Source organism: Streptococcus hillyeri (assembly GCF_003686955.1).
Classification (GTDB): Bacteria; Bacillota; Bacilli; order Lactobacillales; family Streptococcaceae; genus Streptococcus; species Streptococcus hillyeri.
In genome coordinates this window covers 1-57,671 of record NZ_RCVM01000007.1, presented here as the reverse complement: position 1 = coordinate 57,671, position 57,671 = coordinate 1, and the positions used below count along the sequence as shown (strand labels likewise).

General features: G+C 39.8%; 47 protein-coding genes, 1 tRNA gene and 1 pseudogene (1 of these 49 running past the window's edge). 3 read left to right on the top strand and 46 right to left on the bottom strand.

Annotated elements, in window-relative coordinates; translation table 11 throughout:
* The 3 genes from EAF07_RS04870 to EAF07_RS04855 all read right to left on the bottom strand — a co-directional run.
* Positions 1 to 596, bottom strand: the beginning of a protein-coding gene (locus tag EAF07_RS04870) for a SpaA isopeptide-forming pilin-related protein (RefSeq protein ID WP_183121653.1). It extends 3,046 nt beyond the left edge of the window; 596 of the gene's 3,642 nt are visible here — the first part of the coding sequence; its start codon is at positions 594 to 596; its stop codon lies off the left edge, out of view.
* A gap of 828 nt (positions 597 to 1,424) precedes the next feature.
* Positions 1,425 to 2,261 carry an undecaprenyl-diphosphate phosphatase gene (locus EAF07_RS04860; RefSeq protein WP_121835218.1) on the bottom strand — a complete coding sequence of 279 codons (837 nt, stop codon included), beginning with the start codon at positions 2,259 to 2,261 and terminating at the stop codon, positions 1,425 to 1,427.
* A gap of 47 nt (positions 2,262 to 2,308) precedes the next feature.
* Positions 2,309 to 4,216 (bottom strand): DUF2207 domain-containing protein, encoded by a 1,908-nt coding sequence (locus EAF07_RS04855; RefSeq protein WP_142925590.1) that lies wholly within the window; start codon positions 4,214 to 4,216, stop codon positions 2,309 to 2,311.
* A 264-nt stretch (positions 4,217 to 4,480) separates the two neighbouring features.
* Between EAF07_RS04855 and EAF07_RS04850 the strand changes: the two genes are divergently transcribed.
* Both EAF07_RS04850 and EAF07_RS04845 read left to right on the top strand, forming a co-directional pair.
* Positions 4,481 to 6,061: an ABC transporter substrate-binding protein/permease gene (locus EAF07_RS04850; RefSeq protein ID WP_121835214.1), complete on the top strand. Its 1,581-nt coding sequence runs from the start codon at positions 4,481 to 4,483 to the stop codon at positions 6,059 to 6,061.
* Positions 6,054 to 6,794: an amino acid ABC transporter ATP-binding protein gene (locus EAF07_RS04845; protein ID WP_121835212.1), complete on the top strand. Its 741-nt coding sequence runs from the start codon at positions 6,054 to 6,056 to the stop codon at positions 6,792 to 6,794. The genes EAF07_RS04850 and EAF07_RS04845 overlap by 8 nt, the downstream gene beginning before the upstream one ends.
* 225 nt (positions 6,795 to 7,019) lie before the next feature.
* On the opposite strand, the gene EAF07_RS04835 is transcribed toward EAF07_RS04845, so the two are convergent.
* From EAF07_RS04835 to EAF07_RS04730, 22 genes are all read right to left on the bottom strand, one after another.
* On the bottom strand, positions 7,020 to 7,208 hold the full coding sequence (locus EAF07_RS04835; RefSeq protein WP_245962693.1) for a hypothetical protein: 189 nt from the start codon (positions 7,206 to 7,208) through the stop codon (positions 7,020 to 7,022).
* Between the two features lie 2 nt (positions 7,209 to 7,210).
* Positions 7,211 to 7,534: a hypothetical protein gene (locus tag EAF07_RS04830; RefSeq protein WP_121835208.1), complete on the bottom strand. Its 324-nt coding sequence runs from the start codon at positions 7,532 to 7,534 to the stop codon at positions 7,211 to 7,213.
* Positions 7,535 to 7,545: 11 nt separating this feature from the next.
* Positions 7,546 to 8,436: an SPFH domain-containing protein gene (locus tag EAF07_RS04825; protein ID WP_121835206.1), complete on the bottom strand. Its 891-nt coding sequence runs from the start codon at positions 8,434 to 8,436 to the stop codon at positions 7,546 to 7,548.
* A gap of 321 nt (positions 8,437 to 8,757) precedes the next feature.
* Positions 8,758 to 10,008 (bottom strand): threonine ammonia-lyase IlvA, encoded by a 1,251-nt coding sequence (gene ilvA, locus EAF07_RS04820; RefSeq protein WP_121835204.1) that lies wholly within the window; start codon positions 10,006 to 10,008, stop codon positions 8,758 to 8,760.
* A 39-nt stretch (positions 10,009 to 10,047) separates the two neighbouring features.
* A complete protein-coding gene (locus tag EAF07_RS04815) occupies positions 10,048 to 11,313 on the bottom strand; it encodes a S41 family peptidase (protein WP_121835202.1) in 1,266 nt (421 codons plus the stop codon).
* A 441-nt stretch (positions 11,314 to 11,754) separates the two neighbouring features.
* Complete coding sequence (gene ilvC / locus EAF07_RS04810; RefSeq protein WP_121835200.1) at positions 11,755 to 12,777, bottom strand: ketol-acid reductoisomerase; 1,023 nt, start codon at positions 12,775 to 12,777, stop codon at positions 11,755 to 11,757.
* 33 nt (positions 12,778 to 12,810) lie between these two features.
* Positions 12,811 to 13,293: an acetolactate synthase small subunit gene (gene ilvN / locus EAF07_RS04805; RefSeq protein WP_121835199.1), complete on the bottom strand. Its 483-nt coding sequence runs from the start codon at positions 13,291 to 13,293 to the stop codon at positions 12,811 to 12,813.
* Positions 13,286 to 14,992, bottom strand: a complete 1,707-nt coding sequence (locus EAF07_RS04800) for an acetolactate synthase large subunit (RefSeq protein ID WP_121835266.1) — start codon at positions 14,990 to 14,992, stop codon at positions 13,286 to 13,288. The genes ilvN and EAF07_RS04800 overlap by 8 nt, the downstream gene beginning before the upstream one ends.
* Positions 14,993 to 15,652: 660 nt before the next feature.
* The gene (locus EAF07_RS04795) at positions 15,653 to 17,314 is read right to left on the bottom strand and encodes a DAK2 domain-containing protein (RefSeq protein WP_121835198.1); all 1,662 of its coding nucleotides are present in this window, start codon (positions 17,312 to 17,314) and stop codon (positions 15,653 to 15,655) included.
* A 2-nt stretch (positions 17,315 to 17,316) separates the two neighbouring features.
* Complete coding sequence (locus tag EAF07_RS04790; protein WP_121835196.1) at positions 17,317 to 17,679, bottom strand: Asp23/Gls24 family envelope stress response protein; 363 nt, start codon at positions 17,677 to 17,679, stop codon at positions 17,317 to 17,319.
* A gap of 183 nt (positions 17,680 to 17,862) precedes the next feature.
* On the bottom strand, positions 17,863 to 18,051 hold the full coding sequence (gene rpmB, locus EAF07_RS04785) for a 50S ribosomal protein L28 (protein ID WP_018164578.1): 189 nt from the start codon (positions 18,049 to 18,051) through the stop codon (positions 17,863 to 17,865).
* A 144-nt stretch (positions 18,052 to 18,195) separates the two neighbouring features.
* Positions 18,196 to 19,536: an APC family permease gene (locus EAF07_RS04780; RefSeq protein ID WP_121835194.1), complete on the bottom strand. Its 1,341-nt coding sequence runs from the start codon at positions 19,534 to 19,536 to the stop codon at positions 18,196 to 18,198.
* Positions 19,537 to 20,023: 487 nt separating this feature from the next.
* Entirely contained in the window at positions 20,024 to 25,537 is a 5,514-nt protein-coding gene (locus EAF07_RS04775; protein ID WP_121835192.1) for a SpaA isopeptide-forming pilin-related protein, read from the bottom strand.
* A gap of 659 nt (positions 25,538 to 26,196) precedes the next feature.
* Positions 26,197 to 27,078: a class II fructose-bisphosphate aldolase gene (locus EAF07_RS04770; RefSeq protein WP_121835190.1), complete on the bottom strand. Its 882-nt coding sequence runs from the start codon at positions 27,076 to 27,078 to the stop codon at positions 26,197 to 26,199.
* A gap of 151 nt (positions 27,079 to 27,229) precedes the next feature.
* Positions 27,230 to 28,069, bottom strand: coding sequence for an aldo/keto reductase (locus EAF07_RS04765; protein ID WP_121835188.1), 840 nt, complete (start codon positions 28,067 to 28,069; stop codon positions 27,230 to 27,232).
* A gap of 12 nt (positions 28,070 to 28,081) precedes the next feature.
* Positions 28,082 to 29,827: a 1-deoxy-D-xylulose-5-phosphate synthase gene (locus EAF07_RS04760; protein WP_121835186.1), complete on the bottom strand. Its 1,746-nt coding sequence runs from the start codon at positions 29,825 to 29,827 to the stop codon at positions 28,082 to 28,084.
* Positions 29,811 to 30,242, bottom strand: coding sequence for a MerR family transcriptional regulator (locus EAF07_RS04755; protein ID WP_121835184.1), 432 nt, complete (start codon positions 30,240 to 30,242; stop codon positions 29,811 to 29,813). Before EAF07_RS04755 ends, EAF07_RS04760 begins: the two co-directional genes overlap by 17 nt.
* Before the next feature lie 95 nt (positions 30,243 to 30,337).
* A complete protein-coding gene (locus tag EAF07_RS04750; RefSeq protein WP_121835182.1) occupies positions 30,338 to 31,321 on the bottom strand; it encodes an aldo/keto reductase in 984 nt (327 codons plus the stop codon).
* A gap of 93 nt (positions 31,322 to 31,414) precedes the next feature.
* Positions 31,415 to 32,566 carry an N-acetylglucosamine-6-phosphate deacetylase gene (gene nagA / locus EAF07_RS04745; RefSeq protein WP_121835180.1) on the bottom strand — a complete coding sequence of 384 codons (1,152 nt, stop codon included), beginning with the start codon at positions 32,564 to 32,566 and terminating at the stop codon, positions 31,415 to 31,417.
* Positions 32,567 to 32,661: 95 nt separating this feature from the next.
* Positions 32,662 to 34,296 (bottom strand): Na/Pi cotransporter family protein, encoded by a 1,635-nt coding sequence (locus EAF07_RS04740; protein ID WP_121835178.1) that lies wholly within the window; start codon positions 34,294 to 34,296, stop codon positions 32,662 to 32,664.
* Positions 34,297 to 34,442: 146 nt separating this feature from the next.
* Complete coding sequence (locus tag EAF07_RS04735; protein WP_121835176.1) at positions 34,443 to 35,657, bottom strand: pyridoxal phosphate-dependent aminotransferase; 1,215 nt, start codon at positions 35,655 to 35,657, stop codon at positions 34,443 to 34,445.
* A 130-nt stretch (positions 35,658 to 35,787) separates the two neighbouring features.
* Positions 35,788 to 37,182, bottom strand: coding sequence for a Cof-type HAD-IIB family hydrolase (locus tag EAF07_RS04730; protein WP_121835174.1), 1,395 nt, complete (start codon positions 37,180 to 37,182; stop codon positions 35,788 to 35,790).
* A gap of 143 nt (positions 37,183 to 37,325) precedes the next feature.
* Here EAF07_RS04730 and EAF07_RS04725 point away from each other — a divergent pair, with 143 nt between their 5' ends.
* Positions 37,326 to 38,291 (top strand): asparaginase, encoded by a 966-nt coding sequence (locus EAF07_RS04725; RefSeq protein WP_121835172.1) that lies wholly within the window; start codon positions 37,326 to 37,328, stop codon positions 38,289 to 38,291.
* A 67-nt stretch (positions 38,292 to 38,358) separates the two neighbouring features.
* Here the strand turns inward: EAF07_RS04725 and EAF07_RS04720 are convergent, their stop codons facing one another.
* The 21 genes and pseudogenes from EAF07_RS04720 to EAF07_RS04620 form a co-directional block, all read right to left on the bottom strand.
* Positions 38,359 to 39,273, bottom strand: coding sequence for an aldo/keto reductase (locus tag EAF07_RS04720; RefSeq protein WP_121835169.1), 915 nt, complete (start codon positions 39,271 to 39,273; stop codon positions 38,359 to 38,361).
* A 122-nt stretch (positions 39,274 to 39,395) separates the two neighbouring features.
* Positions 39,396 to 39,602 (bottom strand): helix-turn-helix domain-containing protein, encoded by a 207-nt coding sequence (locus tag EAF07_RS04715; protein ID WP_121835167.1) that lies wholly within the window; start codon positions 39,600 to 39,602, stop codon positions 39,396 to 39,398.
* Between the two features lie 14 nt (positions 39,603 to 39,616).
* Positions 39,617 to 40,249 carry a DUF2975 domain-containing protein gene (locus EAF07_RS04710; protein ID WP_121835165.1) on the bottom strand — a complete coding sequence of 211 codons (633 nt, stop codon included), beginning with the start codon at positions 40,247 to 40,249 and terminating at the stop codon, positions 39,617 to 39,619.
* A gap of 64 nt (positions 40,250 to 40,313) precedes the next feature.
* Positions 40,314 to 40,904 (bottom strand): hypothetical protein, encoded by a 591-nt coding sequence (locus EAF07_RS04705; RefSeq protein WP_121835163.1) that lies wholly within the window; start codon positions 40,902 to 40,904, stop codon positions 40,314 to 40,316.
* Positions 40,905 to 40,908: 4 nt separating this feature from the next.
* Positions 40,909 to 41,481 carry a DUF4097 family beta strand repeat-containing protein gene (locus tag EAF07_RS04700; protein ID WP_121835161.1) on the bottom strand — a complete coding sequence of 191 codons (573 nt, stop codon included), beginning with the start codon at positions 41,479 to 41,481 and terminating at the stop codon, positions 40,909 to 40,911.
* 16 nt (positions 41,482 to 41,497) lie between these two features.
* On the bottom strand, positions 41,498 to 42,064 hold the full coding sequence (locus tag EAF07_RS04695) for a hypothetical protein (protein WP_121835159.1): 567 nt from the start codon (positions 42,062 to 42,064) through the stop codon (positions 41,498 to 41,500).
* Between the two features lie 9 nt (positions 42,065 to 42,073).
* Positions 42,074 to 42,781: a hypothetical protein gene (locus EAF07_RS04690; protein WP_121835157.1), complete on the bottom strand. Its 708-nt coding sequence runs from the start codon at positions 42,779 to 42,781 to the stop codon at positions 42,074 to 42,076.
* 13 nt (positions 42,782 to 42,794) lie between these two features.
* Entirely contained in the window at positions 42,795 to 43,664 is an 870-nt protein-coding gene (locus tag EAF07_RS04685; protein WP_121835155.1) for an ABC transporter ATP-binding protein, read from the bottom strand.
* Positions 43,665 to 43,686: 22 nt separating this feature from the next.
* Positions 43,687 to 44,136 carry a hypothetical protein gene (locus tag EAF07_RS04680; protein ID WP_121835153.1) on the bottom strand — a complete coding sequence of 150 codons (450 nt, stop codon included), beginning with the start codon at positions 44,134 to 44,136 and terminating at the stop codon, positions 43,687 to 43,689.
* Between the two features lie 265 nt (positions 44,137 to 44,401).
* Positions 44,402 to 45,730 carry an aminopeptidase C gene (gene pepC / locus EAF07_RS04675; RefSeq protein ID WP_121835151.1) on the bottom strand — a complete coding sequence of 443 codons (1,329 nt, stop codon included), beginning with the start codon at positions 45,728 to 45,730 and terminating at the stop codon, positions 44,402 to 44,404.
* Between the two features lie 156 nt (positions 45,731 to 45,886).
* The gene (locus EAF07_RS04670; protein WP_121835149.1) at positions 45,887 to 47,257 is read right to left on the bottom strand and encodes a glycoside hydrolase family 32 protein; all 1,371 of its coding nucleotides are present in this window, start codon (positions 47,255 to 47,257) and stop codon (positions 45,887 to 45,889) included.
* 3 nt (positions 47,258 to 47,260) lie between these two features.
* Positions 47,261 to 48,868, bottom strand: a complete 1,608-nt coding sequence (locus EAF07_RS04665) for an ABC transporter substrate-binding protein (protein ID WP_121835264.1) — start codon at positions 48,866 to 48,868, stop codon at positions 47,261 to 47,263.
* Between the two features lie 68 nt (positions 48,869 to 48,936).
* Positions 48,937 to 49,824 (bottom strand): carbohydrate ABC transporter permease, encoded by an 888-nt coding sequence (locus EAF07_RS04660; protein ID WP_121835147.1) that lies wholly within the window; start codon positions 49,822 to 49,824, stop codon positions 48,937 to 48,939.
* Between the two features lie 9 nt (positions 49,825 to 49,833).
* A complete protein-coding gene (locus EAF07_RS04655; RefSeq protein WP_121835145.1) occupies positions 49,834 to 50,754 on the bottom strand; it encodes an ABC transporter permease in 921 nt (306 codons plus the stop codon).
* Positions 50,755 to 50,923: 169 nt separating this feature from the next.
* A complete protein-coding gene (locus tag EAF07_RS04650) occupies positions 50,924 to 51,913 on the bottom strand; it encodes a LacI family DNA-binding transcriptional regulator (protein ID WP_121835262.1) in 990 nt (329 codons plus the stop codon).
* Positions 51,914 to 52,068: 155 nt separating this feature from the next.
* Entirely contained in the window at positions 52,069 to 53,394 is a 1,326-nt protein-coding gene (locus tag EAF07_RS04645) for an FtsX-like permease family protein (protein ID WP_121835143.1), read from the bottom strand.
* Positions 53,395 to 53,403: 9 nt separating this feature from the next.
* On the bottom strand, positions 53,404 to 54,138 hold the full coding sequence (locus tag EAF07_RS04640) for an ABC transporter ATP-binding protein (protein ID WP_121835141.1): 735 nt from the start codon (positions 54,136 to 54,138) through the stop codon (positions 53,404 to 53,406).
* A gap of 129 nt (positions 54,139 to 54,267) precedes the next feature.
* Positions 54,268 to 56,283, bottom strand: coding sequence for an ATP-dependent DNA helicase RecG (gene recG, locus EAF07_RS04635; protein ID WP_121835139.1), 2,016 nt, complete (start codon positions 56,281 to 56,283; stop codon positions 54,268 to 54,270).
* Between the two features lie 55 nt (positions 56,284 to 56,338).
* On the bottom strand, positions 56,339 to 57,190 hold the full coding sequence (locus EAF07_RS04630) for an amino acid ABC transporter substrate-binding protein (protein ID WP_121835137.1): 852 nt from the start codon (positions 57,188 to 57,190) through the stop codon (positions 56,339 to 56,341).
* A gap of 133 nt (positions 57,191 to 57,323) precedes the next feature.
* Positions 57,324 to 57,409, bottom strand: a tRNA-Leu gene (locus tag EAF07_RS04625).
* Between the two features lie 108 nt (positions 57,410 to 57,517).
* Positions 57,518 to 57,671, bottom strand: a pseudogene (locus tag EAF07_RS04620) (IS30 family transposase); the annotation flags it as partial.

Sequence of the window (57,671 nt, the reverse complement as noted above, 5' to 3'; positions counted from 1 at the left end):
ATACCATAGCTATTTTCCTCTAAATCATTGACCTTATAAATCTTCTTTGATAGAGTTCCTTCGTCAATTATACGTTCAGATGGTTCTGGATTCCACGCCTTATGTTGTTCTCCTATTTGAGAACCGTCTACTGGAATAAAGTTATATTTCGTTTTATCATCCTCATATACGCCTTCTTGTGGGTAGTTAGGAGATAATACTTCTTCTCTTTCTGTCACCCCGTCTCCACTGACTATTGTCTCCCCGTTCTCTTTAACGTTCACAAGCCACTGTTTTTTTGATGGATGATAACCTACTGGCGATTGTGTTTCTGTTAGGATATATGTCCCTGGAACTAGGTCTGTGAAGGTGATATCACCAGTTTGAGAATCCGTTTTTTGTGAAACAATTGCCCCATCCTTTTGGTTTGTTAAGGTAAATATGGCTTCTTGTAAAATCGTACCACTATCACTTGTCTCCCTAACAACAATCTTTCCGGTCGATGGATTCGCTGGCGATACCTCTGCTGAGGTAAGAGTTGTAGAAAAGACTGTCAGCTGAGATAAACAACACAAACAGGCAACTGCCTTATGAAATATCTTTCTTAGTTTTCTCATGTATGTCTCCTGTAAAACATGCTCCATAGAAGTTAATTGCTTCTATGCTTTTCTTATCTTTCTTACTTTGTACCCAAAGAAACGGATTACTTACCTGTCGAGAAACTTTCTCTTACTAAGTTAATCCGCCTACAAAAAAACGTAACAAAAAATATAAAAGAATACGTTCTAATGATGTTTTCGACTCAGTCAATGACACACTCAAAGCATTCTAAATATCTACTGTTACTATCATTAGTTAGTATAAAACATATGGATTACTATAACAACATAAGTAATTCTCATGTAAAGACTATCAATTTATACATTTTTGACAAAAACAAGCCACCCCTAAATATCTGCTACATCCTAAATTTATCAATGAATCACATGGTTTTATAATCGTTTTAAATTATTAGAATCTGTTCACTTTACCTTAATTATTTAACACAATTTACATGACTAAAAAATATTCAGTAGAAATTCTACTCAAAAATAACAAACATTATCCGCAAATGCTTGCATATCAATGACTGAAAAACTTGGATTAATTCTTTCGCTTTTTTTATCCCTTATAAAAACACATTTGTCAAAACTGTTTAATTTACAACCAGTTATATAAGTATTGAAGAACAAACATCCATGGCTCTCCTCACTACCTCTACTTTCTAAACGAAGTTGACCTTTCATTTTTTTATTTTCTCACAAAAACTCTTTTGTTTGTGATTTTTTTGATAAACATGTTATTAACACCATTTCACCATCGTTTTAAAAAAACAGACAAACATTCCCTTTCTCCTAACCAAGAGTACACAAAAAAGGTTGCCCTAAGACAACCTCCATCATTCTTTAAAAAATATAGCTCAAGCCTGTATAGGCCAAAAGAATAAGTCCCAGTACAATACGGTATTTCCCAAAAATTTTAAAGGTATGGCTCTTCACATAGTCTGTCAAGAAACGGATGGCATAATAGCTGACCACAAATGCTGTAAGGCTTGCCAGAAGTAAGAGAACAATTTGTGAAAACACTAGAGTGTTGCCATCTATAAAGAATTTGACAGCTTTTAAGCCACTGTAACCAAACATGGTTGGAATGGCAAGGAAAAAGGTGAAATCAGCAGCGACGCTTCTGCTTGTTCCCAAAAGAATCCCACCTAAAATTGTAGCACCAGATCGACTCGTCCCAGGCACAATGCTGAGCACCTGAAACATGCCAATATAAAGTGCTGTTTTATAGGACATTTTTGACAAGCTATCAACCTTAGGCGTCATCTGTTGACAATCTTCTAGTAAAATAAAGGCAACACCATAGACAATTAGCATCAAAGCTACCGTTGGCATATTTTGAAAATGACTTTCAAACCAATCGTCCAAAGGCAGAGCGATTAAAATAGACGGTACACAAGCAATCGCAACCTTGACCCAAAGTTGCCAAGTCTTCTGAACCTCTTTAGCACTCTTTCCAGGCTGGAAAGGATTGAGGCGTTTAAAATAAATCACAATAACCGCCAAAATAGCTCCCAGCTGAATGACAATATTAAACATGTCCATGAAGTCTTTATTTTGATTACTAAAATTAATAAATTCTTGGACTAAGATCAAGTGTCCCGTGCTAGAAATCGGAAGCCACTCCGTAATTCCTTCGACTATCCCAAAAAAGATAGCCTTCAACATTTCAAAAAACATAAATACTCCTTACTCACTTTACCTTATTATAACAGATTTTCTCAATTTTAGAAGGAACCGCCTCCGCCTCCTCCGCCACCTCCAGAGAAGCCACCGCCTCCACTACTTCCTCCAGACGATACGGAAAAGGTTGAAGCAGTCGTCACATGATCCGAAGTTGAAACAAAATGATTAGTAGATAGCATCATCTGATGGCGGATGAGACGGATGTCCATATCTCCAAATTGTTCAGGCAAAGCGATATGATTGACTTTCAGGTAATCTTCAACTTTGCTGGCATAACCATACAGCGTGGCATAAACTAATAGGCGATTCCAAAGCACTAGCCCTTCAAGTTCCACAGCGTTAAAAGTATTAATTTCCTTAATCATCCGCTCAAAGCTCTGCCATTTTTCCAAACGCTCCCTACCTTCCTCAGTAATGACGCCTAAGGTCGTATAGGGCTTTGTTAAGCGTCCCAATAAAACGATTAGTCCAAAACTAAAGACAGTTATCGCTAAATAAAGCAAAGCTAGCATATGGACTTTCATCACAAAATAAATGGTCACCCCAAAAGTAATTAGGCTAAAAAAGCATCCCAAACTGCTCGCCTCATGAAGTTTTTTGCTTTCTTGAGAAGTCATCGGTCTGTAAATTTTAGGAAGATCTAGTGCCGTCATTTCCTTGGTCACAGCTTTATCAATAGCAGAAGACATTGTTTTGATGCGACGATTCATCTCTTGGGAACTTTTACGAACCTCTGTTTCAAGTTGACTTCCTGAATATTGCTTTTTCAGACGCTTCATAATATTTGGATCATATTGAAAATCATCAAATAATTTGTCTAACGTTACAGACAGGCGATTTCCAAAAGCCATGTCTAAAAAGGCAACATCAGACGAAGTACAGTGATCAAGGTTTACGATGTTCAAAGTCGGTACAGAGGTTGCCTTATCGACACTCACAATCCCTCTATCCAGTAAATCTAAAATCATGGCTTGAACGACATGTTCAAAATGAATCTCACCCTCTTTAGGATTCTCTACGATATCTTTAAAGCTCACTTGGTAAACATCGGAAGTCAAAACCAAGGGAGATAAGTCTTCTGGTACCTCATAAAGCCTTGTTTTCCCTAATTTCGGACTATAACAATCAAGAGCTTTTTTGACTTTGCCAAACCGCCACAACGATAGCCCGGTTAGACATACCATCGCAATTGGAACAGCTCTGCCAAAGATAACTAACAGGAGGTGCGATTTCTTTTCAATTGCTGCTTCCGTTTTTTCAATACGGGGCAGGGCTTTTTCCGAAAGATGAGGAACCGATAGTTTCAAAACACTACTATCCCAATACCCATGCAACTCAAGAATGCCATCGACATCTCTTGCAGTCATGGTATAGGCGCCCTCACCATCTGTTTCTATCCTAGGAGTTTCCTTAAAGTACCCTCTATGCCCCCAAAGGTTACTAGTCTTAGTTGGCTTGTCCGTCGCAACGGTAAAGGTTACACAATCAATGGTCTCATCCCAATCACTAATAGGTTTCCAGTTTAACTCTGCCACATCTTGGTAAGGATAAGTCATATTGACCAGCTCCCAAACAACGGAAATCGTCACGCGATCTCCACCAATACCAGCATTATAGATTTTCAAACGATAGCCGTCCCCTAAATCCTCCAGATAGGAGGGGGGATCAAACACCCGCAAACCATTATTATCAACCGTAATTTTAGGCTCCCCAGTGATACCAAAACCATCTGGCATTTCTCCCGCGCTCCCCAAGGTCACATACTGACCATTGAAAGGTGATTCATACTCATAGGTCACCTCCTGCTTAAAGGTTGCACGATTATCCTCATGAATCCGAAGGTCTCCCTCATAGGAGACGATACGGTATTCAATCTCGCCATCTGCTTTGACCTTTTGTGAAAATAGCAGAGCTATAAAAACCATTAGTATCCCTAGTAACTTTTTCATCGCAGATACCCCCACTGTATTTCTTCCATTTTAACACATCTTTTGAAAGTTTAGACATTTCTATTGAAATACGTCGCTTTTTCCTGTAAAATATGTCAGTATAGTTTTTATTTTAATAGATACATTTTTACCAAACTTTTAAAAGAAAGGATTCATCGGTTAATTCCATTTAATTGATGACGAGACAGGCTTCAAAGCAGATAGGTTTTTTATTTTTTGTTTTTATAATTTTTTGAAAATTCAAACTGTCTCGATATTATTGATATGAAAAAAATCTTTTTAACCCTTTTAGCCTTCTTCGGAATGCTTTTCGTAGGGCAACGAACAGCCCACACAGTTCAGGAGGACAACTATCTCCGTGTCGGAATGGAGGCTGCCTATGCTCCCTTCAACTGGACCCAAAATGATGATTCAAACGGTGCTGCTAAGATTGAAGGCTCTGGACAATTTGCCAACGGTTACGACGTTCAAGTCGCTCAGAAAGTCGCAAAATCTCTCGGCAAAGAATTACTCATCGTTAAAACCGAGTGGGACGGTCTGGTTCCAGCCCTTACCTCTGGAAAAATCGACATGATTATTGCGGGTATGAGCCCAACAGAGGAACGCAAAAAAGAAATTGCCTTTTCTGACAGTTACTACACCAGTGAACCCGTTCTCGTTGTCCGCTCTGATAGTAAATATGCCAATGCAAAATCAATTGAAGATTTTAAAGGCGCAAAAATTACAGCCCAACAAGGCGTTTGGCATGTTAATCTCCTCAGCCAAATGACAGGCATTGAACCTCAAACACCAATGGGTGACTTCTCACAAATGCGTCAAGCCCTTGAAGCTAGTGTTATTGATGCCTATATTTCTGAACGCCCAGAAGGAACAACCGCTGAAAATGCTAACAGCAGTTTTAAAATGGTAACACTGGAAAAAGGATTTGAAGTTGCTGAATCAGATGCTGCTATTGCAGTCGGCATGCGCAAAGATGATGCCCGCATCGCTCAGGTTAACCAAGCCTTATCTGAGATTTCTGAAAATGACCGTATCACCCTCATGGATGATATGATTACCAAACAACCTGTTGAAGAACCAAGTGAAGAAACCGCTGAACCAAACTTCTTCCAACAAGTTACAAGCATCCTAAAAAACAACTGGAAAGAATTCCTCATCGGTACAGGAACAACCCTTCTCATCTCTATTACCGGTACTTGCTTCGGTTTACTTATCGGTCTCTTAATCGGTATTTTCCGTACCGCTCCAACATCAAGCAATAAAGGCATTGCCATCCTTCAAAAACTCTTTGGTTGGTTCCTCAATGTCTACATTGAAATCTTCCGTGGTACGCCTATGATTGTACAATCAATGGTTATCTACTACGGAACAGCCCAAGCCTTCGGTGTCGATATTCCTCGTCTCTGGGCAGCCATTGTTATCGTATCAATCAATACTGGTGCCTACATGAGTGAAATTGTTCGTGGTGGTATCTTCGCTGTTGATAAAGGACAATTTGAAGCCGCAACAGCGCTTGGATTTACTCACGGACAAACTATGCGTAAGATCGTTCTTCCTCAAGTTGTTCGTAACATCTTGCCAGCGACTGGTAATGAGTTCGTCATCAACATCAAGGATACCTCTGTCCTTAACGTTATCTCAGTGGTTGAGCTTTACTTCTCTGGTAAAACTGTTGCCACACAGACTTACCAATATTTCCAAACCTTTACCATCATTGCAGTGATTTACTTTATCCTAACCTTCACGATTACGCGTATCTTGCGTTACATTGAAAAACGTATGGATACCGACACTTACACTACTGGCGCTAACCAAATGCAAGTCAAGGAGGTCTCACATGTCTAATACGATTTTAGAAATCAAGCACCTTAAAAAATCTTACGGACAAAACGAAGTCCTCAAAGATATTTCATTAACTGTTGAAAAAGGAGAGGTCATCTCTATCATTGGGTCATCAGGTTCTGGTAAATCAACCTTCCTACGTTCCATCAACCTACTCGAAGAACCAAGTGGCGGAGAAATCCTCTACCACGGTCAAAATGTTCTTGAAAAAGGGTATGACTTAACCACCTACCGTGAAAAACTAGGTATGGTTTTCCAATCCTTTAACCTCTTTGAAAACTTAAACGTTCTAGAAAATGCCGTTGTTGCTCAAACAACCGTTCTCAAACGTGACCGTTCTGAAGCTGAAAAGATTGCCAAAGAAAACCTTGAAAAAGTAGGACTTGGCGAGCAATACTGGTCAGCTAAACCAAAACAATTATCAGGTGGACAAAAACAACGTGTTGCCATCGCACGCGCACTATCAGTTGACCCAGAAGCCATCCTCTTCGATGAACCAACTTCTGCCCTTGACCCTGAAATGGTTGGCGAAGTTCTTAAAACCATGCAAGACCTTGCCAAATCAGGACTTACCATGATTATCGTAACCCACGAAATGGAGTTTGCCAAAGATGTCTCTGACCGAGTCATCTTCATGGACAAGGGACTCATTGCAGAACAAGGAACACCGCAACAAATCTTCGAAAACCCACAAGAAGACCGTACCAAAGAATTCCTAAAACGTTTCTTGAAATAAAGCAAAGACCAGCAAGCACACGCCTGCTGGTTGTCTTTTTATTGCAATTTATTTTTACTTCTCCGCTCTTCCCACCAATCATCAAGTTGCTTGTGAAAAATAACAGACATTACACCTATAACAAGAAAAACTAATTCAAGCCAGTGCTCTCCTTTTATAACATAAATGACCACCAAATAAGCAATCATACATAACAAAGTTATCAGTGCAGAAAATCTCATCTATTTACCTCAATTTTTCTGGTTTCTCCACAAAACTTCTGACTACCGTACCACACTTAGCACAGATATCATGGTAGAGAAATTGACTGGATAATGCCCACCCACTCTTACGAATGGCCCCTTGACCATCTTGCTGTCCACGAACCATTTCAGTTCCACCACAGTAGGTACAAACTAAATTTTTCATATTCATAACTAACTCCTTTTTTCCATAGCAATCGTCACACAGCCATATGCCCCACCTATAAAACCTGCGACAAGCACCTTCCAATACCAAGCAAAGTCTGGTATAAAGACGTTCATTAGTAACATTAAGGTAAAGATAACAAGACTCTCAATAATGCGACTTTGTCTCAACTTCCCATACCTTGTTTCCTGAAATTTCTTAGCAAGGGCAAAGCAAGCTCCTAAACCAAATCCAAAAAGAAATTTCATTGATAGGGTCAGATCTGTAAAAAGCAAAAGGACATTAGCCATCAGAATAAAGATTACAAATAGCGTAAATGATTTACTCTTCATCAACGTTTCATTTACTTCGCTTTCAAAGCAGATAGGACTTGGGTGCGAATGTCATCAATACCATTTGGTGTATTTGGCAAGAAAATGGTTTGATTTCCTTTAGCCGCAAAGGTATTGAGGGTATCAAGGTATTGGTTGGTCAAAAGGATTGACATGATTTGCTCTTCTGTCATACCGACATTAGCTTCTTTCAATTCAGCGATTGAATCTGCCAAACCATCAACAATAGCCTTACGTTGTTGGGCAATACCGACACCATGGAGGCGATCTTTTTCAGCTTCAGCTTCTGCGGCTGTAACGATTTTAATTTTATCAGCGTTAGCCAATTCTTGGGCTGCCACACGTTTACGTTGCGCAGCATTGATTTCATTCATAGACTGCTTCACTTCAGCATCTGGCTCAACCTTGGTAATCAAGGTTTTCACGATGATGTAACCATAAGTTGACATTTCTTCTGCCACTTGGTGTTGTACTTCAAGGGCGATTTCATCTTTTTTCTCAAACAATTCATCCAAGGTTAATTTTGGCACAGATGAACGCAAAGCATCTTCGATGTAAGACTTGATTTGAGATTCAGGTTTCATCAATTTGTAGTAAGCATCGGTAACATTTTGCTCGTTAACACGGTACTGTGTTGCCACATTCAAGGTTACAAACACGTTATCTTTTGTCTTGGTTTCAACGACAATCTCGCTTTGGAGCAAACGGAGTTGCACACGCGCCGCAATACGATCAATACCAAATGGTAGGCGAATATGAATACCACTTACCGCTGTTTTCTGATATTTACCAAAGCGCTCAATAATGGCAACAGACTGCTGACGCACCACATAGAGAGTGCTAATAAACACAAGTATAGCTACAAATAGTAAAGCTATCAATACAATAACAACAGGGTTCATAAGAGACCTCCTTAAAATTATTTCCCCATAGGGCTCCAAAAATGGCCACCCACGCACACAACAAGACTAACCAAATTGTCTTCATATTTCCACACCTCTTTGTATGGTTGATTTAATATAATTTTATGAACAAATTTGATAAAAGTCAAGTAGAAAGTTAAGTTTTGACGTCAAAAACTTTTAAATATGACAAAAGAGTCTGCCCCCACAGCGACAAACTCCTCTAGTTCAATATTTATAAAATAATTATACCCCATTTCCTTAGGGAGTCAAGAAAAATGATAACGTATTTTTCCGGTTTTTTGACCATATTTGACCAAATCAGACAAGCATATTGTAAAGACTTTCGTTCCCATGCAAGTTAATATAGGTTGGGTCAAATCCAGATAAACGTTCAAGAAAAGCTTGATAATCTTCTTTCTCTGCAAGGGTAATCCCAATCAAAACAGGACCTTTACCTTTATTAGCTCGCTTGATGTATTCAAATCGGGTAATATCATCATTTGGCCCCAAGATATTATTTACAAATTCACGTAGCGCACCTGGACGTTGTGGGAAATTCACCACAAAATAGTGTTTCAATCCGGCATAAATAAGCGCGCGTTCTTCCATCTCTTGCATACGGTTAATGTCATTATTACCACCCGAAATGATACACACAAGGGTTTTACCAGCGATTTCCTCTTTCATGACTTCTAAAGCTGCAATGGTTGCTGCACCAGCTGGTTCAGCAATAATACCCTGTTTTGAGTACATGTCAATCAGTGTCTCCGAAATCAATCCTTCATCCACACCAACGAGGTGGTCAACGTATTTCCTAGCCACTTCATAGGTATTGTTACCAACTTTTGCAACGGCAATACCGTCTGCGAATTTATCAATTTCTGGTAAAGCTACCGGTCGTCCCTTATCAAAGGCTGCTCTCATAGAGCGCGCACCAGAAGCCTCGACACCAACAACCTCAATTTCTGGCGAAACATCTTTCAAATAAGTCGCTACTCCTGAAATCAAGCCCCCGCCTCCAACTGGGACAAGAATTTGATCAAAATGAACCCCTTCTTCTTGAGCTTGCTCATAAATTTCATAAGCAACTGTTCCTTGCCCTGCTTGAACATTGGCATCGTCAAAGGGATCAATAAAGGTCATCCCTTCTGACTTGGTATAGTCTTGCGCTGCTTTTGCTGACGCATCAAAGGTATCCCCGACCAGTTTAATGGTCACATACTGACCTCCAAAGAAACGCACCTGCCCAATTTTCTGTTGAGGTGTTGTCACTGGCATAAAAATCGTTGCAGGAATCTTCATTTCATTACAAGTATAGGCAACACCTTGGGCATGATTTCCCGCTGAAGCACAGACAACTCCTCGAGCCTTTTCCTCATCTGATAATTGATGAATCGCATAGTAGGCACCACGAATTTTAAAAGAGCGAACTTTTTGCATATTCTCACGTTTGAGATAAATCGTTGCTCCATATTTTTCAGACAAATAACGGTCAAATTCTAACGGTGTACGTTCGACAACACCATTCAAAACGGCATAAGCTGCCGTCACATCCTTAGCTGTAAGCATCTCTCATTCCCCTTTTTCAAATTTTATCAAGATAAGTTTTTAATGCTCTTTCAGAAATAGCAGAGCTTTTTCCAAATCAACATCCCTAGAAAGATGTTCCTCTGTCCAAGGTATCAAAATATCTGGCTCAATACCTTTATCTGTTTGTCCCTGTCCCTTATCAATCGTCAGCAACCTAGATGTCGGAAAAATGAAGCGATAATCATCCAAAGGTAGGACACAACAATTAGAATAATCATTGATTCCCATTGTCGGTCTCCCCATGACAGTAACCTTAGGCATCCGTTTCATCATAGCCACAAAACTATCACCTGATGATCCACAATACACATCTGCCAAAACAACTACCCTCTTAGGAAATTCTTGACCGATATACGAATCGTAAAAATCAACGTCGTTATCTTCATCAGAGTCATAAGGCACATATCCCTTACCACGATTGGCTCTTAAAAGAGAGGCAAACTCCTCAATTAATCGTCTCGTTTCCTCAGTAATATCTGGTGAATTCAAATCCTTCTCAAACTGCTCTAAACGTAAATCAACATTTCGTTCAGTATAAAAGAACTCTTGCCGAACATCATCCTCTGGCAAATCACTCACCTTTTTCCCTAAACCTAGAGTGTAGTTAAAAAGAGGCCAATAAAGGCTATCTGAGCCACCATGATTAGTTCTAACATCAATAATAAGGTTGGGACTGTTCTCAATAGCTTGTTTACTTTCCTGATAAAGTGTGCTAATAGCTCCTTCATCTGAAAAATTCTCCATTTTGAGATAAACCGTCTCATTATCAAGAAGTTTCCAAACAAATGGTTCTGTCTTTGATACAGTAGTTGGTCTTTGAAGAACAACTTCAAGCTCTTTACCAGCCCGAAAAACAGTAACAGACTGTGTTCTTACCAAAAATTTCGCCCAATCCATGTACTGACGTTCCGGCGTTTTAGAGACAAATAACTCTTGATTATCTTGGTAAAACTGACTGGTCTCCACCTTATCTAAAGCAATGATAATATCTCCCTTTTCAAGACCTGTCTCCTCTCTTGCTGTAATCACATAGAGTTTTTTATCCTGATAGCGCAAGCGAAAACCTACCGGTCGATTATCAGAAGGCTTATAGAAGGTGAGATGACTAAGCACCCCAAACGAAGCCAGATAATTATTAACTAGAAAGACAAAATCATCATCTGACATTTCTTCCGAAATTTGCTTTCTAAATGGTAAAGGATTTGCACCCATTTTATCTTTCTTAGCTGATGAGTCATTTTGAGCTGTCAAAACAACTTGGTCAAAAATATCAATTTTTTGCATCGCAATTCTCCAGAATGGAATAAAGAGGTTGGGACATAATTATCTCAACCTTCTCTTTTTAATAGTAATAACAGATTGACGCAATAACTAATCGAAGTCTTAAACTAGACCTCTCTTCATTTTTAAGCGCCTACCTAAAACATCCCACTTTCTTATTTCAAAGCTCAGGCCTAAATCATGGGATTACCGCTTCCTCGCCTTGCTATTTTCAAGCTCGGACCTAAAATAGTCCACTGGACTTCCTCGCTCTCTGGTTTCAAAGCTCAGACCTAAATCGCGGGATTACCGCTTCCTCGCCTTGCTATTTTCAAGCTCGGACCTAAAATAGTCCACCTGACTTCCTCGCTCTCTGGTTTCAAAGCTCAGACCTAAATCGCGGGATTACCGCTTCCTCGCCTTGCTATTTTCAAGCTCGGACCTAAAATAGTCCACTGGACTATTTTAGTTATAAATCTTAAAGGCGTCGTCATCGTTTTGACCGACGAATGGCATTGCTTTGCGAAGTTCTGCTCCGACTTTTTCAATTTCAAGATTTGCTGCTTCTTTACGGTAAGCTTCCATTTTTGGTCGTCCAGCTTTGTAGTCGTTAACAAAATCATTAGCGAATTTACCTGATTGAATATCAGCAAGAACTGCTTTCATGTTTTCTTTAACTTGATTGGTAATAATACGTGGACCTGATACGTAATCTCCAAACTCAGCTGTGTTTGAAATGGATTGACGCATTTTCTTAAAGCCACCCTCATACATAAGATCAACAATCAATTTCATTTCATGCAGCACTTCAAAGTAAGCCAATTCTGGGGCATAGCCTGCTTCAGTTAGAACTTCAAAACCTGCTTCGATAAGAGCAGTCAAACCACCACAAAGCACCGCTTGTTCACCAAACAAATCTTCTTCCGTTTCTTCTTTGAAGGTTGTTTCAAGAAGACCTACACGCGCGGCACCAACACCTTTAGACCATGACATGGCAATGTCTTTAGCATTTCCAGTTGCATCTTGGTAAACCGCATAAAGTGCTGGAACACCAAAACCTTCTGTGTAAGTACGACGAACAAGGTGACCTGGACCTTTAGGCGCACACATGAAGACATCAACATCTGCTGACACTTTGATAAATTCAAAATGGATATTAAAGCCATGAGCAAACCCAAGAGCTTTACCTGCTGTCAAATGTGGTGCAATTTCATTATTATAGAGATCAGCTTGAATTTCGTCGGGTGCTAAAATCATGATGACATCAGCTTGTTTGGCTGCTTCTGCTACTTCAAATGTACCAAAGCCATCTTCAACTGCTTTATCAAACGATTTCCCTGGACGAACACCGATAATCACATCATGACCTGAATCACGCAAGTTTTGCGCATGGGCATGACCTTGTGAGCCATAACCAATAACGGCAATTTTTTTGCCATCAAGTGCTGGTACTTTTACATCGTTTTCATATTCCATTGTTACTGCCATAAGTCTTCTCTTTTCTATATAATATTTCCTAATTTATGATAAATCTCTGGTGAAGCCCGTTGCCCCTGTCCGAGCAATATTTTTAATGCCATAAGGGGTAATGACACGAAGAAGGGCTTCAATTTTATCCGCGTCACCTGTCATCTGAATGGTAATGGATTTTGTTGCCACATCAACAACGCTAGCTCTAAAGGGTTGAATAATAGCTAAAATCTCCGCTCGCTTGTTTGCAGGCGCAGCAATTTTTACCAAAAGAACTTCACGCTCCAAATGAGGAAGGTCAGTAATATCACGAACCCTAACCACATCAATCAAACGATTGAGCTGCTTGATGATTTGGTCGGCTTCATCCAAAGTCGCCACGTCAATAATAATGGTAATCCTAGAAATATGAGGATCATCCGTTGGACCAACTGAAATGGACTCAATATTAACCTGACGACGGGATAAAACACCTGTGAAACGGTTAAGGACACCTGTCGAATTTTGCAATTTTGCTGTTAACATTCTACGCATTGAAGGTCACCCCCAACATTTCATGATTTGCCTTACCTGCTGGAACCATTGGTAACACATGCTCTCGATTTGAAATACTCACTTCAATCAGCATCGGTTTATTTTCCAAGATAACTTGTAAGTCTTCTCTCAAAGTCGCTGGATTTATCAGGTGGTAAGACGCAATGCCATAGGCTTGCGCTAGCAATTGGAAATTCGGTTCGTCATCAAAGGTCGATTGACTTCGTCTCTCATCATAGAAAGATTCCTGCCACTGGCGAACCATCCCCAAGGAATGGTTATTGATAAGAACTACCTTGATTGGGACACCATAGCCATTTAAAATAGCTAACTCTTGATTGGTCATTTGAAAACCACCGTCACCGACAAAAAGGATAACTTCCTTATCAGGATTTGCTAATTTCGCACCAATTGCTGCTGGAATACCAAATCCCATGGTTCCCATACCACCTGATGTGATGAGCTGACGTCCAAACTGGTAAGGGTAAAACTGAGCAGCCCACATTTGGTGTTGCCCGACATCCGTGACAATAATTGCCTCACCCTTAGTCAATTCTCCGATCACTTCAATCACTTCTTGCGGCTTAATAAAAGTATCATCTTTTTCATAGCTAAATGGTGCTCTAGTCTTGTTGTGTAAAACCTGACTAGTCCAGTCAGCATGATTAGTAGCAACCGTGTCAAAACTCAACAACATTTCCAAGGTCTTCTTAGCATCACCTACAACTGGAATAGCTGTTTTAATGACTTTACCAATTTCAGCGGGATCTACATCAACATGAGCGACCACAGCATTTGTCGCAAACTGAGCAACATTTCCTGTCAAACGGTCATCAAATCGTGCCCCAATATTAATAATAAAATCCGCATCAGTCAAGGCCATATTAGAAGCATAAGAGCCATGCATTCCTCCCATCCCCAGTGAAAGCTCGTGGGTAATGGGCATCGTTCCTAACCCTAGTAGTGTTGAAACGACTGGAATCTGATACCGTTCTGCAAATTGAATTAATTCTGCGCCAGCATTGGCGTAAGCAATCCCACCCCCCGCTAGAATGACTGGGCGTGTAGATTGACTAAGCTGGGCTAATAATTTTTTAACCTGCAAGCCATTTGGTTCAACCGTTGGTTGGTAACTTGGCAAATGAACCGTCGTCTCATAATAAAAATCAACTTCATTGGCTGAAATATCTTTTGGTAAATCAATGACAACCGGTCCCGGTCTACCAGTCGTTGCAATATGAACCGCTTCTGTGATGATCCGAGGAATATCCTCAGTATGGCGCACCTGATAATTGTATTTAGTAATCGGCATGGTCATCCCAATCATATCCGCTTCTTGAAAAGCATCTTTACCAATACCTGCGGTAGCTACTTGACCAGTGAAGACTAAAAGAGGAACACTATCTCCCATCGCATCTGCAATTCCTGTAATAGCATTCGTTGCACCAGGTCCAGAAGTCACTAGAGCAACACCAATTTGTCCAGTTGACTTAGCAAAACCTTCTGCTTCATGGACCGCTCCCTGCTCATGACGTGCAAGCACATGTACTACTCTATCTTGATAATGATAAAGCGTGTCATAGAGCGGTAAGACCGCCCCACCTGGATAACCAAATATCCTATCAATACCGAGCGTTAAAAGCGTATCGAGCACTAATTCCGAACCTGATTTAGGTCTATCTAACGTTATTTTTTCCACAAGATCTCCCTTTCCTAAAAAATTACCGAAACAGGCCAATGCATCAACCAAAGCATTTTATAACTCAAAGCAACCTCTTTTTCAAGAAGTTTGACGCGAGAGCATTCAAACAATACCCTGTCAATCAATAGTCTAGCATCATTCGTACATTTCTGATTTTTGAATTGTCAAAAAATTCAAAAACTTTCTTACTATGATACCATTTTTACATAAGATTGCAAGATAAAATCGCAACAATTTTTAGTTAAAGTCAATTAATTTTTATTGGCAATTAATTTTTATTTAGTATTTTTTTAGCACTTCTCCTAATGTGATGTGGGGCGCTCAAAAGGTCTGGGAGACCTTTTGAGGTGGGAAATGAAGCTGACGAAGTCAGTGTCAGAACCTCCCCTCCTACAGAGTTCCATTCCTTCTTGGCAAGCCTAGGTCTCCTTCGCTCTCTGGTTTCTAAGCTCAGGCTGAAACTGTTCACTGGACAGTTTCACTAATAAGAATACCACCATGGCGAAAGAAGCTCTGGTAAATCAAGCCATTTATTGCTTCTTGATTTTACTTAAACTGATAATTTTGATTTTGGATGAGTATGAAATTACGTTCTGTCATTTTTCTTCTCTTTTCCTAGCAAAAAATCGTTACAGGAAATCCTGTAACGACTCATCTTTATTCCACACTCATCAAATATGGATATACTGGTTGATCACCTTGGTGAATTTCTACTTCGACATCTTCATAGGTGTCTTCGAGGAATTCTGCGATTTCACTAGCTACTTCTTGTGACCCTTCTTCACCAACGTAGATGGTTACAATTTCGCTATCTTCATCAATCATTTTCGCAAATGTTTCTTTTAAAGCGTCAACCATATTTGGTGTTGAGACAAGAATTTTACCATCAACCATTCCTAGAATATCATTTTCATGGATTTCAAGGCCGTCAATTGTTGTGTCACGCACAGCAAGGGTCACACTTCCGCTAACAACATCAGCCAAACTTGCAGTCATGGCTTCGACGTTTTCTTCCAAAGCTTTGCTTTCATCAAAAGCTAATAGACTAGTGAAACCTTGTGATACGGTACGCGTTTCAACCACGGCTGCGTTGACTTCTGCTACCTCTGCCGCTGATTGCGCAGCCATAAAGATATTCTTGTTATTTGGCAAGATGATCACATTCTTAGCGTTAACTGCTTCGATTGCTTTGACAATGTCTTCTGTTGATGGGTTCATTGTTTGACCACCAGAGATGATGTAGTCAACACCTTGTGATGTGAAGATGTTTGCCAAACCATCACCAGCAACAACTGCAATCAAACCGTATTCTTTTGCTTCTTGTTTAACAGGCGCAGCTGCTTTTTCAAGTTGTGCTTCGTGCTGACCACGCATATTGTCAACTTTAACTTTGACAAGCGCACCGTATTTCAATCCTTCTTGCATGACAAGACCTGGGTCTTCTGTGTGGACGTGCACTTTAACAATTTCATCGTCATTGACAACGAGAAGAGAGTCTCCAAGCCCTGATAGGTATCCTTGGAATTCTTCATAGTTAAATTCTTTAACATAGGTAGGACCTTGTCCAAGAGCCACCATGATCTCAGTACAGTAACCAAAGGTAATGTCTTCTGTTGCCACATGACCAGCTACTGATTTGTGATGCTCTGCATTGATCATTTCAGACATCACAGCTGGAGTTGCTTTGAAATCTTCTGATGCAATGTACTCACCTGTCAAAGCTGATAGGAAGCCTTCGTAGATGTAGACAAGACCTTGACCACCTGAGTCAACAACGCCAACCTCTTTGAGAACTGGAAGCATTTCAGGTGTCTTAGCCAAGGCACGTTTTGCCCCTTCAAGAGCTGCGCGCATGACTTCAATGGCATCATCAGTTTCTTCTGCTTTTTTAAGTGCTCCAGTTGCACCACCACGAGAAACGGTAAGAATCGTTCCCTCAACTGGTTTCATAACAGCTTTATAAGCCACTTCAACACCTGATTGGAAAGCTGCCGCTAAATCTTTACCATCAAGCTCTGTTTTACCTTTAATAGCATTACCAAAACCACGGAAAAGTTGTGATGTGATAACACCAGAGTTTCCACGAGCCCCCATAAGAAGACCTTTTGAAAGAATCTGCCCCACTTCACCAACGGTATTGGCAGGCTTATCAGCAACTTCTTTAGCACCATTATCCATGGTCATACTCATGTTTGTCCCAGTATCACCGTCTGGCACAGGGAAGACATTCAATGAGTTAACATACTCTGCTTGGCTTCCAAGACGACTAGCTGCCGCCTGTACCATTTCTTGTAATAAACTTGTTGTAATTGTAGACACGATTATTCTCCCTCGACCTTCACATTTTGGATATAGACATTCACTGCACTTGCAGAAATCCCTAATTGACTTTCCAAATTGAATTTAACACGTTCTTGAATATTTTTTGAGACTTCGCTGATTTTAACACCGTAACTCATAACAGTGTAAACATCAACTGCAATGCCGTCTTCTGTTGATTTGACAACGACACCTTTGGCATAATTTTCTTTTCCTAGAAGTGCTTGGAAATTATCCTTAATCGCACTCTTGCTCGCCATACCAACAACACCGAAAATTTCTGTTGTCGCACCGCCTACAACAGTAGCGATAACATCATCAGCAAGTTCGATTTGACCATCTTTTGTATTGATTTTTACAGTCATAATAAGATACCAAGTCCGCTCGTAAAGTTAGTTTTTCTTCATAGCTCTTTGAACGGTTTAGTTCCTTTCTATATTTCAAAAGTTTCTATCACTTTATTCTACCATATTTACCAAGTCTTGTAAAAAAATAGAAGTTTTTCGATTTTTAGGCACAAAAAAACGACCAAGTTGGTCGATTTTTAATTAAACGCGTTCAACTTTACCAGATTTAAGAGCACGAGCTGAAGCCCAAACTTTTTTAGGTTTACCGTCGATAAGAACTGTAACTTTTTGAAGGTTTGGTTTAACTGTACGTTTTGTTTGGTTCATCGCGTGTGAACGGTTGTTACCAGAAACTGTTTTACGTCCTGTGAAATAACATACTTTAGCCATTTCGTTTTTTCCTCCTAGGTAGAATATGTTCGGATGTGCTAGCACCACATACTTGAATATTCTATCATAATTCGGTGACTAGCGCAAGGCATTTCTTCATTTTTTTATTCAGATTGTTTCATAACGCTCTCGCTAAAGCATCCTTTACTTCTGACCTGTATTTTTTCGGTAAAGGGCAAAGCTTCCCAAACAGAAAAGGAGGCAAAAGAGCATAAATGAGGTTGCCATCACAAAGTTTGTCAAAAGACTACCTACAAAAAGTGCAATAATAGATAAAATCGCAAAAATTGGAGAAAAGAGCCCCGTTAATTTGTTGGTAATTTCTCCCTTTCGGTACAAGCCAATTACTGCCACATAAAGGAGAATAAAGGACATATTGTTGAAAACGATAGCTACTTCACTAATATCACTTCCTGGAAGCAGATGATATTTTGTCGCTAAGTAATGGATACCTAACCAAAGCAAGGTCACAGCAACGGTTGATAAACTAGCTGAGATTGAGAGTTGGTAGCGACGGTCAACTTTTGCAAACTGTTTATTTTTAATCCAACCACGTGCAGCAAAGGCCTGTGGAAGCCTCATATTAGACAGCATCAAACCATTTGACACCCCGAGCACAGCAATGATGATAATCACCAAGAGCAACTTACTGATGGTTTCACCGTAAATCATTTTTGTCGCATGAAGTACAGCATCATTTCCTGTTGTCATAATAAAGCTAGGTCCTAAAATACGACTTAAGCCATAGAAAAATACCAGATACAGAGTAAGAATCACAAGTGGTCCAATAATAAAGGCTTTGGCAAGATTTTTCTTAGGATTTTTCAATTCAGGTGCAATACTTGCCACGACTGTCCAGCCATCATAAGCAAAGTAGAGAGGCATTAGTCCAGATAACCATCCCAGCCCCACTTCACGCGGTTCAATTGGTGTCAGGCCTTGCGGAATTTCAGGCACCGCTTTTCCCCAAGAAAGCCCTACAAGGGCAATCGCTAAAAGAGGAATGATTTTGAGCACTGTCGATAACGATTGAAAGCGCCCCGCCAAAATACGAGAAAACAGGTTCATAAGAGCTAGGAGAATCAGGTAGACTGCCGCTAGGAGAATCTGATATTCTAGCTTAGAGCCGCTTCCTAATGTAAAGCTAGCCGCTACCCAAGCTACGACCGCATTTAGGGCAGGAAGATAGACGTAGGCTGAAAACAAGCCAAGTGAGGCGGCCAAGCCTGGATGGAGGTAGGTCATATAGTAAGAAAAAATACCACCTTCATCATCATTTCTCGTCGCTAATTCTGACAAACTCAGAGCTCCAAATACGATGGAAAATGACCCTAGAACGATAATCAACATCCCCAGTCCAACATTTCCACCCGCATAGGATAGAATGTCATCAACCTTAAAATAAATCCCTGATCCTATAACAACCCCAACAATTAAGGCGATTGCTGTCGATAATCCATAAACTTGTCTATCTTGATTTTTCATCTAGTGCGATGTCCCCCTTAACATACTACTCATTCATTTCAAAATAAAAATTGACGTTAAACCACTCAGCAAATAGTTTGCGAATTTTTAGTTTAACTTTCTATACTAACTTTAACCATTATAGCTTAAAAAGAAGACTTGAACAAGGTCAATTGCAACCATATCCGAACAATACTGCAAACTGTAAATTTACCTAAAATTCAAACAATAATGATTTTATACTTCATGATTTTTATAAACAACATTTCTGAGCCATATTTTAGGTATAGATATTGATTGGACTAAAGGAGGCAAGAAGAAAATAGCTTAAATAACTCTTTATACTCGCAAAAATCAAATCGAAATATTAAAAAAGAAAAAGAGAAGACCAAATATTTAGCCTTCTCTCAAACTTAGATCTTCACCCCCAGTACAAGCTGGTAAAGAGTCTAATTTATAACTAGGTATCAAGAGTTTACACTACTAACTCTAATACTACTAATCATTTTTACAAATTATGATTTTTAATTTTTAGGTACATGAACGCAGCTAGTGCTACAAGAAGAATTGATCCAGCAACACTCATCCACAATACTACTTGTTCACCCGTTCTTGGCAAAATAGATTGAGATTTTTTAGACCCAGCTTTGGTTTTTTCACCTTTATTGCCACGATCTGTTTTTTCTGTTGTGTTACCTGTACTTGCTTCAGTAGAAGATATTTCGCTTGCTGCTGTAGTGTTTGTACTTACACCAGTTGTAGTCTCACTAACCGTTGTTTCACTTGTGATTGCTTCTGTTGTCGTTTCACTTGCTGTTGTTTCACTTGTGATTGCTTCAGTTGTCGTTTCGCTTACTGTTGTCTCACTTGTGATCGCTTCTGTTGTCGTTTCACTCACTGTTGTTTCACTCACTGTTGTTTCACTTGTGATCGCTTCTGTTGTCGTTTCGCTTACTGTTGTTTCACTTGCAATCGCTTCAGTCGTTGTTTCACTTGCTGTAGTGCTTGTTTCTGTAGTTGGAGCAACTTGGTCTGTAACAACTAACTTGTTATCTGTAGAATCTACTTTATTGCCAGCTGCATCTTTAACAGTTACTTGACCATCTTCACTTACTGTGAAAGTGATGTCGGTTACTTTCAAGTAACCATTTGGCGCTACTTTTTCATGGAAGATATAGTCCCCAGCCTCTAACTTAATTGTCTTAGCTGTTTTTTCTGATGTCCATTTCTCTACGACTTTACCGTCTTTAGAAATTTCAATTTCCGCACCTTCAAGTTCTTCACCACCCAAGTTAACTTTACTGATGACAACATCTTTAGTTTCTGGCATATCTGTAACGATGAGCTTATTGTCATCTTTTACTTCTGATTTCGCCTCTGTAGCATCATCATTAACACCTTTAGATACAACAGCTACTTTTCCTTGAGCATCAACTGTGAATTTCAACTTCGTAACTTTTTGTAATCCTTTTGGTGCAACCTTTTCTTCAAAGGTGTATGTACCTGGAAGTAATTTTAACTTAAAGACTTGACCTTTTTTAGAAGTCCATTCTGCTGGGTCATGCTCTCTTATGCGATTATCTGCAATATGCCCTAACTCATTATAGATAGTGATAAAAGCGCCTTCTACCTCTTGACCTGCAATATCAACTTTGCTGATAATTACTTCTTGGGCTTTAGGCTCTTCGGCTTCATCGGTTACAACTAATTTATTGTCTACAACTTCAGCTTTACCGCTTGTTGTCGTCTTAACTACTGTGACTTTACCTTCTTCTGAAACATTGAAAGTAATGTCAGTCACAACTTTATAGCCTTTTGGTGCTGCTTTCTCATGGAAGATATAATCTCCAGCTGTTAACTTGATTGTTTTAGCCGTTTTTTCTGATTTCCATGATTCTACGACTTTACCGTCTTTTGAAATTTCAATCTCAGCACCTTCAAGCTCTTTGCCATCTAGGTTAACTTTACTGATGACAACATCGTGTTTCGTAGCTTGGTCAATGACGATGAGCTTATTCGCTTTCTCAGCATCTACTTTAGCTGTCTTAGACATGTCATCTTGTTTAGTTGAATCACCAACTTTTGTGACGTTCACTTTACCATCTACGGTTACCGTAAAATGAATATCTGTAACTTTTTCATAACCCGCTGGCGCTGCATTTTCGACAAAGATGTAATCGCCCGCTTCAAGGGTTAATTTATGAACTTCTTTTTTAGAAACCCACTTAGTAACATGTACTCTGTTACCATCAGCTGTGGCTTTGAAGATTTCGATTTCGGCTTTTTCTAATTCTTCACCACCAAGATTTTGTTTACTAATTTCGATGTTGTATTTTGTAGCTTGGTCAATGACAGTCAAGACAGAATCCTTAACTTTCGCCTCTGTACTTGTTGTTGTCACCTTGCCATCTTTATCTACTGTGAATGTGAAAGTTGTTACTACATCGTAGCCAGCGGGTGCCGCATTTTCTTCAAATGTGTATTCACCTGCTTCCAACTTCACTTTCATGTTGTCTTTCGTTGTGACATAGTTTTCAAGTTTGGCACCATTCACATCAGAAACAACATCATTTGTTTTCTTATTGCGAACAGTAACTGTTGCATTTTCAAGAATGTCACCAGCGATGTTTTGTTTACTAATTTCGATGTCATGCTTGGTAGCTTGGTCGATGACAACTAGTTTATTTTCATTAGCTGCCTCTACTTTAGCTGTCTTAGAAATTTCAGATTCTTCTTTCGAATCACCAACTTTAGTAACTTTGACCTTACCATCGGTTGTGACTGTGAAGTGAATTTCTGAAACTTTTTCGTAACCTGCTGGAGCTGCATTTTCGACAAAAATGTAATCGCCTGCTTCAAGGGTTAATTTATGAACTTCTTTTTTAGAAACCCACTTAGTAACATGTACTCTGTTACCATCAGCTGTGGCTTTAAAGATTTCAATTTCGGCTTTTTCTAATTCTTCACCACCAAGATTTTGTTTACTAATTTCGATGTTGTATTTTGTAGCTTGGTCAATGACAGTCAAGACAGAATCCTTAGCTTTCGCCTCTGTACTTGTTGTTGTCACCTTACCATTCTTGTCTACTGTGAATGTGAACGTTGTTACTACATCGTAACCAGCTGGTGCCGCATTTTCTTCAAATGTGTACTCACCTGCTTCCAACTTCACTTTCATGTTTTCTTTAGTTGTCACATAGTTTTCAAGTTTGACACCATTCACATCAGAAACAACTTCACCTGTTGCTTTGTTGCGGACAGTGACTTTTGCATTTTCAAGAATATTACCAGCGATGTTTTGTTTACTGATTTCTATGTCGTAACGCTTGTATTCATCTTTCATCACAATAGTGTCGTTTGCCACAGTTTCTTTATCTGTGCGGGTAATACCACCATTTTCATCAATTGTGAAAGTGATGTGCTCCGCGATCAAGAATCCGTCTGGAGCTTGTGTTTCCACCATTGTATAGGTGCCAGCTTCTAGTGTAAATTCTTTTTGATTCTTACCTGAAACCCAAGTCAATTCTTTTTTAGTTTTAGAATCAACAGCGATTTGTCCTTCGGCATTAGCCCCTTCAACAACTTTCAAATGAGCGTTTTCAAGCTCTTTAGTCCCGTTAACCGCAACTTTACTGAAACGAACTATTTTTTCAACTTTAATAATTGGTGCAGTGTAAGTGTTTTCCCAAATCCAAGTATCATTGCCTTCGCCATACGCCTGCGCATTATCAACTTCTTTTATAACTTTAGAAGTGTAATTTTCATACTGCCAAGTATTTCCTTCGCTATTAACTTCCAAAATATTATAAACATAAGGAATTCCATTCTTACCATGAGTATCTAGGTTTGTAAATTCTACAGTTGTTTGTCCTTTTTCAAGTTTCTTCTTCTCTACAAATTCTGTATCAGAATCACCAGCTTTTCGAATCAATTGGAAGTATACATCTGGTGTATTTTCTGGCTTGTTGACCCAGTCTTTCTGAGCTTTCAAAACCAATCTCTGAGCATCTTTATCAACAATAGTAATCGTTTGATTAGCAAGTGTGATCATATCTGCTTCATATGTTTTCTTTAAATCACCAACTCCCCCTTGCCCATTAACCGTAAAATTAAACTGTTTAACCGCTACATAATTAGCTGGTGCTTCTTCTTCCGATACAGTATATGTACCTGGTTGAAGCGTGAGCGTACGTTCCTTATCAGTTGTCTTGAAAGCAGCTACAGTCTCTTTGGTGTTCGGATTTGTGATAACCAATGTCGCACCTGCCAATGCTTGACCTTTTGAATCTTGTTTTTTAAAGGTCACAGAAGTTTCCACTTCTTTTTTGTTAATGAGTTGAACCGTAGTCTTATCCTGATCTACTTCAACATTATCTTTATTTTTTGTAAACTCCAGTGCCCCCTCACTTGAAACTGTAAACTCAGAAATAGTTGCTACATCATAACCTTCTGGCGCCTTGTCTTCAATTAGGCGATATGTTCCAGCCTCCAAGGTAGTTTCATGCAATGACCCATCTGTTGTCCAGCTATCTACTGTTGAAGTCGTTTCTTTTTCACCTTCTTTAGTAACTTTTACAATGCGTAGTTCCGCATTTTCTAATTGCTTTTCTTTCGCATCTGTACCAACTTTACCAAATTGATAGCGGAATTTATTGGTTTGCTTGTTGGTTGTAACAACAGTCATAGAGCCTTGGGCTGTATAAGTGACTTTATAACTTGTTTCATAACCCGGATAACTCCAGTCAATGAATTTATCACCTTCTACTTTACGAAGTTCCTTTACTACATATCGGTAACGTTCACTAGTACTGTCACCAGGTACTTTGTACAAAGAAAGTTGAATTTGCTTCCAGTCAACTCGATTCCGTTCTAATTTTTTAGGATTGATAAAAGTAGCCTTAGCTTGAGGATAATCAATCTGCTCTTGTGTCACTAACGTCTCACTGCCATCTTCAGAAATACGATAGATTCCAAAATAGATATTATCTGCATCTACTGCTTTGTCTTCCCATTTTTTTGTAACTTCAATATTTGGAATAGATAAAGTATCTGTTTTATCATTTGTTATCGTATAAGGTGAGTCCTCACGACCTGTTCCAGTTAAAGGACCTGCCATAAAGCCTTCTTTTTTGCCAACTTCAATGATTTTATAATTGCTAGCATGCTTTGGTAGATTTTCCCAAGTTACCACATTAGAAGCTGTTTCCTTAGCTTTTGTTGTCAATACTTTTTCAGCATCTCCATCACTAATCTCCTCAGCTTTGCTACCATCTTTATTCACTAGCTTGAAAGTAACTGTTGTTTCAGCTAAAGGATTTGGTGCGGTTGACCAACGTTTCTGAGCAAACACCTTGTAACTGACTGGCGCTTTTTCACTAGCTATTAAGTGCTGATAATATTTCTTGTTTTTTAGAGCAGTCGGACTCGCCTGAAGGGTCCGATCATTTTTAAAGAAAACTGGTTTAAAATCAGCAGGTGCTGTCAAGTCACCAGAAATCAACTTATTAAAAATCTCTTCTTCCTTACCAGATAAGTGGAAGTCCTTGGCAGTTTTTCCATCCGTAACATTCCAGATGGCATACTGGGTTAAGGCTCGCAAACGAGTCGCACTGATAACCTTATCTTCCACATAATGGTTGCCGTCCGTTGGGTAACCATAGTAAAGAATAGCATTTAACTTATCTTTTTTACTGTCAAAATTGTCAATATCAGTATTCGTTAAATCAGTTTTATCATAAATAGCCGGTCTCAGCTCATTGTTCACAGAGCCTGGAAAGGCGTAGGCATACTGTAAACAGTAAGCGACCATTTCTTCCGATAATTTCCCATCGTTGCCAATTTTGGCAATATCAATCTTGTAAACTCCATCAGCTGTCGCTGAACTGTAAGCTTGATAACGACCTGCATATTGTGACGATCCACTTTCAGCTTGAACTGAGGTCCAGTTAAAACAGTGACCACCCGACACTATGAAAACAACTAGCCCTAATAGTGCCAACAGTTTATTTTTTAAACTATTCATTTCTCTCTACTCCTAAACCATCTCTGTATTTGTCCACCAAATATAGCAGTTATCGCCCTTCTCGGCTGAAATCGCCACCGTTAGCAAACCTGTCAATCGGCTCAGTAAAAGGACTATTAAACTAAGCCATCTATAAACTTTTTTAATCATAAGTTTATTATCCTCCTATTTTTAATATATAGCTCTAAAAGATTTATTTTCCCTCCTTTACCACTTCTAATCTTAGTATGTTTTAATCTATTAAAACCATCACTACATTATATCACTTGAAGACAATCCATGTGTTTCAAGTTAATTCCTTTACATGATGATTCTCAATTTTATTTCTTATAGAAAATAAATTCTATATCCCTCCAGATGCCAGTCCCAGACTGTTTTCATTCTGATTTTCAATCCCTTTAAATAGACATTTTTCTCATTATCGGTTTTTTAACTTTCAAAAAAAGGATAAAATCTAATGCCTATTTTTTGAGCATGTGACCTATTCCTGTGAATCCAGATTCAAAAAATCCTCCCCAAATAAGAAAAGGACTCCCTAATCGGAAATCCTTTTATTTTTTATTCAACGTTAGATTAAGCTTTGTTTGCTCCAAATCAAAGATTTGTTCGCAGATTCTTATGCTTTATTTGCTCGTAATCAGAGATTATATCGCAGTTTTTTATGCCTTGTTTGCTGAACCGAATACGTCGATACGTTCTTCAACAGCACCTTGAACAGCTTTGATACCTGGTGCCAAGAATTTACGTGGGTCGAAGAGTTTTTTCTTGTCGTATTCTGCTTCGTTTGCATCGTAGTTACGTGCAAATTCACGAGTTGCGTTTGAGAATGCGATTTGGCTCTCAGTGTTTACGTTGATTTTTGCAACACCAAGTTTGATTGCTGCAACGATTTGCTCATCAGGAATACCTGAACCACCGTGAAGAACGATTGGGAAACCTGGGATAGCGGCAGCCAATTTTTCAAGGTGATCAAGAGCAAGACCTTCCCAGTTTTCTGGGTATGGACCGTGGATGTTACCGATACCAGCTGCAAGGAAGTCAATTCCAGTTTCAACCATTGCTACTGCATCTTCGATTGGAGCAAGTTCACCTTTACCAATGATTCCATCTTCTTCACCACCGATAGTACCAACTTCAGCCTCAACTGAAATACCTTTAGCGTGAGCTTTTTCAACAACATCTTTAGCCAAGCGAAGGTTTTCTTCTACTGGAAGGTGTGATCCATCAAACATTACTGAAGTGTAACCAACTTCGATACACTCAAGAACGTCTTCGTAGTGACCATGGTCAAGGTGAATAGCAACTGGAACAGTGATGTTCATTGATTCTACAAGGTTAGCGATAAGTGATTGACACACTTTGTAACCACCCATGTATTTAGCAGCACCCATAGAAGTTTGGATAAGAACTGGAGCTTGTTTTGCTTCAGCGGCACGCAAGATAGCTTGTGTCCACTCAAGGTTGTTTGTGTTAAATCCGCCGACAGCGTAGCCGTTTTCACGAGCTGCTTGGACAAATTTTTCTGCTGAAACTAATGGCATTTCGAGCCTCCTAATATTTTTTTGGGTCACGCCCATTACTCGTTTATTTTATCACAAATCCTCTCATAAATCTAGTCTCATGTTAACTCCTTTAAAATATTCTTGCTTTTTTATGCTCAAAATTTAAAAGAGAGCCTAAGCTCTCCTAATGTTAGAAATTAGCATTGTCTGGGTCTGGTGCTGTTGTCAGGCCTGAGATGTTTTTGATAAACTCTGCATCTTCTTGACTGAGTTCGATGTCTGCAAAGTCCATGTTTTCTTTGATCCGTGCTTCATGAACGGATTTTGGTAATGGCAAGAAGCCTTCGTGCCATGACCAAGCAAGAGCCACTTGGGCAATGGTTTTGCCATATTTTTCAGCCAAGGCTTTCATGTCAGTATTCCCAAAAAGTTCTCCCTGTCCAAGAGGTCCCCAAGCTTCGATGACAATATCATGCTTACGGCAATATTCAACAACTTCCCCTTGGTAGCATCCTGGTGCTAAACGAATTTGGTTGACAGACGGAGTCACTTTAGCTGTTTTTGCTAGTGCTTCTAAGTGATGAACAAGGAAGTTGCTGACTCCGATTGATTTGACAAGACCTGCTTCTTTGGCTTCTTCCATGTAGCGCCATGCTTCTGCATTGGCTTCTTCCCAATTGTCACGGAAAGCTTTTGGATTTGGCCAATGGATAAGGTACAAGTCAATATAATCTAAGTCTAGTTTTTTCAGTGACGTTGCTAGCGCAGCTTTTGCCAAATCATAAGAATGGGAATCATTCCATAATTTTGTTGTGATGTAGAGTTCCTCACGTGGAATACCGCTGTCTTTAATGGCACGGCCAACACTTTCTTCATTGCCGTAGATAGCGGCCGTGTCAATGTGACGGTAACCAGCTTTGAGGGCGTCTAGTGTTGATTGGTAAGCTTCGTTGCCATCAGCAGCTTTAAAGGTTCCAAAGCCAAGGGCTGGAATTTTATGTCCGTCATTTAAGTTAAATACTGTTGTCATGATTTAATTCTCCTATTTTAAAATATCTAAGATATCTGCTACAATTTGTTCTTTATTGAGACGGTATCTATCATAAAGTTCGGCTTGTGGCACAACTTCTGTAAATTCACGAAGGGAGCCTTTGACTAAAACTTTCACCTCTGTCGGACCAAAGAAGCCTGCAATACGCTGACCAAAACCACCGTCTATTGAGCCATCTTCAAGTGTCACCACGAGTTCATGGTTGTCTTTCAAGCTTTCCAGAGTTTTTTCATCAAGACTTGCAATAAAGCGTGGATTGATGATAGTGGCAGTAATACCAGATTTTTCAAGTTCTGTTGCGACTTCTTTTCCTAATTGCAGGAATCCACCTAGGCCAAGAATGGCTACACGACTCCCTTTTTGAACAATATCATAGTTTGGAGTGGCAAATTCTTTTTTGACATGCTGCTCCTCCATATCTTGTTGTGCTGGAATGGAAATGACGACTGGATTTTCAGTCTGTTGACTAGCAAAGCGCAGCATTTCTTTCAATTCAGCAACATGGGCTGGCGCTAGATAAATGAGATTTGGGATGGTTGCCAACATAGCACGTTCAAAAGTTCCTTGGTGCGTACGGTCACTGTTGGTAATGGTAGAACCACGTACAATCAGAACTGCTGGAACCTTATTAATCGCTAAATCGTGAGAAATCTGGTCATAAGCACGCTGTAAAAACGTGGCACTGTGAAAAATATAAGGTTTAGCCCCAGCAGTGGCAAATCCAGTCGCCATACTGATATTATGTTGCTCTGCAATGCCTGAGTCCCAATAATGATCAGGATATTTGGCTTCGATACGACCTAGACCAAAGGCACCTGGAATCGCCGCATTCATAGCAAGAACAGGCTTACCAGCTTCGATTTCTTCCTCAAGAAAATCCACGATGGTTGATTCAAAAGTCGGCTTAGCTGGTGATTGTTTCAGAGGTTCTCCAGTTTCAACATTGAATGGAGAACGCCAGTGATTGGTCTGCTTATCTTTCAAAGCCCAGTCCACACCGTGTCCTTTTTCGGTGTGAATATGGAGCAATACAGGATGATTGGCATCTTTAACTTCTTCAAACAAACCAATTAAATCTGCTATGCTATGTCCATTTTCTAAATAATGATAGTCAAAACCAAAGGCTTTAAAGAGGTTATTGTTAGCTTGACCATTGGTTGCACGAAGTTCAGCTAAATGCGGGTAAAGACCGCCGTAATTTTTAGCAATAGACATTTCATTATCATTGAGGATCACAATGAGGTTACTGTTCAATTCCGCAGCATTATTAAGTCCTTCAAATGCCAAACCACCTGACATAGAACCGTCACCAATAACTGCGATGATATTCCCTTTTTCTCCCTTTATATCACGCGCTTTGGCAAGTCCTTCTGCTAGGGCAATGGATGTAGAGGTGTGACCAATGGTGAAAAAATCATGCTCACTTTCTTCTTGGTCTGTATAGGGAGTGATATCATGGAAGTGACCGTCCACAAAACCTTGTTTTCTTCCTGTTAAGATTTTATGAGGATAAGACTGATGACTGACATCCCAGACAATTTTATCCACAGGAGCATTGAAAACCTTGTGGAGAGCAATGGTCATCTCAACAACACCGAGATTGGGGCCAAAGTGTCCACCAACTTTACTGACTTTATTCACTAAAAGTTCTCTGATATCATTGGCTAAGTCTTCTAGTTCCGAAAGGCTGAGCTTTTTGACATCAGAAGGATTATTGACTTTATCCAACACTGTCATTTTCTTGTCCTTCCTTACGCCTAATATCATAATAGGCATCTGTACGTTCTTTTTCTGTTAGTCCTTGATTTTCAAGCTCAGATAACCGACGATGAATTTTAATTTTTTCAACTAAATAATGGTGTGTTTCCTGTAAATCGTGGATTTGCTGCTCTAAATCGCGCTTTGTTTTTTCAAGTAACTCTGTTGATAGTGTGTGATTATGAAATTCCGCCAAAATCTTACGAATATCTTCTAAAGACATACCAACACGGCGGTAATGGGCAATAGCTTTTAAGCGGTCAACGCTACGCTCATCAAATTCACGAAAGCCACGGTCATTTCTTGGAATGTCGACCATTCCCTCTTTTTCATAGAAACGAATGGCATGCGCAGAGATTCCTAATTGCTCTGAAATCGTTTTGATGCTAATCACGCTAGCCTCCTCTCAATTGTTTTTCAATAATTTTCTTGTCCCCATCATACCACTTTAGAGTAAGTCTAAGTCAAGAAAGAACCTAGTTCTTCTCCTTAGTAAGCACCACGAATGTGAGAATGGACTTCTTTCCAATAGAAGTCTGACAATCGTTCTAACTCTTGCGGGCTAAATGGCAGAGCTTCTAGGCTTTCAAGATTATTATCAACCTGCTTAATACTCTTAAAACCTGGGATAACGGCTGTAATCCCTTCTTGTTGCAAGAGCCATTTGAGTGATGCTGTCGCTAAACCACCGTGCTCTTTACCAATCCATTGTACTTGGTCAACCAGTTCAATCGCCTTGTCAAAAGGAAGACCACCAAAGGTTTCACCAACATTGAAAGCCGCGCCATCACGATTATAATGACGATGATCATTTTCTGGGAAGGTAGAGTTTTTACTGTATTTTCCTGTTAGAAGTCCGCTGGCAAGTGGGACACGTGCTAAAACACCAACATGTTTATCTTTGGCTAGTGCAATCATTTCCTTCACTGGTTTTTGGCGAAGCAAATTCACAATGACTTGTAAACTGCTAGCATTTGTATTTTCAAGGACAAATTTTCCTTGGTCATCTGTCTCAACACTGACCCCATAGTAGCGAATGAGTCCTTCTTTTTTCAAATCTTCAAGCACTGTAAAAACATCCGATTGGGTAAGAATCTCGGTTGTGGGACAATGAATTTGATAGAGGTCTATCGCATCCATCTGAAGATTACGCAAGCTTTCTTCCGCATACTGGCGAACCTTTTCATAAGTATAATTTTCAGGATTAGTAAAATCATCACGACGTCCAAATTTTGTGGCTACATAAACACGTTCGCTACGCTCTTTCAAGACCTGACCAATAATTTTCTCACTCCGTCCGCCACCGTAAACATCTGCAGTATCAAAAAAATTGACACCTCTATCAATTGCATGGTTAAGAGCAGATTTGGCATTTTCCTCAGTGACATCGCCCCAATCACCACCGAGCGCCCAAGTCCCAAAACTAACGGAACTAATTGACATATCTGTCGTCCCTAATGGTCTATACTTCATAACATTCTCCTTAGTTTGTTTTCTTCCTATCCTAACACCTTAGACTAGGTCTAAGTCAAGTAAAAAAGGGGAAATCCCCCCTTTTCATCACATCTAGGCTTCAAATCGTTTTTCACCATCAATATAGGTTGCAACTAAGTTTAACTCTTTATCAAGGACAATAAAGTCTGCGGCATATCCCGCGGTTAACTGACCACAAACATTGTCGATATTTACTGATTTTGCAGGAACAAGACTTGCCATTTTGATGGCGTCTGCTGGTGTTGCCAGACCCCATTTGACAACATTTTTAAGCCCATCTTTTAATTTCAAGATAGAACCTGCTAAGCTACCATTTGACTTGAGCCTAGCTGTGCCATTTTCCACAATAACCGGAAATTCACCGAGCATATAATCGCCATCTGGGCAACCGCCCGCACGCATACAGTCTGTAATGAGAGCAACATGGTCATAACCTTTTTGTTTCATGAGGATATCACCAGCTTCAGGTACTGAGTGATGTCCGTCACAAATCCACTCTGCATAAGTGTTTGGAATGTGATAAGCAGAGCCAACCATACCGAGTTCACGGTGCGTTAAACCACGCATCCCATTATAGACATGCACCCAGACAGACGCACCAGATTCAACAGCTGCCTTTGCCTGAGCATAAGTCGCATTAGAATGTCCTAGAGCAACTGTTACACCACGTTCTTTCATAGCCGTTACAAACTCAGCTACACCTTTGCGCTCTGGTGCCAAGGCGATTTTTTTGATAAGGCCATTGGCTGCCTTTTGCCAAGCGTCAAAATCTGCTAGATTTGGATTGGACATATAGATTGGGTTTTGGGCTCCTTTGTATTCTTCTGTAAAATATGGTCCTTCAAAGTAAATACCTTGAATTTTAGCTCCCTTTTCACTGCCAGCTACACTGGCAATAGCAGCTGACGCTTTTTCCAATTGTTCAAAAGAAGAGGTCAAAGTCGTCGGTAAAAATGAAGTCACTCCCGTTGATAGCAACGCTTCACTCATATGCAATACACCTTCAGGATCTGCATCCATAACATCTGCACCACCGTAACCATGAATATGGGTATCTACCAAACCTGGTGCAATAGCATAGCCTGTGTAATCTAAAACCTCTGCTCCTTCTGGAATATCGCTCTGCCATTCTCCAAAACGACCATCCACTAAAGCCAAATAGCCACCAGATTTTGTTTCATCTGCAAAATAGAATGTATCTGCTTTAATAAACTTACTTGTCATAATTTTCACCTCGGTTAATATATTAATATTGTAAGATTTTTTTGGAAATTTGTAAACAAAAAAAGCGAGAATAGTCCCACTTCTTCTAATCAAGATTATAATTGATTTTCAATCACTTTTTCAGCAAGATTAGCTGCGTGATCTGACATGCGGGTATAGTGTGATAAGATATCCACAAAGTTCAAACCAGCTTGAGCTGAGCATTCGCCATTATTGAGACGACGGATATGATTTTTTCGGATTTGACGTTCCATACGCTGAATGTCACTATGGCGTTCTAGCAACTCCTCAGACAAGACCTTATCTCCGTCTGTAATCGCTCGAATACTGTCTAAAATCATACGGTGTGCCTTATGGTACATCTCACGTAATTCTCTATCTGCTTCTTCCGAAAAATGAGCTTCTTTACTGAACATATGATCAATTAAGACCACTAAGGCTTCAGAATGGTCACCAATGCGTTCCAAATCACGAGAAGCATCTAAGATTCCCGCTAAAACCTCATTTTCAGAAGGATTGAGAGCCTCATTTGAGATGGCGATGAGATAGTTGGTCAACTCCTCATCAATCGTATTTACCGCTTTTTCATAACGGTGAACATAATCCGAATACTTTTCATCAGCAGTTTTTAGATAGCTATAGGAAGCCTCTAAAGATTGAATGGCATATGACGCCAAGTGAATCAATTCTTTTTTAGCATTACCAAGGGCAATAGCTGGCGCCTGAGTGATTAAAATTTTATCAAGATAAAGCGCCTCGTACTTAGTAACTGACTCTTCTTGACCCGGAATGAGTTTAGTAACCAAAAATGCAAGTACACCAATGAAAGGTAAAAGAATAATCGTGTTGGTAATATTAAATGCACCGTGAGCAAAGGCTATCGTCATTTCAGGTGTCAAATGTAAGTGCCCTTGCAACAAATCAATAAAACCTGTAAAAGGTACTAACAATATCATAAAAATAAGAGTACCAATCACATTAAAGAGCACATGCGCCCAAGCCACACGCTTCGCAGCAATGGTTGAACCGATAGAGGCTAAAACCGCTGTGATACAGGTCCCAATATTCGACCCTAAAAGAATCGGAATAGCACCTTGCAAGTCCAATAAGTCACTACCATGCAAACCCTGAACAATTCCGATAATAGCTGATGAGGCCTGAACCATCATGGTCAAAACAGTACCGATAAGAACCCACATCAACGGTTTATCGCCCAAGGTTGCCAAATAATCACGAAAAGCATCAACTGATTTTAAAGGATCAACGGCATCTCCCATCAGATTGAGAGAGAAAAAGATCCCCCCAACACCAAAAATAACTCGACCTAAATTATTCAGTTTTTTATTTGAAGTGAAAAAGAGCAGAGCTGCTCCGAGCGCAATCATCGGAAGGGCATAATCTCCCAACTTGAAACCAATCATGAAAGAAGTCACGGTCGTTCCGATATTAGCCCCCATGACAATTCCTATTGCCTGTCTAAGATTAAGCAGACCCGCCGATACTAAACCAACTGTGATAACCGTCACCCCAGACGACGACTGAATGAGCGCCGACATTGCCAAACCTACTAATATCCCTAAAAACGGGTTACTTGTGTAACGATCAATGTAGTACCGTAATCGGTCACCCGCTGCCTGTTGAAGCCCATCTCCCATGTATTTAATACTGAAGAGGAACAGACCAAGTCCACCAATAAAATTAAAAACAATATCCTGCCAATTTAGCAACACTGATTTTTCTCCATTTCTGAATGTTTACCTTTACTATTTTAGTCCTTTTTAGAACTAGAAACAAGGGGTTTTACGATATTTTAAAACTAAAATAAAGAGACTGGACGAGTTTTTGCCCAGCCTCCAATGTTTATCAGGATTAACCCTTAACGTTTGTATTGATTAAGAACACGTGTTAATTTTGTTTGCAAGGTTGCCAATTCTTCCACTCGAGGGAGATAGACGATACGAAAGTGGTCTGGTTCTTTCCAGTTGAAGCCCTTACCAGGTACCAACATGACCTTTTCTTGTTTTAACAGTTGCAAACAGAATTCCTCGTCATCATCAATACGGTACATCTCACGGTCAATTTTTGGGAAAATATAGAGCCCCGCCTCTGGCTTAACAGCTGATAAGCCTGGGATATCATTGACTGCTTTGGTGATAAATTCACGTTGCTCATAAAGGCGTCCGCCAGGAATTAACAATTCATCAACAGACTGATAACCACCTAGAGAAGTTTGAACCACATGCTGGGCTAAGACATTTGAACAAAGGCGCATATTTGACAACATATTAAGCCCTTCAATGTAGCCCTTAACATGTTTTTTAGGTCCAGAGAGCACCATCCAGCCCACACGGAAACCACAGATACGATGAGATTTTGACAGCCCATTCATTGACACACAGAACACATCTGGTGCTAGGCTAGCAATGGCAATATGTTTTTTACCATCCATAACCATACGGTCATAAATTTCATCCGCAAAGATAATCAAATCATTTTGACGAGCAACCTCAACGATTTCTTCTAAAAGTTCTTTTGGATAAAGAGCTCCCGTTGGGTTATTTGGGTTAATGATAACAATCGCCTTCGTCTTAGAAGTAATTTTAGACTTGATGTCATCAATATCTGGATACCAATTGGCAGATTCATCACAAAGGTAATGCACCGCATTTCCCCCAGCGAGACTCACACAAGCTGTCCAAAGGGGGTAGTCAGGCATTGGCACTAGCACTTCATCACCATTGTCCAAAAGCGCCTGCATAGAGATGGAAATCATCTCAGAAACACCATTACCAATGTAGATATCGTCAATATCCACACCTTGAATGCCCTTGGTCTGACAATACTGCATAATTGCTTTTCTAGCAGAGAAAATCCCTTTACTATTAGAATAGCCTTCACTGTTACGAGCATTCAAAATAAGATCACGAATCACCTCATCTGGTGCTGTAAAACCAAACTCCGCCGGATTTCCAGTATTAAGGCGTAGAATTTTTTCTCCATTGGCAATCATGCGCTCAGCTTCATCCAAGATTGGTCCACGAATATCATAAGCGACATGTTCAAGTTTTGAGGATTTATTAAATTCTTTCATTATCAAATACCTGGGACGACAACTGGGCAGTCCCCCTTTCAATCACGTTCCTTATTATAGCGCAAAATCATTTAAATGAAAAGAAGAAGTCAATTCTGATGTCATGTAAAAAGCTCCAACGGAGCTTTTATCAGATTTCTTTTTTCCTTTGTTTCATTTTCGCTTTTTGGATCTGTCTATCCAGTTCTCGTTTGATGGCTGGTTCAGGGGCAAAGCGTTTTTCCCAGTCATCTGGTTTCAAGATTTTATGGGTAATTGGGTCAAAATGCGCTTTTCCGTCTGGGAAAATTTTCCCCATATTAGCTTCATGCACGGTGTCAAAGAATGGTTTCGGGTCAACCCCCATCAATACAAACGAGCCATAGGTAAAATAGAGAAGGTCTGTCAGGGCATCGACTTGCCCCACCAAAGGGTTATCAACAGGCTCTCCTTTTGCCTCCACTTTCTGCACCGCTTTATCCACAGCCTGATGAAGGTCTTCCACAGCGTTTTTAAACAAGTCTGTATTGCCACCGCTGGTTGCGTAGAGAAATTCAACAATCTCTTCTGCTTTAAAGCCTGAACGGTGACCTGCTTCCTCTAAATCATAAACTCTAGGCTTCTCGCAAGTCTCACCGTCCATAAGCTGGTGAAAGTCCTTAACTCGGTTGAAGTTGTCGTCACGGCTACCGAAGACTTTTTCTTGCTCAACATGGATTAGTCCAAAGTGGGCCAAAGCTTGCGCAATACCATCTTTATTATTGGTTTCTGTGACATAGTGAGCAACAGCTTTTACCTCTTCATTGGCATTACCCATCGCTACTGCGACACCAACTCCAGATAGCATCTCCATATCATTGTCCGAATCACCAAAAGCCATAACCTCAGACAAATCAAAGCCAAAGACCTCACCGACACGGGCAATTCCTTTTATCTTAGATTGCCCTTGAGAAATGACATCCGCTGAGTAGGGGCTACTTCTCGTCACAGTTGCAGTTGGAAATTCTTCCCTAAGCAGTTGGGTTTTAGTAGTAATCAAGACAATTTGGTAAACAGGCTGACGCATCATCGTGAGGAGGTACTGACTATTTTGGGGTTTCACACGGCGCACCAAATATTTAAAGCCCCTCTCAACTGATTTTGTCCATTTTTTAGGAACCAATCGGCTGATCACTTGACCAACGGGGCTCGTCCCCATATTGATGATATTAGAACCAAGGAGACCGTCAGCTGATCCCAAGGAAATCTCCATGCGGTTACTTGACGCAAATTTGATTGCCTTATAAATCAATGATTTTGGCAGTTGGTTTTGGTAAAGAATCTTATCACGCGTAATAATGTACTGACCGTTATAAGTAACTGCAAAATCTAACCCCAAATTTTCCATGAAAGGAGCGACAAATCCTGGACCACGGCCAGTCGCAAGACCAACTAAAATCCCTTGCTTTTTCATCTCAGAAATAGCCTTTTGGGTTGATCGCTGCACTTTTTTCATATCATTTAACAGTGTCCCGTCAATATCAAAAAAGACTGCTTTGACTGCCATACAAACTGCTCCTTTCACCTATCATTTTTTACACCTTACACTGCAAGAAAATCTCTCCTAGCGTGCGTCTCCTTCATTCCCTTACAGAAATGTGTTACAATACTTATATTATATCATATTCATTTTCAGAAAGGCTTTCATTTATGACTAAAAAAATCTTAGTTCTCCATACTGGTGGTACCATTTCCATGACAGCTGATGATACTGGAAATGTGAATCCTACCGAAAATAATCCCATGACACAGATTGATATTGACTGGAAACATTTAGACCTGACTGTCGTTGATTTTCTAAATCTTCCTAGTCCACATATCAAACCAAGCCACATGCTGGCTCTTTACCACAAAATCCGTGAAACAGCTGGGCAATTTGACGGCATTGTTATCACTCACGGCACAGATACTTTAGAAGAAACAGCCTACTTTTTGGATACCATGGCTATCCCAGAAATTCCCATCGTCCTCACAGGTGCCATGAGGTCTTCAAATGAATTGGGAAGCGATGGGGTGTATAACTACCTCTCTGCCCTACGTGTCGCCAGTCACGACAAGGCTGCTGATAAGGGTGTTCTTGTGGTGATGAATGATGAAATCCACGCTGCTAAATACGTGACAAAAACCCACACGACCAATGTTTCGACCTTCCAAACGCCTACACACGGACCACTTGGCATCATCATGAAACACGATATTCTCTTTTTCAAAACAGCCGAGCCTCGTGTACGATTTGATTTGAATAAGATTTCAGGGACTGTTCCTATTATCAAAGCCTACGCTGGTATGGGTGATGGCAGTATCATTAGTCTGCTCAGCCCTGACAATATTGATGGGGTGGTCATCGAGGCTCTTGGTGCTGGAAATATTCCGCCTAGCGCAGCTTTGGAACTCAAAAACCTGATTGACCAAGGAGTTCCTGTCGTCCTTGTCTCACGTTGCTTCAATGGCATTGCTGAGCCTGTTTACGCTTATGACGGTGGTGGCGTAACCCTTCAAGAAATGGGCGTCATGTTTGTCAAAGAACTCAACGCACCCAAGGCAAGATTGAAATTGCTGATTGCACTCAATGCAGGATTAAAAGGAAAAGAATTGGTTGATTACATTGAAGGGTAATCTGATAACACTCAAAAACGACTGCTCATCTGATGAAGACAGTCGTTTTTTTGTTTAAATCAGCCGCTTACGGCAACACATTTCCTGCGCTGCGGTAAATGTCATACCATTCTGGACGCGTCAGATTAACCTCAGTCGCCTTAGCGATTTTGGCAATGCGGTCTGGATTCATTGAGCCGATGATAGCTTGCATTTTAGCTGGATGGCGTAAAATCCATGCAATGATAATCGCTTCATCAGACACACCGTATTGTTCAGCGTAACGGCTGATTGTTTCGTTTAATTCTTTGTAATCTGGATTTCCTGAGAAAAGGCCTTTCCCAAGATCAATTTGGAATGGTGACCAAGCCTGAATCGTCACCTTGTTCAAACGGCAGTATTCCACAATGCCACTATCACGGTTAACACCAGCGTCGTTACGCATGTTGACATTAACCCCAAAATCAAACATTGGTGTGTGTGCTGGGGATAGCTGCAATTGATTTACTGCTAATGGCTCATCGAGATAAGACTGCAAGAGTTCCATTTGGTAGCGGTTTTGATTGCTGACACCGAAGTGTTTGACTTTACCAGATTGTTTTAATTGACTAAAAGCTTCCGCAACTTCTTCTGGTTCGACCAAAATATCTGGTCGGTGCAAGACTAGAAAATCAAGGTAATCTGTATCCAAACGTTTCAAAATCCCATCAACAGAATTAAGGATATGGTCTTTTGAAAAATCAAAATAGCCACGCTGAATACCGCATTTAGATTGTAAAATCAGATCCTCACGCGCAATGCCTAGATTTTTCACCGCATCACGGAAGCGTTCCTCAGACTGACCACCACCATAAATATCGGCATGGTCAATAAAGTTGATACCTGCTTCAAGACTGGTCGCAATCACCTTTTCAGCGTCAGCCACTTCTAGCGCAGCCATTCGCATACACCCAAGCGAAATACGTGACCCTTCCACACCTGTCTGTCCAATAACTTGTTTCATGTTTCTCTCCTTTGTTTTTATGGTTTTAGTATACCAAAAAATGAAAACGATTACTTATTTTAACCTTAAAAAGAGGGATTTTCTCCCTCTTTCTTACTATTTGTCTGCCCCAAGGGCAACAACTAGTCATCTTCACGATATTCCAAAATATCTCCTGGTTGGCAGCCAAGCTCCTTACAGATGGCTTCTAAAGTGGAAAAACGAATAGCCTTTGCCTTACCTGTTTTCAAAATGGAAAGATTGGCTGGTGTAATGCCAATACGCTCCGCCAAGTCACCTGATTTCATTTTTTTCTTTGCCAGTTCCACATCTAAATTGACGATAATCATGTCCCTACCTCCAATCAGATGGTGAATTCATTTTCTTCAGCAATAGCGATAGCTTTTTCCAAGATGATTGACATGGTCCATACCAATACTGCCGCTAACAAGTAATTTAAGCTAAAGAAACTATACTCATAGGTCTTCTCTGCATATTGCCCATGCATGACAATACTTGAAGTATCAACACCTGATCGAATCAATGATCCTAGCACTAAGAAAATCGTTGATAAACGTGCTAGTCTCACATTATTTGGAATGAAAATCTCTTCCAAAATAATATTTTTCATAAAAGCACGCATGCAGATTAAGATTCCTAGAACAGAGATCATATTGATCATATCTACAATTGTCGCAAATGGCGACTGATTAACCATTTCAAATGAAAAACTGAAGCCATTTTGACCACCACTGACATTAAGGAACTCTTGTAAAACATCTAGAAGTCCAAAAAGGTTGAGGATTAATCCAATAATACCCAAGATAGCCCCAAGCCCTAACCCAACAATAAGCAGATTAAGTAAATAGATAACCCACTTGAGGTATCCAAACTCCCTCTTTGGAAGAGGCTTATTTTTTTTATGGATTTGTAGAATAACTACAGCTACTAAACTCAAAACGATTAGCGCTACAATAGTATTTAAAACGAAAGTCATACGATTTCTCCTTTTTATTTCTTCTATTATACACCAGTTTTTTCTGCTTAGCGACAATATTTATCTAATCAACAATAATATTGGCATAGTAATTGGTCACCTTAATGTTAGTTTGAGTTCCATTGACGGACTGAGGAGTGTTCTTGACTTCGCCATCAACAGCTGTTAAATGATAGTTTGCTTGAAAATCTTTCGGAAGTTGCAGATGAACAGCGCCACCCGTAGAATCAAGATGTAACGTCTTCAAAATAGTCTCTTTACCAAGAGACACCTTTATAGTAACAGGCTTACGAGCATTTTCATTGATATTGATGTGATGGGTACCTAAACCAGTCTTCAACTCTTCAAAAGCCAAGCTCAGGAAAGTATCCGATTGTTTCGTATATTGTTTATCTGACAGTGATTTCAAACTTCGCTCAGGAACTTTTCCTGTAACAATTACCTCAGTATTTCTTTTTTCAGAGCGCTCAATGACTAGATTCACCGGCTGATTCATCCCTGCCATATAAATCTCATCAATGGTTTGGCCAGTCAAAATCCATCTTTTATCAATTTCTTCTGTCGTATTTTCTTGACTTGCAAAAGCAAAAACACCTGTCAGCAGAAGGCCAATCATCATAAGGATAAAGCCTCCAAAAGCATATTTTTTCTTCATTTCTCTACTTTCTATTTTTTACGGTAATATTACCATAGGTATTTATAGTGATAATAGCAGAGCTGTTCTCATCACTTTTAACTTCTGAGGTGATTTTGCCACTTCTGTTAGTATCTAGGTCATAACGTGCTGCAAAGTCCTCTGGTACTTGAAGGACAACATCTCCTGTCCAGGTATCCATAACGAATTCTTCCAAACTTTTTGCCTCGATAAGCTCTAATGTAACCATAAGTTCATCCTTATGGGATTGAGAAACAGCTAATTTAAACCCATGTTTTGAGAAAGGTAAGTACAGTTCTTCTAAAGAAGCTTTGCTATCGTAAGCCAAAGTTTGTAAACTTTCCTTTGGCACCAGACCATCTACAATCAAACGATTTGCTTCATGTCCTGTTTCCACAAGAATGGTCACAGGTTGCTGAGTGCCGTAAAATTCTATTTTTTGAACATGTTCAGCTAAATCCCACTCTCGATGAATTTTCTGATCAGTTTGACCGTTTTCGACACTATGGAATACGGCGAAAACAAATCCTACAAGAACAAAGATTATGAGACCAATAACTGCCCAAATTTTTCTCATGTAAATCTCTTCTTCCCTACTCCAGCACTACATTCACATCACCTGGGGTTTCAATGCTTGCTTGGCGTTTCTTATTAGTCCCATTTTGTGGTTTGGTGATCTTGTTACTCTGGCTGGTGATTTTATAGCGACCATCAAAGCTCTTCGGCAAGGTAATATCTGCTCCGCCATTGCTACTAAAAAGACGAAAATCGTTAAACGTCACGTCTTTGGCAAGGGTAATCTCAATGGTCACCGTCGGTTTATCTCTCATAACAGTCAGGGTCAAGCCATCCTCCGCAAAGGAAATCATCAAATCGCCCTCCTCATCAATGCCAAATTGTTTCTCCATAGCAGCGATATTATTTTGAGCCATTTGCCCCGTGATATGAACACTTGTCTTTGCTTGCTCACTTTCTTTGACCACCACTTTGGCAGGTTGTTCCAAACTAGACACATGGATGACATTGATGTTCTTGGCTGGTACGGTAAATGTCTTATCATAAGAAACATCGGTCTTATCATTTTGAACACCAGTCCAGACAAGCCCAGCAAGGCCAATCACTAAAAAGGCTGCTAATCCTATTAAAATCTTACGTTTCATCATAATCTCCTACTTAAATTCACGTTTGGCAAACATGAGGTAACTCACAAGGGCATAAACAAGGCTAAACAGTATAGCCACAAGAACGGTATTTGTCAGATAATTTCCTGAAATATCAACCTGACTCAGCTGATTAAACATCATGTAAGGTGCTAACGCATCGGTCTTAAACAGCATGCCCATCATGAGACTCGCCAGTTGGTCAAATAACAGCACAATAATGATATAAACCATATAAGACTGATAAATGCGGTCAAAGAAGGCAAAGATAAAAGCACAGAGGCTGGCAATCACCGTATAAAGTGGTAACTGGTAGAAAAGGTAAGTCAAGATGGTCTGATAAGAGGCCATTCCTGTCACTAAATGATGGACAAGGCCTGTCATCATCAGCGCTACAAGCGCATATAGCCAAGTAGCAAGTACCGTCATGACCCATTTATAGCTAAATACCTTCAGACGATTTTGACTTTTGATAAGCATGTTGTTAATGGTGCGGTTGGTCAAATCTTCTCCTAGGAAAATCTTGGCTGGTGTGACAAAGAAAAGTGGTAACAAGGTTGGCCAGGTCATCACAAGATTTCTAGCCACTTCTGTTGAATGGTCTTCACGGTAAATATAGGCAAATAAACTGCCAAAAACAAGGAGTAAACCAAGTGATACAAAAGACAGGTGCTCCTTACGAATACGGTAAATATCTGCTTTGACATAATTTAACATCAGGTTCTTCTTTCTAATCTAAGAGGCTTAGGTAGTAGTCTTCAAAGTTACCACCCGCATGGTAAATATCGGTAATTTCAATTTTCTTCTCAAGAAGTGCTAGGATAAGCTCCTGAACAGATTGGTCAGGCGACAGGACTAACTTGTCCCCTTGGGCAACTGGCTTTAAGCCCAACTCATTAAGCGTTTGTTGCGCCAGCTTATTGTTCGTCGTCCTTACAACAATCTTTTCCTCGACCTCTGCATACAGGTCGTTTTTGGCAATATCCTTGATGACCTTGCCCTTGTGCATGATGACGAAACGGTCAACGACCAGCTCAAGCTCTGACAAAATGTGGCTGGAGATGAGGATGGTAATGCCGTAGCGGTCTCGGAGGTTGTGGATAATGTCTCGCATCTCCTTGATACCAGATGGGTCGAGGCCATTGACGGGCTCATCCAAAATCAGGAAATCTGGAAAATCAAGGATAGCAAGCGCAATCGCCATCCGCTGACGCATCCCGAGTGAGAAGTCTTTGACCTTTTTCTTCGGATCCACGTCAGATAGACCAACCAATTTCAGCACCTCATCAATACGTTTCTCAGTATCTGCAATCCCAATTTGCAGGGCTGAGTACATTAAATTATCAAATGCTGACATATTTGGATAAAGAACTGGTGATTCAATAATGGCACCGATTTTATAGGCAGTTTCTTGAATAACCTCACCCTCATCTTTGGTGATGAGACCGGATAGGACTCGGATAAGCGTTGTTTTACCAGCTCCATTTTGACCAACGAATCCTAGAATCTCACCTTTTTTGATGGTAAAACTCACCTTGTCTAGTGCTTTTTGTTTGCCGTAGTGCTTGCTAATGTTAGTTATCGTTAATAAGTTTTTCATGCGTTTTTTCCTTTTAAATGCCTTAGAAAGTCAATCCTTTTTTAACCATGTAGCGGCGTGCGTATTCACAGGCAAAGCCCGCTAGGATAAGGTAAACACCAAGTTGAACATTCACATGAATGTAGCCTAGCATTTGAGACATAGTGTAGCTAGAAATCAAGTCTGCGATAACTGCCACGATACCAACTTGAGTGAGGGTTTTACCAAAGGCTGCTGACATCAAGGTTTCTTTGGTAAAGCCTTTGATCAGTTTTTTGAGAGCCATTAAGGCATAAATCATCAAGCTGTGATGTGCAAAGAGTGCGATAACATTTGTCCAGCCGAGTTCTCCGACCATGACTGCACCTTTTGGCAAGAACTGCTCGGGGTTGAGAGATAAGATTTGAAGAAGGGCTGCGGCACTCACTTGAAGAACAAGAACGGCGATAATTGCTGAGAGGGTTACTGTTGCGATAGTTTTGATTGTTTTCATGATAATAGTTCCTTTGTTTATAATTCATTTTAGTTTTTAGGGAAAATAGCTGAGCTCTTAACTTTTTCTTCTTTTCGATGACGATTTGTTGTTTTTAATTTATTTGTTACCGTATTTCGATATATTTATATTACAACACAAAAATATCTTTGTCAACAACTTTTTATCGTTTTTTGATAATTTTTTATTTTTTGAAATAAAAAAGAATCCCTTAAATGTAAAGGATTCTTTGTTAAAATGCTTTTTCAATAAAATATAATAACGCTTATTTGCCTGCCAAGGCTCCCATTGGGTCCCAAGGGGCTAAAACTTGCGGTTCTGCTTCATAGGCAGCTAATTCTTCTTCGGTGAGGAATTCTTTGCGGACAACGATTTGATAAGTATATTCGTCCATCCAGGCATCTGAAGCGACAAAGTAGCCTTTCTCACCGACTTTATCTCCCCATGAATTTTCGACTTTCCATTTAAGTGGTTTGCCATTGTCATCCAAATCAACTCCAGTCAAGACCATCGCATGCGTCATCAGACTTTCACTATAATCGAGACGCCCAGCCTTATCCTGAGTCAAGCTAATATCCAAAGCTGCATCAAAATCATAGGTATTTGTCGCCATGATACCTGCTTGACGGTCTGACACTTGACCAACATCAGAACCAAACCAGACCGTTTCTCCTGCCTTCATTTGGGCAATTGCAAGCTCTTTGAAACGCTCCATCCCAAGATTAAGGTAACGAACCGCAGGTGCTCCGACGACATTTCCAAGCAACTCAACGGTGTAAGATTTGCCATAAGGCTTATCAGCTGTTGGCGCATTGATGACAGAAACATAATCTGATAATTTCAAACCGACATATTTGTCAAAGAAATCTTGAGGAGTGATTTGCTTTTCCGTGTGGAAATTATTGTCCTTGTCACGGTAAGAGAAATCAAATTGGCGTGGTGGCAAACCTAGATTAACCGCTAGAAAATTGAAAATCTCTTGTAAGAGAGCTTCTTTCTTGGCTTGGACATCCTCACCACTTTGAACAGCTTCACGAAGAATTTGGGCATCTTGACGAAGCAATTTGTTCAAGTATTGGTTGAGCTCACGGCTATTGCTAGATGACACGGATTCTGGATAAACTGACTTTGGCACAACCCCGTATTTTTCAAAAAGTGCTACCACCATATCCCATTGACCACCATCTTGTTGTGGCACATCAAGGAGAAACTTCACCTTACGACTTCCCAATTCTTGGTCTGCTGTCGCAATAATTTGTTCCAAAAACCAGTTTGATTTTTCGTATTTATCCCAGAAGAAAGTATGAGCTTGCGACAATTCAAAGTTTTCTAATTTGAATTGGTTGATGAGTTTATGACGAAACGTATTCAACGCTGCAAACATCCAGCAACGCCCTGAAGCTTTTTGATTAGAGACAGCATCTTTCGTCAAATCAATTGAAAAGGTAAAGTCATTATCAATTGCAGATTGACGTGTTCGAAGAGATTTGAGCAAACCATTATTGGTCACAGCATTTTCAACAGCTTGATACTTAGGATTAGCTAGGTAGTCAGCATATAATTTTTCCGTAAAGTCATTCGTTAATGTTGACATAAAATACTCCTTTTTTCTTATTACAGTCCCATTATATGCCTTTCACCCAATATTGCAAGACTTTTCTGAAAATTTGGGATAATTCCTCCATATCTGCATTTATTTCTACTTAAAAACGAAAAACCTAGGATTTCATCCGAATCCTAGGTTTTCTTACTATTTAAGTTCTTCCAAATATCTTTCTTGTGTCAGATAGACTACACTAGTTAAGCTTTCTTGACCACCATTGACAAATATTTCAAGAGAGTTCTTATCAATCACAACTTGCAAGCGTGTTGCTTTTACGGTTACTGCTCGGCGAGTAGTTTCCCATTTTTCTTCACCAACTAATTGATAAGCGAGTTTGCTACGGTCAATGTAGACTTCTTCACGATCAGCATCGTAACCAAAGGTCACAAAATCTTCTGCCGAACCAATTCGGAAATGACGGCTAGCTTCCAGAGAAAGTTCAAGATAGGCTGCGCTTTCTACTACATCTCCTAAAGCTACTTTTGGAAGCTCTGCTATGCTTTCAGAAAGAACTGTCTGCTTCACACGTCCATTAACAATCGTCAATTGACGAGGGAGGGTCATGCTACCTGCCCATCCGTGGCGCAACTCATGAGGGATAACGGTACGCCCCCATGTATGCTCCCATCCAATCATGATACGACGTCCTTGACCATCCTCTAGGCTTTGAGGTGCATAAAAGTCATGACCGTGATCAATTTCTTGAACAGATTCTAACTTAAATGTTTTAGTTTCCCAATCAACCGTACCAAGAACTGCCACAGATGAGTTAAGATTTGCAAAGTCATTACCAGCTTTTGGATAACCCATTGGAGAGAAGACAAGGACATCTTGGCCACCTAGACTAAAGTAATCTGGACATTCCCACATAAAGCCTTGGTCAGCTTCACCTTTAAGGAAGATGGATTCAAAGCTCCAGTCCACCAAATCATCTGAACCCAATAGAACAATGGTTCCGACATTATCTTTATGCTTAGCAGCAACTACCGCATAATAACGACCATCTTTTTCAAAAAGTTTAGGGTCACGAAAATCTGCTGCCACCAACTCTTCTGGTAGAATATCACCAGTCGCTACTGGATTTTCCTTAATCTTAGTAAAGGTCACACCGTCTGTTGAGTAGGCCATGTTTTGGATTTGACGAACGCTTCCATCTGGATCCACATTATGACCAGTGTACATCAACCAGAGGGTATCGTCTTTGACAATGGCAGAGCCTGAGAAGCATCCATCCTTATCATATTCTTGATCTGGTGCTAAAGCAACTGGTAAATGCTCCCAATTGACCAAATCTTTTGACTTGGCATGGCCCCAGTGCATTGGCCCCCACACACTATCGTAAGGGTAAAATTGGTAAAAGAGGTGATACTCTCCACGGAAATACACAAAACCATTTGGGTCATTGATCCAGCCAATCGGTGCTGAAAAATGTTTTTCGGGTTTAAACGTTGTGTCAAGAGCCTCTGTAGGTGCTGCAATATAAGCATTAGCCCTTTCCACAGTAAAATGTTCTGTCATAACTTACTCCTGTGATTTGAGGTAGTTATCAAGGTAATCTTGTTTAATTTTCATCCAATCTGAAAGACCATATTTTTCAAGCTCAGCCTTGTAGCTATCCCATTCTGCATCAACGCCACCTTTAGTAATCCATTCGGCACGTTTACGAGCGACAAAGTCCATCATATCTGCTTCAACTTGTGCCAATTTATCCAAGTCCTCTTCTTCCATAAAGACGCGTGGGTAAATCATGTCATTGCTCATGTAAGGCACGTAGTGTTTTTTAATCAAATCTAAACGCCAAGCAGCATCGTCTGGTTTTGTAGTCACTTTACCATAGTAGCTATCTAAGATAGCAAGTGGTCCACCAACCTCTGTTTTTTGACGAAGTTCAGCTGGCGCTGTACCTTCAAGTGGCAAGTGTTTCAAACTTTGTGTTGCTTCATCAAATTCAAAGATATTTTGTTGTTTATCATCACCATAAGTACCCCAGTTGTTTTGAACTGATTGTACTGGTGCATATTGTTCATCAATCCATTTAGCAGTCAATTCTAAGTTTTGGTTAGCACTTGTGATTACCATGCGGTCACGAGAGAAACCGATGTTGTTTGTACGAGTGACATTTTTCTTACCGCTTGGACCTGCTAGAACTGGAAGAACATCATAGCTGTCGTTCATACCAGAAACATTAGCCTTATCCCAAGTGAAGTAAACACCGTATTGGTTTTCCCCACCTTTGGCAATGTAGCTGTTCCAGTCTTGTTCAAAGGCTTCTGTATCAAGAAGTCCTTTTTCATAAAGGCTGCGCATGAATTTCACACCTTCTTTATAGCTGTCATTGTCAGCTGTAAAATCAACTTTACCATCATTACTTACGACAAGGTGGTCATCATTGTCCCCTTCACCAAAGGCACCAAAGAGAATCTTGAATTCTTCATTTCCACCATTGTTGATGAATGACATTGGAATTTCATCTGCCTTGCCATTACCGTTAGGGTCTTGTGTTTTAAAGGCTTCGAGAACTTTTACCAACTCATCTGTTGTTTGTGGCATTTGAAGATTCAATTTTTTCAACCAGTCAGTATTAATCCAAGCCATGTCATTAACACTGTGGATAGATTCTTTACCTTCACCAAGTTCTTCAATCCATGGGAATGAGTAAATGTGTCCGTCTGGAGCTGTGATCAGTGAACGGTACTCTGGGTGCTCATCCAAGATTTTCTTAAGATTTGGCATGTGTTTGTCAATCAAATCTTCAACAGGAACGATAACCCCTTGTTTTGCCCAAGACATCAACTCAACGTCAGACGCACCATCATTGTGGATAGCATCAGGAAGGTCACCAGATGAAATGTCCAAGTTACGTTTTTCAGCAAAGTCCGCTTGATAGTTTGTCCATTCAACATGAACGCCAGTTTTTTCTTCCATACGTTGGAAAATCAATTTATCGTTAGGGTCCTCTGGTGCCAACGTTGAGCTACCAGTGATGAATTTCAATGTCACTTTGTCTTTAAGTGGGAATTTAACATTCTCCAATTTGTAATCTGGGCTTGCAGCGGTGTCCTTAGACCCACAAGCTGTAAGAGCCAAACCTGCTGCAGCTGTTGCAACGATAAGCATTGAACGTGTCATCCATTTGTTTTTCATGAGAAAACTCCTTTATTTTTTTCAATATTAAATCACAATGTTTTGGAAAGGGATTACCCTTTGAGTGAACCAGACATAATACCCTTGTCGAAGTATTTTTGGAAGAATGGGTACATCACAATAAGTGGTAAACTTGAAATGATGATGGTTGCGTATTTAACCATTTCAGCAATTTTCTTCAATTCATTCATGGCTGCTTGCGCACCAATCATATTGGCACTGACTTCATTTTGAATCAAGATATTGCGAAGAACCAATTGTAGCGGTGCAAGGTCTGGATCCTTGATGTAAATCATCGCATCGAAATATGAATTCCATTGACCGACAAAGGCGTAGAGGAAAAGAACAAACATGATTGGTTTTGCCAGTGGCAACATGATCTTCACAAAGATTTGGAAGTCATTTGCCCCATCAATAACGGCAGCCTCTACCAATTCTTCAGGAATTCCTTGGAAGTAGGTTCTAGCTAAGATGATATTCCATACATTGACGGCACCTGGAACGATAATTGCCCAAACGGTATTGAGCATGCCCAAATTTTTAATGAGCAAGTAAGTTGGAACCAAACCACCACCGAAGAACATGGTGAAGATAAGGAAGTAATTGATCCATTTACGACCAACCAAGTCCTTGCGAGACAAGGGATAAGCAGTCAAAACTGAAATCGCAACAGTTAAAATCGCAAAACCTGTTGAGTAAATCAGTGAGTTGATGAATCCACGTAAAATCGAATCATCACCAAATACTTTTTGATAGCCTTGGACAGTCCAATCATCTGGATTAAAACTAATTCCTTTAACCGCTAAAACTTGCGGGTCCATAAAGGAAGCCACTAAGATATAAACCATCGGTACAACTGTAATCAAGACCAACCCAGCAATCAAAATCTTATTCAGCAATAAAATTTTTCTATCAAAGTCGGTATATAATTTTGTATTCATAACTACCTCCTAGAGCCCTTCACCATCATTGAGACGTTCAACAATTTTATTCACTGAGAAGAGCAAGATCATGTTAATGACTGAGTTAAACAAACCAACCGCTGTTGAGTATGAGTAATCTCCTGAAACAAGACCGACCTTGTAGACATAGGTTGAAATGATTTCAGAAGCGGTTAAGTTCAAGCTGGTTTGCATCAAGAAGGCTTTTTCATAACCAACACTCATGATGTTACCAGCCGCCAAGATAAATTGAATGACAATGATTGGTTTCAAAGCTGGTAAATCAATGTGACGAATACGTTGGAAAATATTTGCCCCATCAAGCTGAGCTGCTTCAATGAGTGATGTGTCCACATTGACCAAAGTTGCTGTGTAAAGCGTTGAAGCCCAACCCATCCCTTGCCAAATACCACTAAAGATATACAAAGGTCTAAAGTAGTCTGGCTCTGTCATAAAGTTTGTCTTAAGACCAAAGTGCGATAGGATGCCATTTACAGGACCTTCTGCTGAGAAGAAAAGGAAAATCATACCGACAATAACGATAACAGAAATAAAGTTTGGCGCATAGAGAATCAATTGAATACGTTTCTTAGCCTTATCACTAATCAAGAGATTGAGCATAATCGCCAAGATAATTGGCGGGAAGAAGCCTAAAACCAAACCATAAACACTCAATTTCAAAGTATTGCCTAATAAAACCATGAAATTAGGTGATGATAAGAATTTTGAGAACTCTTCAAACCAAACCCACTCACTTCCCCAGACTCCCTTTAAAGGATTGAAATCTTTGAAGGCAATCAAGACCCCATACATGGGAATATAGCGAAAGACAAAGGTTAGTAAAAGTCCCGGTAAAATCATCAAAAGCAAGAAACGTTGTCTTTTAATGCGTTCCCATAAACCAGTCTTTTTCACACTAGCAACAGCCATAGCTCCTCCTTTTTGAAACGTTTCAATTTTTAAAGAATAGGCAAAGGCCTTTGCTTCCAAAAACCTTTGAAACGTTTCAATTTTTTGTTAAATAAAAATTGTATCTTTTGATTACAGTAACATCTTATCATTGTAAGCGATTTCTGTCAACCGTTTTTGCAAAAAAATTTTAATTTTTTGTCGTTGGACCTTCGATAAAGGAAATGGGTAAAATTGACTGCATTTTGTGAGGAACGCCATCAATAATACTTAGTAAAATTTGAACAGCTTCTTTTGCCATATCCTCTAAGGGTTGCTTAATCGTACTCACTGGATTTTTTCGCTCCATCGCTAAACGAATGCCGTCATAACCAATGACTTGAACATCTTCTGGGACACGTTTTCCCAACTGTCTTAGAATTTCAATAACATCCAATGCCAAGAAGTCATTAATCGTGAAAATGCCATCAATAGCTGGATGCTCTTCCAAGAAAGCTCTAACTTGTTCTTTGGTATCTCCCATATCCTCATCGTAGTCTAAAACATGACAGTTTTTTCCTAACTCTTCAAGGGACTGCTTAAAATACCTGTGACGATTTTTGGTTTCATTGGTCGTCTGATTATGTCCACCAATAAAAGCTAACTGTTGACACCCTTTTTCAAGTAGCATTTTTGCCGCTAGACAGCCACCCGCCTTATTATCTGAAGTCACGCAGGCAATGTTTTTATTGTCATAAGTACGGTCAATACTCACAAATGGAATATTGGTTGTTAAATAATCTTCGATTGGGCTATAGGTAATCGCAATAATCCCATCCACCTTATTTTGCTGGAGCATGGTGATGTATTCGATTTCCTTTTTAGATCCGGAAATATTGCAGAGCAGCATTTTATAATTCTGATTGCTCAGCTCATTTTCTACAAAGTAGGCAAACTCCGCAAAGAAGGGATGCCAAATTGTGGGAATAATCAAGGCAACTGTCTCAGTCTTATTTTTTTTCATCCCACGCGCATAAGCATCTGGAATATAATTGAGTTCTTCAATAGCTGATTTGACTTTTGTTAAGGTTAGCTCCTTGATTCCATTTTCATTATTAATCACGCGCGAAACTGTTCCCACACTAACCCCGGCTAACTTAGCGACATCTTTCATCGTAATTGATTTTTTGACAGGTACCATGTTAAATTTCTCCTTTCCCCAATTAGTTTTCATCATTTTATCATTTTTGAAACCGTTTGCCAATATTTTTCCTGTTTTTTTGAAAGCTTTTTCAAAGAAAATCATTTCATGATAGCTAAAAACGCCTGAGAATGGTTCAGGCGTAAACATCAGTCTTATGTTCTTTCCTCACTCTGCCTTCCACTAAGCATCTTAGTCAACAGGATAACGAAAAATATTAAAAGAATAAAAATAACTGTAGGGAGCCACATTCCAACAATACTTCGTATCTCACCATTGATTGTCTCTGCAATTTTTTCAACAATCAAAAACATCAGTCCATTGAAAAGTAATGAGACCAGCACAACAAGCATCGACTGTCTAATCCCCTCCCAAACATGGATAACCAACAGCTGGCTCTTAGAAACTCCTAAAATTTGTAATTGCTGAATATCTCTTTTTTCCTGACTACTTGACAGGATTGTAATTGAAATAGCATTGGCTAAAATCAATAGAATTGGTGTCAATAAATAAGCAATAAAAGAGACGATACTTTCCCTAACGCTGTCGGAAGCATTTCTAGCAGATAGATTTTGAGTAATGAGAATAAATCCCGAAACCAAGGTCAATCCCATAGCCATGGATGACTGTAGCGTTTTTAAATAGAGAGGATAATGGAGTAGTTGCCACCCGCTAATAATATCACCAAAACTTTTTGGATAGGGTAATAATTGGCTCAAACGAATAAAAAATATTTGTAATCTTGGTGTCACCACTTGTATGACTAATAAATTCAAAAGTAGAAGAACTAATGTCATACTTGAATTTCTAATCAAGTTATCTTTTGATTGAATGTCATTCATGGCTAATAGGAAATAGACAAGCGCCAGCCATGTTCCTAAAATGGAAATAATCTTCACAGTAGAAATAACTTTTGATAACCGTGATGTCTTCACAAATTTCATGGTAAATAAACTGCCTTGCTTGATGACTTTATAAGCATAGAAACAACCCGCAAGCCCAGCTATCACTGGAACCAGTAGCGAACCTACTATTAAATCAAGAAGATTAACAACAATCGCCACATCTGGCAACTCTTCCTTGCCAATCAACAATTGCATCAGCTGATAATAAGGACCAACACTGACCGTTCCAAGTCCCAGACCAACTACACTGACCAAAAAAGCAATTACAAAAAGTTGGGCTCCCATTAATAAGGATAGCTGGATATCGCTAGCCCCTAAAATTGACCAAAGTTGATAATCTTTTTTAAAAAGTTCAATCAAAAATGTCATCAAATTAGAAACCAGTAAAAATAAGGTAACTCCACCAAAAAAAATGAACATCTTGAAAAGCATCTCACCATTGTAGGATACTCCTAATGTACTTCTAATCCCAATAACAGACATTCCAACAAGAAGACTTGAAACCAACAACAGAGGAATCGTTCCTAGCCACTGTTTCTTAGAATATAAAAATTGGTAATAAATCAATCTCAGCATCTTCTCACCCTACTTTCCAGTCGTACCGACTTCCAAAGCTTGATAAAGCTCTGAGGCAGAAGGAGTTTCAATAATTTGTGCTATCAGACCATCTTTTAAAATAAGAGATTTATCGGTATATGATGCCAGCTCTAAATCATGCGTCACCATCAAGACACATTTTCCTTGGTGTGTCAGCTCTCGCAGTAATTCAAAAATAGCTTGTCGAGAGTTACTATCTAAAGCACCGGTCGGTTCATCCGCTAAAATAATACGACTATTAGATAAAATGGCTCTAGCAATCGCTACTTTTTGTTGTTCACCACCAGATAAATTTTCTACCTTAGCATTGATATCTGCCTCAAAATTCATTTGTTGAAGCAAGTTAATCACTTCTTGCCTATTGATTGGTTTATGCCCCAAACGTAAAGGAAGTACAATATTTTCAAAAACAGGCAGGGCTGGAACTAGGTTGTAGGATTGGAAAATAAGCGATACTTCTTCACGTCTAAAGGCAGCTAATTTATTACTATTTAACTTATAAGGATTGATGCCGTTTATATAGACTTCTCCAGAAGTTGGTTTTAACAGACTAGCTATAGCTTTCAACAATGTTGATTTTCCCGAACCACTAACTCCCAATATTGAGATAAATTCTCCATAACTCGACGAAAAACTAATGTCTTTCAAAATGGGTAATTTCTTACCTTTATTTAGTTCAAACGTCTGAGATAAATGAGTGACTTCAATGGCAACAGATTCCATAACCTTACTCCTTACTATTGATATGAGTGTTGAGTGTTAAGTCAACACTTGTTATACTTAGTATAACAAACTTTTTAAAGTTGTTACTTCTCTTTATATATTATATTAGATAGTCTTGACTAACAATCCCTAATCAAACTCACCTTTGACCTCTACATTGTTAACAATAGCTGTCCAGCGAGGATCTTGTTTCCAGTTGTTATCGGTGACGATTTCCGAAGCGACGCGTCTAGCCTCTTCCAAGATATGGTAGTCTTCGACAATGTCAGCCGTTTTAAATTCTGGAATACCTGATTGGCGTGTCCCAAAGATTTCACCTGAACCACGCATTTTGAGGTCCTCTTCCGCCAAGACAAAGCCATCTGTTGTCTCAACCATAGCATACATTCTCTTTTTACCGACTTCATTTTTAGGATTGGCCACTAGGACACAGTAGGACTGCTTATCGCCACGTCCGACACGTCCACGCAGCTGATGAAGTTGACTGAGCCCAAAACGGTCGGCATCCATGATGACCATCACTGTAGCATTTGGAACGTTAACCCCTACTTCAATGACGGTCGTTGATACTAAAATTTGTGACTTTTTCGCTTTAAAGTCCTGCATGATTTGATCTTTATCATCATTTTTCATACGACCGTGCATAAGGGCGACTGTGGCGGTATCACTAAAATATGCGGTCAATTCTTCGTGCAGAGCCACCGCATTTTTCAAATCCATCGCCTCAGACTCCTCGATAAGAGGAGAGATAAAGTAGGCTTGAGAGCCTTTGGCTAATTCACCTTTTAACCAGTCCAAAACCGTCTCTAATTGCTGGTGCTTGACCCATCTGGTGACAATAGGCTTGCGCCCAGCAGGGAGTTCATCAATGATGGACACATCCATCTCTCCAAAGGCTGTAATGGCAAGGGTCCTTGGAATTGGCGTTGCTGTCATCATGAGTACATCAGGATTGTTCCCCTTTTCACGGAAAATACGGCGTTGATTCACCCCAAAACGATGCTGTTCATCGGTGATAACCAAACCAAGATTGTGGTAGGTCACAGCGTCCTGAATCAGCGAATGCGTCCCCACAATCATCTCCACCGAACCATCCGCAATACCAGCTAGAGCCGCCTTTTTCACTGCCGCTTTCATCCCAGAGGTCAAAAGAGCGACATTGAGCTCTGGAAATAAATTGGTTAAGCTCTCAAAATGTTGCTCGACTAAAATCTCCGTTGGAACCATAAGAGCAGACTGAAGTCCAGCCGTATGAGCAGCGTACATGGCAAGACTGGCAATGACTGTCTTACCTGATCCCACATCTCCCTGCAAGAGACGATTCATATGGGCACCTGACGCCATATCGGCTAAAATTTCAGACAAACTCCGTTCCTGAGCTTTGGTTAAAGGAAATGGCAGAGCAGCAATCTTATCAGCCACTTTCTGCTTGTCATAGGAAATAGCTAGTCCATTTGTCTCAGATTTGTTTTCAGCCTTTAAAACCTGCAAACGCATTTGGAAATAAAAGAGTTCTTTAAATTTGATGCGACGTAGAGCCTGTTTGTATTCTGCCAAATCTTTGGGAAAATGCATGGCACGCACCGCTTCCTGGCGTCCCAGTAGACGATAATTCATCAGAAAAACATCTGGTAGATTCTCTTTAATTTCTTCTAAGGCACCGCTCTCAAAAGCTGCTTTAATAGCTTTGACAAGGGCAGTCTGCGAGATTCCTTGAGCAACATGATAAACTGGCTGCATGTCATCTTCCACCTGAGCCAGAATTTTCATCCCTGTCACCGCAGACTTTTTCTCTTCCCATTTCCCAAAAATAGCTACCTCAGTCCCAAGCTCAATCTTCTCAGCAAGATAAGGCTGATTGAAAAACGAAACAGCAACAACGGCTTCGCCCTGCTTTATTTTAAAGGAAAGACGGTTCCGCTTAAAACCGTAGTACTGGACATTGGCTGGCGTCACCACTGTCCCTGTAATAACAGCTTTTTCGCCATCTAGTAACTCAAAAACAGACTTACTCTTAAAGTCTTCATAACGAAAAGGGTAATAAAGCAACAAATCCTCGATGGTATAAAGTCCAAGCTTCTGAAACTTCTCCGCAGACTTGGGACCAAAACCTTTGAGTGTTGCAATCGGTTGATCTAATAACATAGTTTCATTATAACAAAAAGGACGAGAAAGCTCAGCTTCTCATCCCATTTCCTGTTTATTTTGCTTCTTTAACGTCTTTTTCTTCTGGTAAGTATGTTCCACCTAGGAATTCGTTAGACAATTTTTCAAGTGTGCCATCTTCATACAACTCCGCAATACGTGTGTTTACAAATTTTTGTAAGTCGTCTTGACCATCTGCAAAGATGAAGTAAACGTATGGGTTTGTATCTGCACCAAGGTCAGCTGCATCAAATTCAATCAATTCAACATTGTTAAGACCTTGATCTTCAATGATAGTTTTCACAGATTGTGTTTCAAAAATCTTGTAGTCAAATTTACCACCATCAACACTTGTCAACATTTGTGTAATGTCTTCGTTAGTGTAGTTAATTTCAGTTGCTTTATCAGCATTAGCTTGGTTGTATTTGTCAAGCATTGAGGCAGTTGACGTTCCAGCTACAACTTGAGTCTTTTTACCAGCGATATCCTTGATTGATTTAATACCACTATCTTTATTTACAGCAAGTACAAGTGGGTTAGTCGCTGTTGGTGCTGAGTAAAGGTATTTAGCTGCACGTTCCTCACTGTAAGAGAAGTTGTTACCAGCCATTTGGAATTTACCAGCGTCGAGTCCTGTAAAGATTGATGACCAAGCTGTTTTTTTGTACTCAACTTCGTATTTATCAGAACCTTTGAAGACCGCTTTAGCAACTTCGACGTCATAACCAGTCAAATTGCCATCTTTTTCAAATGAGAAAGGTTTTGTTGTCCCTACAGTTGCAAGAACTACTTTTTCTTTTTCTGATTTTGCTGAATCTGCTGCTTTCTCAGTTTTTTCACTTGAACCACATGCTGCAAGCAATACTGTTGATGCAAGCGCAACGATTCCAAATGTTAATTTTTTCATATTAATCCTCCTAAAGATAATAAAACTATGATACCACGACGACATGCCTTTGTATAATATTAAAAACCTATCAGAGCGATAGGCTTTTTTTATCAAGATAAACAAAAAAACCAGTCCTACGACTGGTCTAATCTGCGGAGAGTGGGACTTGAACCCACACGGCCTAAAGCGGCCACAGGATCCTTAGTCCTGCGCGTCTGCCAATTCCGCCATCCCCGCTTGGCAACATAATAAATTATAGCAGAGATACCACCACCCTGTCAATAGATTTTTGAAATTTTTTTCATATTTTCAAAAAAATTTTTGAGGCCAAATTTCAAGTTCAAGTTAGGCAGTCTGTAAAAACTCTATAGAAGATTTATAATTGAATAGTTTCTTTGGATAGTTGTTAATCCAGTTTTCAATAAATGCGACTTGTTGTTGAGTCGCATTTTTGCTTCCCTTAGGCAACCAACGCCGGATGAGTCTATTATGATTCTCA

Coding starts and splice junctions, on each gene's coding strand:
- EAF07_RS04630 (WP_121835137.1), bottom strand. CDS start 57,190: ATGAAAAAATTAACATTTGGAATCGTTGCGCTTGCATCAACAGTATTG.
- EAF07_RS04855 (WP_142925590.1), bottom strand. CDS start 4,216: ATGAAAAAGTTACTAGGGATACTAATGGTTTTTATAGCTCTGCTATTT.
- EAF07_RS04655 (WP_121835145.1), bottom strand. CDS start 50,754: ATGGCTGTTGCTAGTGTGAAAAAGACTGGTTTATGGGAACGCATTAAA.
- EAF07_RS04860 (WP_121835218.1), bottom strand. CDS start 2,261: ATGTTTTTTGAAATGTTGAAGGCTATCTTTTTTGGGATAGTCGAAGGA.
- EAF07_RS04850 (WP_121835214.1), top strand. CDS start 4,481: ATGAAAAAAATCTTTTTAACCCTTTTAGCCTTCTTCGGAATGCTTTTC.
- ilvN (WP_121835199.1), bottom strand. CDS start 13,293: ATGCGTAGAATGTTAACAGCAAAATTGCAAAATTCGACAGGTGTCCTT.
- pepC (WP_121835151.1), bottom strand. CDS start 45,730: ATGTCAACATTAACGAATGACTTTACGGAAAAATTATATGCTGACTAC.
- EAF07_RS04715 (WP_121835167.1), bottom strand. CDS start 39,602: ATGATTATCGTCAATTTAGATGTGGAACTGGCAAAGAAAAAAATGAAA.
- EAF07_RS04750 (WP_121835182.1), bottom strand. CDS start 31,321: ATGAAGTATAGACCATTAGGGACGACAGATATGTCAATTAGTTCCGTT.
- EAF07_RS04665 (WP_121835264.1), bottom strand. CDS start 48,868: ATGACACGTTCAATGCTTATCGTTGCAACAGCTGCAGCAGGTTTGGCT.
- EAF07_RS04830 (WP_121835208.1), bottom strand. CDS start 7,534: ATGAAGAGTAAATCATTTACGCTATTTGTAATCTTTATTCTGATGGCT.
- EAF07_RS04765 (WP_121835188.1), bottom strand. CDS start 28,069: ATGACAACAGTATTTAACTTAAATGACGGACATAAAATTCCAGCCCTT.
- recG (WP_121835139.1), bottom strand. CDS start 56,283: ATGTTATTAGATCAACCGATTGCAACACTCAAAGGTTTTGGTCCCAAG.
- EAF07_RS04815 (WP_121835202.1), bottom strand. CDS start 11,313: ATGCAAAAAATTGATATTTTTGACCAAGTTGTTTTGACAGCTCAAAAT.
- EAF07_RS04730 (WP_121835174.1), bottom strand. CDS start 37,182: ATGGCAGTCAAAGCAGTCTTTTTTGATATTGACGGGACACTGTTAAAT.
- EAF07_RS04720 (WP_121835169.1), bottom strand. CDS start 39,273: ATGAAACAAGTTATTGGACAGACAGGTGTGGAAGGGTCACGTATTTCG.
- EAF07_RS04685 (WP_121835155.1), bottom strand. CDS start 43,664: ATGAAAAACTTATTAACGATAACTAACATTAGCAAGCACTACGGCAAA.
- EAF07_RS04680 (WP_121835153.1), bottom strand. CDS start 44,136: ATGAAAACAATCAAAACTATCGCAACAGTAACCCTCTCAGCAATTATC.
- rpmB (WP_018164578.1), bottom strand. CDS start 18,051: ATGGCTAAAGTATGTTATTTCACAGGACGTAAAACAGTTTCTGGTAAC.
- EAF07_RS04780 (WP_121835194.1), bottom strand. CDS start 19,536: ATGAAAAATCAAGATAGACAAGTTTATGGATTATCGACAGCAATCGCC.
- EAF07_RS04725 (WP_121835172.1), top strand. CDS start 37,326: ATGACTAAAAAAATCTTAGTTCTCCATACTGGTGGTACCATTTCCATG.
- EAF07_RS04790 (WP_121835196.1), bottom strand. CDS start 17,679: ATGACTGTAAAAATCAATACAAAAGATGGTCAAATCGAACTTGCTGAT.
- EAF07_RS04735 (WP_121835176.1), bottom strand. CDS start 35,657: ATGAAAGAATTTAATAAATCCTCAAAACTTGAACATGTCGCTTATGAT.
- EAF07_RS04760 (WP_121835186.1), bottom strand. CDS start 29,827: ATGACAGTGTTGGATAAAGTCAATAATCCTTCTGATGTCAAAAAGCTC.
- EAF07_RS04645 (WP_121835143.1), bottom strand. CDS start 53,394: ATGCTGAGATTGATTTATTACCAATTTTTATATTCTAAGAAACAGTGG.
- EAF07_RS04825 (WP_121835206.1), bottom strand. CDS start 8,436: ATGAACCCTGTTGTTATTGTATTGATAGCTTTACTATTTGTAGCTATA.
- EAF07_RS04690 (WP_121835157.1), bottom strand. CDS start 42,781: ATGTTAAATTATGTCAAAGCAGATATTTACCGTATTCGTAAGGAGCAC.
- EAF07_RS04705 (WP_121835163.1), bottom strand. CDS start 40,904: ATGAAGAAAAAATATGCTTTTGGAGGCTTTATCCTTATGATGATTGGC.
- EAF07_RS04670 (WP_121835149.1), bottom strand. CDS start 47,257: ATGACAGAACATTTTACTGTGGAAAGGGCTAATGCTTATATTGCAGCA.
- EAF07_RS04710 (WP_121835165.1), bottom strand. CDS start 40,249: ATGACTTTCGTTTTAAATACTATTGTAGCGCTAATCGTTTTGAGTTTA.
- EAF07_RS04700 (WP_121835161.1), bottom strand. CDS start 41,481: ATGAGAAAAATTTGGGCAGTTATTGGTCTCATAATCTTTGTTCTTGTA.
- EAF07_RS04835 (WP_245962693.1), bottom strand. CDS start 7,208: ATGAATATGAAAAATTTAGTTTGTACCTACTGTGGTGGAACTGAAATG.
- nagA (WP_121835180.1), bottom strand. CDS start 32,566: ATGACAAGTAAGTTTATTAAAGCAGATACATTCTATTTTGCAGATGAA.
- EAF07_RS04640 (WP_121835141.1), bottom strand. CDS start 54,138: ATGGAATCTGTTGCCATTGAAGTCACTCATTTATCTCAGACGTTTGAA.
- EAF07_RS04770 (WP_121835190.1), bottom strand. CDS start 27,078: ATGCCATTAGTTTCAGCAGAAAAATTTGTCCAAGCAGCTCGTGAAAAC.
- EAF07_RS04660 (WP_121835147.1), bottom strand. CDS start 49,824: ATGAATACAAAATTATATACCGACTTTGATAGAAAAATTTTATTGCTG.
- ilvC (WP_121835200.1), bottom strand. CDS start 12,777: ATGGCAGTAACAATGGAATATGAAAACGATGTAAAAGTACCAGCACTT.
- EAF07_RS04695 (WP_121835159.1), bottom strand. CDS start 42,064: ATGAAACGTAAGATTTTAATAGGATTAGCAGCCTTTTTAGTGATTGGC.
- EAF07_RS04650 (WP_121835262.1), bottom strand. CDS start 51,913: ATGGTACCTGTCAAAAAATCAATTACGATGAAAGATGTCGCTAAGTTA.
- EAF07_RS04845 (WP_121835212.1), top strand. CDS start 6,054: ATGTCTAATACGATTTTAGAAATCAAGCACCTTAAAAAATCTTACGGA.
- EAF07_RS04775 (WP_121835192.1), bottom strand. CDS start 25,537: ATGAATAGTTTAAAAAATAAACTGTTGGCACTATTAGGGCTAGTTGTT.
- ilvA (WP_121835204.1), bottom strand. CDS start 10,008: ATGCTTACAGCTAAGGATGTGACGGCAGCTTATGCCGTTTTGAATGGT.